This is a genomic window from Streptomyces typhae (genome assembly GCF_009755605.1).
Lineage (GTDB): Bacteria > Actinomycetota > Actinomycetes > Streptomycetales > Streptomycetaceae > Streptomyces > Streptomyces typhae.
This window is the reverse complement of sequence record NZ_WPNZ01000032.1, coordinates 55,596-110,081: the sequence shown is the minus strand read 5'-3', so window position 1 is coordinate 110,081 and position 54,486 is coordinate 55,596. Positions and strand designations below refer to the sequence as shown.

The following is a 54,486-nucleotide window of genomic DNA, read 5'->3' as shown; positions in this document are numbered from 1 at the left end:
TCAACCGCCTCAAGCAGTGGCGCGGCATCGCGACCCGCTACGACAAGACCGCCGAGTCCTACCAGGCAGCCGTCACTCTCGCCTCGCTCCTGATGTGGGCGTGACATTTGAAGACAACTCCTAGGGGCCGACCATGCCGTCCGGCGACCGTCTGACCGCCTGAAGAGAAGCCGCGTCGGCTCCGCGTCAGGCGGCGGGTCGGTGCCCATGGATCAGTGTGTACGAGTCACCGGTCACCGGGTACGGGTCACAGCATGCATGCGGAGCACCGCGTACGGAGCGGCGCGTACGGAGCACTGCGTACGGAGCAGCGCGTACAGGTCAGAAGGCACTGTTCTGGTAGGGGTAGCGCTCGACCTTGAGCAGCCAGTTCTGCAACCCGAACACATTGCCGGACGCCAGGTAGATCTTCACCTTGATGGTGGCGTCCCTGACGGTGGGCTCGGCCGGGTACTCGAAGGCACGGATGGTGGTGAGGCTGCCCCACTCCTCGGCGCTCTGGGCGGTGGCGTAGCGGTGGTTCGTGCTCTGCGGGTGGCCGTCCTGGCCGCCGAAGGTGATGTCGAGGTTGCCCACGCTGGGCTGCCCGCCGATCAGTGTCTCGGCGGTGAAGGTCGCCACGAACAGACCGCCGAGACTCGGGGTGCCCTGACCGACCTGTGCCGGGACCACGGCCCCTGGCACGTCCACCCAGGCGCCCTTCGTGGTGACTTCATAGCGATCGGAGTTCCAGATCACTGCCACCCGCGGCAGCTGCCCCGAGGCGTGGATCGGGTCTTTCAACGCATCGCTCATGGCCATTCCTTCCGTGGGGAAGTGCCCTGGAGTGCGCAAAGTAGTGCGAGGCTGCCATGAGCGGAGCGAGAGAAATCCGCCAATGTGCGCCAGGTGGTCCCGAGCCGGGGCGCCCGCCGACGAGATGACGAAGACGAGAGAACAACAGGAGGCGGTGCCGGGTGAGCGGGGACGTGCTGCGCTGGAAGGACTACCGCAGTGTGCCGTGGAGGAATGGCGGCGGCGTGACCCAGGAGGTCGCGTCGAGCGGTGACGTGGTCCGGGAGCTTGCGTCGAGCGGTGAAGTGGTCGGAGAGCTTGCGTCGAGCACTGACGTGTCCGCGCCCCCGGCGCCGCGGGAGTCCGCGGGCGGCTTCGACTGGCGGGTGAGTGTCGCGGACGTGGAGGCGGAGGGCCCGTTCTCGTCCTTCCCCGGGATCGACCGTGTGATCACGGCGGTCGAGGGCGCGGGCATGGTGCTGACCGTCGACGGCGTCCCGCGGACGGTCGGGCCGTTGAGCCCCTTCACCTTCTCCGGCGCGGCGGTGACGGACTGCCGCCTGGTGGCGGGACGGGTCCGCAATCTGAATGTGATGACCCGCAGGGAGAGGGCGCGAGCTCAGGTGCGGATCGTCACCGTCGCCTCGGAGTCCTCGGAGTCCTCGGAGTCCTCGGAGTCCTCGGTGGAGGCGGAGTGCGCGGAGGGTGAGACGCTCCTGGTCATGGCCACCACCGAAGGTGTCGTTGTCGGCGGGCCGAACGGCAGGGAGACCGCGCTGGGCCGTCTGGACTGCGTACGACGGGAAGGCCGGGGAGTGCTGACGCTGCGGGGCGATGGTGTGGTGGCCGAGATCAGGATCACCGGGATGCCTTGACGGTAGGGCCGGTCCCAAGTGGGCACTCCGCGTGATGTGATCCAAGTACTCTGCCTTCCATGGGGCCGGCCTTGGGGCGGTGTGGCCCGAAGCTCCTGCCGAAGCTGGACGACAGCCTGCGGACGGCGTCGCCGGGGGAGTTGGAGGGCCCGAACGACTGGTACCAGCTCCTGATGACCGGCAGGCATCTCGGGACCGCCAGTTCCCTGGTCGAACGGGTGCTGCACGACGACCGGTTGGCAGAGTCCGAGCGGGTGCGGCTGGTGGTGGAGACTGAGAGCGCGATGGCGGCTGCGGAGGGCGTCGCCTGCCGGATCGACGCCGGCGGCCCGGACGAGTCGGCGCTCGCCGACTCCCTCTTCGTTCGATAAGCCGTGCAGGACACCCATCGGCGCCGCGGAGGACGCACCACCGAAGCCGGCACCCGGGCGAGCGCCTCGAAGCGGCGGGCCTCGGCGGGGCGTGCCTCGGCGCGGCGGTGCCGAGCGATGAGATTGGTGACGGGCTCGTGACTCGTTGTGTCACCTCTCCTTCGCCGCTGGGCGCGATCGGGTTCCATCCGGGTTCACTCACGCCCCTCGCTTACCCTTCCTCACATGAGCCGATGGAAAGAACTGACTGGTGGGACGTCCGGAGAGGACTACGCCCGCCGGTTCGCCGCCCTGGCAGGCAGCGGCAAGGACATGCACGGGGAGGCACGGTTCTGCGCCGCGCTCGTGCCCCCGGGAGCGCGGGTGCTCGATGCCGGCTGCGGCACCGGCCGGGTCATGATCCGGTTGGCGGAACTCGGGTACGAGTGTGTCGGGGTCGACCTCGACGCCTCCATGCTGGCCGTGGCCCGCAGACAGGCGCCGGAACTGAACTGGATCCGAGCCGACCTGGCCGAGTTCGACCCGGCGGAATGCGGTGCGGCAGCGGACTTCGACCTGGTGGTCGCCGCCGGCAACATCTTCCCGCTCCTCGCGCCGGGCACCGAGGCCAGGGTGGCCGGCCGCCTCGCGGCGACGCTGCGCCCGGGTGGGCTGCTGGTCGCCGGGTTCGGCCTGGACGAGGCCCATCTGCCGGTGCCGCCCGGCATCACGCTGGCGGAGTACGACGCCTGCTGCACCGCGGCGGGACTCACCCTCGTCGACCGCTTCGCGACGTGGGACGCGGATCCGTACGAGGGCGGCGGCTATGCCGTCAGCGTCCACCGCGGCTGAGGACATCAGGACGTCGGGCGGCCGGGGCAGCCCGACAGCCGGAGGGTGAGCGGCCCGCCGCGACGGGGGAGCGCGGCGGGCCTTCATCCAGAGTGCCCGCCCGGGCACGATCCATCCCTGCGTCCGGACGAACTTGGCTGAGATCTCTCGCTGCGACAACGCGCACACCGGTGCCCATCCTGCGCCTTGATGGACCATGACGTGGGAAGACCCCGGGCGGGCGCAGATCGGTGAGTGCGGCGGGCTTGCACAGGGGCATGTCTTGAACGGAAGTCGCCCTGCGGAGCGAAAGCCCATGAGGCCTCGACCATCCGCGACCGCGCACAGAACAACGGGCCACCTGCTCCTGGCCGCCCTCGGGGATCTCTCGCTGCCCGAGCTTGTGCGGGTGCCGTCCTCGGGACCCGCGCGCGGCACCCGGCGGAAACCTCGACTGTCAGTGCCAGGCCGTACATTTTGGCGTCCCGGCACCACCGAGGCTTTCGACCGACAGGACATCGCAGCATGGCTCTCCCGACCGACGCCGCTCATGGCGTCGCCCTCACCGAACGCGTCATCGCCTCGGTCGAGGCGGACCCCTCCCGGCTGATCCTGGACTACGCCCCGTGGGCCGGGCCATGGGTGGCGGGGGCAGCGGAACCGGTGCCGGCCGACGTGCTGGACGCCGCGGTGTTCCCCAGTGGCCGCCCCCTGCCGCCCAGCCTGCGGCGCTGGCTCGCGTACGACGGTGGCATGCTGCGCCGGTTCGACTGGTTCGATCCGGCGTACCGCTTCACGCCGCGCACCCTCGGCCAACTCGCCCTTGACGAGTACGGCGACATGTGGGGCGCCTGTTACGAACCGCTGTCGTCCCGGTTCGACGAGTGCTTCCTCCTGCCGGGCGGCTCCGACTCGCGCCGGGTCCTGGCCACCGGTGAGCCCGACGAGTACGGCGAGTACCCGGTGTTCGCGCTCGACGTGGACGACCTGCCGTGCATAGAGCTGATGTACCCGGGCCTGGACGTGTACTTGGCGGACACCGCCGGGCTGCTCGCCGCCCGCGAGGCGCCCGGCTATTCCACGCTGGCCGACGACCGGGAGTACGGCCGAAGGATGCGCAGCCACGCGCGCCAGGTGTTCGCAGGGGAGCTCAGCGAGATATGCCTGGGTGAGTGGTGAGTGGTGAGTGGTGAGTGGTGAGTGGTGAGTGGTGAGTGGTGAGTGGTGGCGGACGATGGGCGACCGGCGGCCCGCGGCCGGTGACCGGTGACCGGCGGCAGGGCGCCCGGCACGGTCACCGCAGGGCTCGCCCGCACCGGGCGCCGCTACCATGCGCGGCATGATCAACTCATCTGCGGGACTGGACGACGCCGGTGTGGCGACAGCGGCGGCACGCGCGGGCGCGGACGTGGTGCGCGATCTGTACGGTCGGCGCCTCGCCCGCATCGACAAGGGGGCCGGGGACTTCGCCACCGCAGCCGATGTGGAGGCCGAGAAGGCGATACTCGGCGTCATCCGTGCCGCCCGCCCCGACGACGCCGTGCTCGGTGAGGAGGGCGGGCAGCAGGGGGCGGCGGACGCGGAGCGGCAGTGGCTGGTGGATCCCCTGTGCGGCACGCTGAACTACGCCGTGGGCAACATGCTGGTGGCCGTCAACGTCGCCCTGCGCGGTGGTGCGGCGGCGGTGGCCGACCCGTTCAGCGGCGAGATCTTCGGCACCGACGGTGACAGCGCCTGGGTGCGCCGGGACGGCGCCGATGTTCCCTTGGCCCCCACGGCTTCCACCCGGCTCGTGGACGTCAATCTGGACCCGCCGTTCCCCAGCGCCCCGAAGTTCCGGGCCGTGGACCTGCTGGCGCACCCGGACTTCGTGGCGAGGCTGCGGCCCCGGGTCGTCTCCACGACGCTCGCGCTGGCCTGGGTCGCCGCCGGAAAGCGCGCCGCGTACGTCACCGACGGCGGCGACCTGTCGGGGAGCGTGCACTTCGCCGCCGGTATCGCGCTGTGCCGGGCCGCCGGGTGCGTGGTCACCGGCGTCGACGGCGGACCGCTCGGACCGGAGGGCCGGGGACTCGTCGCGGCCGCCGACGCCGAGACCCACCGCTTGCTGATGTCGATGCTCGGCTGAGGCCCCGCAGCAGGGGAACGGCAGAGCCGCCCCTCCCGCCCTGCGCACCACCGCCAGGCCGGTTCTCGGTCTGGCGGTCATGTGCCGCCGGGCGTAGAGAGGAAAGCTCACCCAGGGATCCCAGGGAGGCCGCCGTGGACAGGATCATCGGCAAGGGCACGTTCCGGGACGCGTTCAAGAACCAGATCGTCGTACCCTCGGCGCTGCCGCCGGGCACGGGCCGGCGGCTCGCCGAGCGGGCCAACGCGGCGGCGGGACCGACCGACGCGGCGCTGCGGACGAAGGCCGAGTTCAGTGCCCTGTACGACCTGCTGCTCGCCGAGCAGGGAGACGTACCGGGCGCTCCGGCGGACGCCGGCCTCGTCCGGCTCGATCCGAACGGGCAGCTCACCGCGATCGGCGCGATCGTGGACGAGTACCTCGACGCCGCGCAGGACAAGGCGGAGTTCTTCGCTCAGGACATGTACCAGGTCAAGGTGACCGGCTGGCCGCCCGGAGTTCTGACGGCGGACGAGGTGCGGGAGGCGCCGCCGGGCGCCCGGCTGACCCTGGCGCGGAGCGGCAGCCCCGACGACACGCTGCTCGCCACCCCGTTGTTCTCGATGGTCAACAGCGGCAACCTGACCGCGCACGCCCCCAAACGCTCCTGGAAGATCGACTTCGAGGTCGGTGCGAGCGAGGACCGGCTCCACGGCATGGAGCGGATCAACCTCAAGGCGATGTACAACGACCCCTCGCAGATGCGCGAGGCCGTAGCCTGGCGGCTCCTGGAACGCGCGGGCGTCCCCGCGGCGCGGCACACGTACGCCACGTTCTCGATCAACGACCGCTACATGGGGCTGTTCTCGGTCATCGAGCAGGTCGACAAGAAGTTCCTCAAGGACCACTTCGGCAAGAACGCCGAAGGCAACCTGTACAAGGCGTACTGCGGCGACATCGGCTGCGCGACCCTGGAGCACCGCCCCGGCAGGGACGGCGCCGACAGCGGCCGCCAGTACTTCACCGCGGGCAGCCGCGAGGACGACCGCACCTACCGCCTGAAGACCAACGAGGACGATCCCGCAGCCAGCACCTACGACGACCTCGCCGCCCTCGTCCGGGCCGTCAACGGCGTACAACTGACGGGCGGCGACGACCGGTTCGCGTCCGACGCCTTCCGCGAGACGGTCGAGCAGATCCTGAACGTCCCGGCCTTCCTGCGCTGGGCGGGCGCCAACGTCCTCCTGGGCAGCTGGGACAACTACTTCGCCACCCCGTCGAACTACTACCTCTACAACTCGGGCCGCCTCGGCGACCCGGCGGGCTTCATGGCCCGCCCGTACTTCACGTTCATGCCGTGGGACTACGACAACAGCTCGGGCATCGACTTCTTCTCGACGCCCTGGCAGTACACGGACCTGCTCGACTGGCCCGCGATGAGCCGCGACTACTGCCGGATCACCCACGCCCCGCACGAGGTGTCGCGCCTGCCGCTGTTCACCAACCTGCTGCGGCACCACGACTTCTGCCAGTACTACCTCGACCACCTCGAGTACCTCCTGGACACGGAGTTCGGCCCCGAGCGGGTCGCGGCGCTGCTCGGCGCGGAGGGCTCCGGGCGGAGCGACGGCCTGTGGCAGCTCGTCTCGTCCGCCGCGTACGGCGAGTCCACGAGCCAGCACGGACAGCCCTTCACCGGACGGCAGTTCACCAACGACGAGGTCTACCGCGCCGCGTACCGCCAGTGGGAACTGAGCCGCGGCTCGCAGTTCACGTACGGAATCTTCCACTACACGCGCATGCGCTACGACCGCGCGCGTGAGCAGCTCGCCGAGCTGCGCAAAACCTATCCCAACGGCGCCAGCGGGGCCGTGTTCCCGGGCGCGATGGAGGTACTGCCCTCATGACCACGACCACGACCACGAAGCCGGACAAGGCCGGAGCCGGGACCAAGGCCACCCCGAAGCCGAAGGCCACCTCCCGGGCCGCCAAGTCCAAGGCCATCTCCAAGATCAAGGCCAAAGTCAAGGACAAGGCCCAAGCCAAGAGCATGGCCAAGGACAAGTCCAAGGCCAAGAACAAGTCCAAGGTCTCGTCCAAGGCGGACATCCGCGAGCTGCGCCTCGTCAAGGAGGCCAAAATCCAGGACCTGATCGGCGACAGCGCGGGCACCCGCCTGGAGGCGAGCGGTGTCCTCTACCACGACGGCGCCTTCCTGATCGTCTGCGACAACCTGCCCTCATTCATCCGCGTCGGCAGCGAACTGTCCCCCAAGGCGCCGGAGAACGGCGTCATGACCGTCAACCGGAAGAAGTCCGACAGCAAACAGGCGAACGCCGGGTACGAGGACCTCGCCCACGACACCTTGCACGACCGCTACTTCACCCTGAGCGAGGCCGAACCGGTCAAGCCCAAGGGCTACCGCGCCCGCGTACAGGAGTACGACGCGAAGCTGCGCCCGATCGCCTCGGCGCACCTCGACTTCGCCCTGGCGGACGCCAACAAGGGCATGGAGGGACTGGAGTGGATCGACCGCTCGGGCACGGGCCACCTCCTCGCCCTGTGCGAGGGGAACCGGTGCCAGGGCGGGAGGAAGGGCAGGAGGCCGGGCGGCGGGCGCATCCAGGTCTTCCGGCGCGACGGAAAGCGCTGGGCGCACACGGACACGATCCGGCTGCCGCGATCGCTGCCCTTCGAGGACTACAGCAGTGTGTCCGTGCGCGACGGAAGGATCGCCGTGCTCTCGCAGGCGTCGTCCGCACTCTGGACGGGCCGCCTCGACGTCAAGAAGTGGCAGGTCGACGAGGGCACGGTCCACCGCCTGCCCACCGACGGCAAAGGGCGTACGGTCTACGGCAACCCGGAGGGCGTGTCCTGGGTCTCCGCCGACCATGTGGTGATCGTGTCGGACCGGGCGAAGAAGGGCGCGGGCAGCGAGCGGCTGCGCGCGAAGGACCAGTCGATCCACCTGTTCCTGATCCCGGGCAACAACGGCTGAGCCGTACGGCGTCGAACCGGACTCGCACGCGTACCTCTGTCGCCGCCTCGGCTGCGTCTGTCGCCGCCTCGGCGCGTACGTCTGTCGCCGCGGTACGTCGGCGGCTCACCTGTGTACGTCGACGGCTCACATGGCGTGCCTGTTGCGGGAGCAGAACGTGGGGTCGTGCTCGGTGTGGTGCGAGAGGCCCGCGGGCAGACAACACGCGGAGTTCAACTCCGCCCATGCGCGCTTGAGTTCGGACTGGAGATGCGGTGCGAGGGGCGGGTCCGGATCGGGACGGGCGGCGAGTTCGGCGCGCTGCGCGAGAGCGAGTGCCCGACGGTGCGCCGCCCGCTCGCCCCGGGCCCAGAGGACGAGGAGTCCCGCACCGTGCACGAGCGCGAAGGCGGGCAGCCACGCGTGCTCGTACACCGCGTAGGCGGTGCCGACGGTGAGGAGGGCGGCGCTCGCGATCATCGCCGGGTAATAGGACATCAGCGCCTCCAGGGCGGGAAGTGGAGCCTACGGGCCAGAGGTGGACCAGCAGTCGATCAGCGGTGGTGAGGGCGAGCGCGACAGAGCCGGGCACGGCAGGAGCGGACACGGCGTCACGCCGCCACGAGCCGCTGCGCAGTGGTCGAAGCGCCGCAATCGGCCCTTACCTTGCTGCTGCCCCGGGACGGCGCGGCAATGCTCGTCAAAAGCGGCGGAGCCGGACCCGAAGCCGGGCCGGGACCCGGAGCCGGAGCATCCTCAGGCTCCGGGCGGCACGGTCTCAGGCTATGGGCGGCACGGTCTGAGGTTCCGTGGGGCGCGGTCTCAGGCTTCGGGCGGCACGGTCAGGACGACCTTGCCCCGGGGGTGGCCCCGCTTCAGATGGCGGACGGCTGCCGGTGCCTCGGCCAGGGGATAGGCGCTGTCGACGACCGGTGTGAGGTCACCGTTGTCGATGAGGGACGTGAGCCGCACGAGGTCCGCGCGGCGCACGGTTGCCAGCATGCCGAGGAGGTGCTGGTGCGAGAGGCGGTTCCGCAGTGCCATCCGCAGCTGGATGCCGGTGTCGCCGAACCAGCGGCTGTCGCCCCCGCCGCCGACGCGCACCAGGGTGCCTTCGGGGGCGAGGGCACCGCGCAGCAGGGAAAGGGGGCGGTTGCCGGCGGCGTCGAGGATGACGTCGTAGGGGTGGGGACCGTCGGTGATCTCCTGACGGGTGTAGTCGAGTACGGCCGTGGCGCCGAGGGAGCGTACGTACTCGGCGGAACCGCTGCCGCAGACACCGACTGCCTCGGCGCCGTGGGCGACGGCGAGCTGGACGGCGAAGCTGCCCACCCCGCCTGAGGCACCGATGATCAGCACCTTCTGCCCTGCTCGCAGCCGTGCTTTGGTGTGCAGGGCCTGTAGGGCGGTGACGCCGGAGACCGGGACGGCGGCGGCCTGCTCGAAGGTGATGTTCTCGGGTTTCGGCGCGATCCTCTCGGCCTTGGCGCGGGCGTACTGGGCGAAGGAGCCGTCGAGGTGCCCGTAGACCGCGTCGCCGGGCGCGAAGCCCGTCACCTTCGCGCCGACCGCTTCGACCTGTCCGGCGCCGTCCCAGCCCCGTACGGGGTTCTTGGGCCTGCGCGGTCCGGAGACGAGGCGGACCATCAGGGGCAGCCCGGTCATCAGATGCCAGACGTCAGGGCCGACACCGGCGGCGTGCACGCGCACCACCACCTCGTCCGCGGCGGGGGAGGGGCGTTCTACGTCCCGCAAGTACAGCGTGTCCGCGGAGCCGTAGACGTCCTGAACGATGGCCTTCACAGCGCACTCCCCCCGGTCGAAGCGAACGGGCACGCCCCTTCGGGCCCCCCGGGTCTGCCCGGGGTCCCGCGGCGGTCCGCTCAGCATCCTCCGAACTGGCGCCCCCGCATAGGCCGCTGCTTCGTCAGCTTCCGGGTTCGGGAGGCGAGCTCACGTTTCCCGCTCCCGTTCCTGCCCCTTCCTGGATGCGTCGCGTCCGCCTCCGGCAGTGCCACGACCGCACCGCGTGGCAGCTCAGCCGCCGAGAGCTTCCGCCATGCGGTCGAAGTCCTCCAAGAGGGCGTCGAGACGGCCGTCGGGGATGGCCTCGATCATGCGCGCCTCGATCGCGTAGACGGCTGACCGCGAGGCCTGGAGCTTGCGGAGGCCCTCGGCCGTGAGGGTCGTGGGGCGGGCGCGGCCGGTCTCGACGGTGTCGGGGCGTTCGATGAGCCCTTCTCGCTGCAGCCCGCGCAGGACCACGTTCATCGACTGGCGGGTGACGAAGGTGGCGCGGGCGAGCTCGGCGTTGGACAGGCCGGGACGCGCGGCCAGCACTTCGAGGCAGGAGTACTGCGGCACGGTCAGGCCGTGTGCGCGCAGCGCGGTGTCCATGGCGCCGCGCAGGGCGGAGTGGGCCTTCTTGAGGCGGTACCCCACGTGATCGAGCACGTCCCTGGCCGGGTGCGGTGGTTCCATCGGCGGCCTGCCCTTCATGTTCGTGTTCTGACACTCATTGTCGCAGCGAGCAGCCCTCCTTCGGTATCGGGGAGGTCCCACGCCCTGAGCCTCGGCGGGCCCGCATCCGCCGCTGCGACCACGGCACCCCTGCCCCTACGCCGCGACCATGGTGCCTCGCCTTACGCCGCGACCACGGCGACCCCCGTCCGCCCGCCGTCCACATCCACCACCGTGCCGTGCACGAACGCCGCCTCGTCGCCGGCCAGCCACACCGCCGCGTGCGCGATGGCGCTCGGGGCGCCGACCTCCCCTGCCGGGGTGCCCCGCATCATGAGCCGGCCCGGGTGGGGTTCGGCACCGGGCGGCGAAGGGGGCAGGACCACGCCCGGCGAGATGGCGTTGACGCGCACGCCCCGCGGGCCGAACTCCGAGGCCCACGCCCGGGTGAGCGTCTCCATGGCGCCCTTGGTGGAGCTGTACAACGAGCCGAGCGGTACGCCCAGGCGTGCGATCCAGGAGCCGAGGTTGATGACCGCTCCGCCGCCGGAGTCCGCCATGACGGGGGCGACGGCGGCGGTGAGGAAGAAGGGGGCCTTCACGTTCACCCCGTACACCAGGTCGAAGGTGTCCTCGTCGGTGGCGGCGGTCGAGGGCGACGGATACACGCCCGCGTTGTTGACCAGGATGTCGATGCGTCCGCCGAGAGCTTCCCGGGCTCGCTCGGCCAGGTCCCGGGACGCGGCCGGGCTGCCGTCGAGGTCGGCAGGCAGGAAGTCGGCCCGGCCCCCGTCGGCGCGGATGCCCGCGACGACGTGCTCGCCCCGTTCCTTGTTCCTGCCGGACACGATGACGTGGGCCCCCTCGGCGGCGAACGCTTCGGCGATGGCCTGGCCGATGTTGCTGGTCGATCCGGTGATCAGAGCTGTCTTGTCCCGCAGTCGCTCACTCATGGCGTGCTCTCCCTGTCCGCTGGGCCGTTGGTGTCCGGCGCGATGTGGGGACCACTGTGCGCCGGAGAAAATGGACCAGCAAGTCCAGTCGGGGGGTGCGAGCCGTAGGGTGGGCTGTGGGCTGTGGGCTGTGGGCCAGGTTCGGGTCCGGGGCCGGAGCCGGGCTCGGGCCCGGTGGATCGGCCCCGTTTCGTGGCCGTGGAGGTGGCGGCGAGGCCGGCGAGGGGGAAACGTGATGGTCCGGAGACGACGTGACCGTCGAGGGGAGAGGAGACGTGATGGTCGAGGGGAGACATGCTGACGTGATGCAGGACTCGCTGACCGCGAAGGGGCGCGCCACGCGGGCGCGCATCGTCGAGGGCGCGGCCGGGGTGCTCCGTGAGCAGGGCCCGGCCGTCACGACGCTCGACGACATCCGCGCCCGGACCGGCACCAGCAAGAGCCAGCTCTTCCACTACTTCCCCCAGGGGAAGGACCAACTGCTGCTCGCCGTGGCGCAGTTCGAGGCCGACCGCGTCCTGGAGGACCAGCAGCCGCACCTCGGACGGCTTGACACGTGGGAGTCCTGGCAGGAGTGGCGGGACGCGGTGGTGGAGCGCTATGAACGCCAAGGCGACGAGTGCCCGTTGGGCTCGCTGTTCCTTCAGGTCGGGCGGTCCGGTCCGGGCGCTCGGGCGATCGTCACGGAACTCATGCGCCAGTGGCAGGAGGACCTGGCCCGCGGCATCCGTTCCCTCCGGGAGAACGGTCTGGTTTCGCCGTCCCTCGACGCGGACCGGGAAGCCGCCGCGCTGCTGGCGGGTATCCAGGGAGGCGTGACCATCATGATGTCCACCGGCGATTCGACCCATCTGAAGGCGGCCCTCGACACCGCCGTGGCGCACCTTCGCGCGTCGCTGCACGGGACGGCGCCGGTCTGACACCGGATGGTGGCAGAGGGATGGCGGGGGGATGGCAGGGAGAGGCGCACGAGCTTCCTGCCGACCCGCCGCCCGCCACGAGAGACCCGATATCGCAGTAGCCGTTCTCGCCGCAACCGGTGTGGCACAAACCGGTGTGGCGCAAAAGGGTGTTACAGGTACGCGGAGGCCCTAACTTGCGGCGCGTGACCGACAACTCCGCAGAGCCTGCGCGTACGTCGATGGGTGTAGCTTTCCTACGGGGACGGGCTGATCAGGGAAGGCTTCCCGGCGGGGTGCCGTGACGTGTGTACGTCTCCTACTGTTGCGGCACAACGTTGGAGGCGGCGATGGGCTCGTTGCGTGACGAACTGGCGTGCCGGGAAGCGGATGCACACACTCAGGCCGAAGAACTCCGGAACAGGATCGATGAGCTGAAGCAGCAGCTCGCGGCGGTCGAGGAACGGTTGACGCGTCTGCGGATCACCCGGGAAACGGTCGATGGGGTCCTCGCGGAGACCGTGCCGGTGGCAGCCGAGGCGCCGGAGCGGGCCGGCGAAGGCGAGGCCGTGGGGGGACCGAGCCTGGGCCGGGCTTGAGGATCGGCGTGACGACGGTGCCGCAGTGGCGGCAGGACCTTGAGACGTCCGTGTCGCCCAGGGCCTATCAAGACCTGCTGGAAGTCCTGGCCGATGCCGGGACTCCGTTGCGGGCCAAGCAGTTCGCCGAGGGCATCGGGCTGGGCAGCGAGAACCTCTCGAAGATCGAGGGAGTGCGTTCGAAGCTGAAGCGAATGGTGCGCCGGGGGTGGCTGACGGAAGAGGTGAGGGGTGTGTTCGCCCGTCCGCCCAACAGGAGCGACGAGGTGTGAAGGGATGGTGACCAAGGGTCTCTCCTCCCTACGGTCGTAGGTGCCAACCCATCCGTCCGCTGCGAGAAGAGTCCCGAGGTGGAACCGTACGACACGGCGTCGACGGCTGACCTGTTTGCAGCCCCGACCAGTTTCTTCAGCACGCTCGTCGACCATCTGACGGCCCCGGAAACAGGCCGTCTTGCCCACCACGACCTGGAAGAACTCCTCGACAGCCAGGGCCGGTTGCTGCTGCGGCAGCTCCTGCAGGACCACTTGATCTGCGGGCCCGACGCGAAGAGGACGCTGCCCACGCCCACCGGCCCCAGATCATGGGACCCGACGGGCTGCCCCGCCTGCACCTGGAATCCTCAACGTCTGTCCGGCCGACGCTCTGTTGTCCCTGCCCGAGCGGCTCCACTCGCATGGCCTGCGGAAACTGGCCGTCCTCGAAGCGGTGAACGCCTCCTTCGACACCGCGCGGGAAGCGATTACACGCCGCTGCGGCCCAGTCGCGGGCAAGCGGCAGATCGAGGACCTCGCCGTCCAGGTCGCGGTGGACATCGACAGCTTCTCCCGGGCGATGGCGCCCACCCCCTGCACCGCCTCCACGCTGTTGGTGATCTCGGCCGATGGCAAAGGGGTTGTCATGCGCCCCGATGCATTGCGGCCAGCGACCCGGAAAGCTGCGACTCGTCCGGGAGTGTTCCGTACCCGGCTCGCTTCCGGCGAGAAGGTGGGCCGCAAACGCATGGCCACCCTGACCGCCGTCTATGACGCCGCCCCCGCCGTCCGCCGCCCGCACGACATCATCGCCCTGCCCGGCGGATGCCACGGCAAGCGGGCCCTGCGGCCGGGCCCGAAGGAGACCGGGAAGTGGCTGCACGGATCGGTGATCCACGACGCCGCCACCGTGATCGGCGAAGCCTTCGACCAGGCCGAAGCCCGTGACCCGCAGCATCTGCGGGACTGGGTTGTCCTCGTCGACGGCGCCCGCCACCAACTCGACCTCATCCAGGACCAGGCCGTCCTGCGTGGCGTCACCGTCCACATCGTCATCGACTTCGTCCACGTTCTGGAGTACTTGTGGCAGGCCGCGTGGTCACTCCACGACCCCGGTGATCCGGCCGCCGAGGACTGGGTCGCCGTCCACGCCCTGACCGTGCTGAGCGGAAACGTCCGCCAGACGGCCCAGACGATCGCACGCCAGGTCAAGAAGGCCCGGCTGCCACGGGCGAAACGCCAGGGAGCCGACGTCTGCATCCGCTACCTGAGCAGCAAAGAACCCTTCCTCCGCTACGACCGAGCACTCACTGCTGGCTGGCCGATTGCGACCGGAGTGATCGAGGAGCCTGCCGGCACCTGATCACCGACCGGCTCGACATCACCGGCTCCCGCAGGGGGCTCGCCGGAGCCGAAGCGCTTTGTAACTCCGGGCGTTGACCAGCAACGGAGACCTACACGCCTACTGGCGCTACCACCTTGCCCACGAGCACTACCGAGTCCATGAAAGCCCAGAGCAGCAGAAGTACGACCTCACCGCCTGACTACAGACCCCACGGCCACAGCACGCAGGGGCCTTTACTCACTTACCACGCAAAAGGGATGCCCAGCCGGATCGGTGAGCACCCGTGCCTTGGCTGCATCATGGGGCTGGTAGTCCGGCTTGCCGGCGCCCAGTTCCACGAGCCGGACCTCCACCTCGTCGAGGTTCTCGGCCACCTTGAAACAGATGTGGAGTTGCTGGGGGTTGGCCTGGCCAGGCCAGTCGGGAGGCTGGTAGTCGTCGACCCGCTGGAAGCCGAGAAGGAGCCCATCCTCGCGGTTGAGCCCGGCGAACTCCGCGTTCGACTTCGGGTGCGGTTCAAGGCCCGTGGCCTGCTGATAGAACAACGACAGAGCCAGCGGATCAGGACAATCGAGCGTTATCGCGCTCAGCTTCATCTGCAAGGAACGACACCTCCGGACTGATCACTGAACTTGCTTCAACCCTAAGGGCAGGCACCTGGATGCTTCCGCGCGTCCCCGCAGAAGAGCCACACCCTACGTCGAACACCGGGTGTGAAGCCGTTCCAGCGCTTGTTCCACAGGAGCCGAGCGCAGTGGGTTCACAGGAACCGGCGGATCGGCTGGACAGCGGCCTCCCGGGCTCGCTGGAGGACCGAACGTCTCCGCCAGCGGCCCGCTCTGATCAGTTCGCTGGCCGCCACGTCCGCCTCGAAGTGCTCGTCGAGGGTGGCGGTGAACGTCTGGTCCAGGACGGCGAGCATGACTTCCTCGTCGTGGTCGAACGAGCGACGGTTGAAGTTGGTCGAGCCGATGAGAGCGGCGACCCCGTCGACGGTGATGACCTTGGCGTGCATCATCGTCGGCTGGTACTGGTAGATCCTCACCCCGCAGGCGATGAGGTCCTCGTAGTAGTGCTGACCCGCCAACTGGCACACCCGCTTGTCGGTGTGCGGTCCGGGCAGCACGATCTCCACCTCGACACCGCGCCGCGCCGTCGCGCACAGCAGCTCGATGAAGTACGCGTCCGGGGAGAAGTAGGCGGTGGCCAGGCGGAAGCGTTCCTCGGCGGATTCCAGCATCACGCGGATCAGGGTCTGCATGTCCTGCCAGCCGAAGCTGGCCGAGCCGCGCACGACCTGCACGACGGCGTCGCCCTGGGGGCGGTGCTCGATGAACCGGTCCCGCTCGTCGAAGAGTTCGTCGTGGCACTCGGCCCAGTTCTGGGCGAAGGCGGCGGCGATCCCGTCCACGGCCGGGCCCCGGACCTCCACATGCGTGTCGCGCCACTCGTTCTCGTTGCGGGCGTCACCGCACCACTCCTCGGCGATGCCGACCCCGCCGGTGAACGCGATCTCCTCGTCGACGACAAGCACCTTGCGGTGGCAGCGGTGATTCTGCTTGAGCGGCGAGAGGTACAGCGGCTTGCGGAACCACGCCACCTGCACCCCGGCGCGCTCCATGGCGTCCAACTGCTCCGTCTCGATCAGCCGGCTCCCGAACCCGTCGAGGAGCAGCCGCACCCGCACCCCGGCACGGGCCCGCTCCGCGAGCGTCTCCGCGAACCGGCGGGCGATGTCGCCCTTCCAGTACACGAAGGTCATCATGTCCACCGTGTGCTCGGCGCGGCGGATCCCGGCCAGCATCGCGGCGAAGATCTCATCGCCGTTGCGCAAGGGCAGGAGCTTGTTGCCCTCGGTCGCCGCGATGCCGATCAGGCGCTCCAGGCGCCGCCGTATCCGCACCACGCGGTCCGCGCCGGACGGCGAGGCAGAGGCAGGCGGCGTCCCCGTTGCCTCACGCGCGGACGGCACCTCGGTCGCTCCGGTGGCTTCGGGCTCCCGCTGCGGCAGCTCGGACGGTTCCTGCGTACGGGTCATGGCATCCCCTGGCCGGCATACGAAGAGAACGGACGGAGCTGCCGGGCCCGGTCCGGCGCGGGCTGAGCAGCCAACCGACTGTACTCCCCGGTGGCGGGTGGGTGGGACTGCTACGTTCCGGGACCATGGACGACAGCGTGTACGTGGGCAACGCGGGCAAGGACGCGGCACTGGACCGGGGGTGGCTCCTCGGGCACTTCAAGGACGTCACCGATCCCCGGCACAGCGAGGCCGTGGAGATCAAATGGGGTGTCCATCCGCAGGGCGACGAGCGGGCGCTCTGGGTGCAGGGCGAGGAGCGCACCGCCCTGCTTGTCCTGATCAGCGGCCGCTTCCGGGTGGAGCTTCCCGGCCGCAGCGTGGTCCTGGCCGAGCAGGGGGACTACGTCGTGTGGGGCCGGGGCGTCGACCACTCATGGTTCGCGGAGGAACCATCCGTGGTGCTGACGGTCCGCTGGCCTTCCGTATCCGGCTACGAGACGGCCTGAGGCCACTACCCTCACCGCCCGCCGCCACGCATCCGAATCGCCGGATCGTTCTTGAGCGAGCGATCCAGATAAGCTAAGGTCGCACCATGGCAAGGACCCGGGAGTTCGACACCGAAGCGGCGGTGAGCCGCGCCATGGAACTGTTCTGGACGCGTGGCTACGAGGCCACTTCGGTACGCGACCTGACCCAGCACCTGGGGATCGGGCAGGGGTCCCTGTACGCGGCATTCGGCGACAAGGACGGCCTGTACCGGGCCGCGCTCGCGCACTACCGCACCACCCTCGCGGCGGCCGCCCTGCGTGACCTGGAGGAGGGTGCGGATGCCCGCTCCGCAGTTCGTACGCTCCTGACGGAGCGCATCCGTATCGCCGTCGGGCAGGACGGCAGGGGCTGTCTGGCGGTCAATGCCGCATGTGAACGCCTTCCTGAGGACGCGTCGGTCCGGCGCATCGTGCGCGACATGCAGGACGCCGGCCGGGATGCGCTCGCCGACGTGCTGCGTGTGGCGGTGGAGCGGGGCGAGATCGCGCCGCGGCACGACCCGCACACCCTGGCGGCCTTCCTCGGCACCGTCCTCAACGGCCTGATGGTCTCCTCGAAGATCACGCCGGATCCGCGCGCGCTCGAATCCGTCGTGGAGGTCGCGCTGGAGGTCCTCGGGTGATTTTTTCGTGCGCTGAATCTGGATCGTACGATCCAGATAAGCCGGCGGAGGCCCGGCAGGGAGTCGGCGCGGGGGCCGATGCCGATGCCTGGCCCGGTGACCATGCCTCTGCCTGCCTGACCGCCTTGACCGCCTGGCTGCCTGACCGACTGACCGCCTGACCGGCTCCCTCATCTCGGCCCCTGCTTCTCCGCGACCTCCACCGCCCCCCAGCCACACCCACACCCACACCCACACCCACACCCACACCAATACCCACACCCACCCCCCATCTCCTCGCCTCTCGACCTCTCCACGTAACGACACCCAGGAGGACCCATGCATCCCGCACCCACCCCGGCCGCACCCACCCCGGCCGCACCCACCCTCGGAGGCAGCCGCTGGCACACCTTCCCCGCGACCGGCACCGTCCTGACCGCCCATCAGTTCCTCACCGCCACCGAGCCCCTCCTCCAGGGCATCATCGATGACAATGCGCTGACCAGCGCCGACGGTGAGGTACTGGAGGAGCAGATCCGTGCGACACTCGCCCTCGGCACCAGGGAGACATCCCTGACGCTGCGCGTCGGCCCCGACAGCGCCCCGGCGGCCCGTGAGCTGGCCGCCCAGGCCGAGACGATCGGCCGGGAGCTGGCCTCTTGGGCCACCGAAACCCTGGAGAGGCTGCTCACCGACCGGATACCGCTGCCCGCGGGACCGCTGGTCGTCCGCAGCCACTGCTACGGCCACCTGCTCACCCCGGCCGCCGCCGACCTGCTCCGGGGCAGCCGCGGGGGCCCCGTCACCATGCAGCTCTACAACGAGTGGCTGCACCAGGTCGTCCTGCTGCGCGACGCCCTGCTCCCCTTCACCAATTGGCAGGACGTCCCGCTGACCGTCACCCCGACCGGACTGCGCCACACCGAGGCGGCCCGAGACGCCTTCCTCACCGAACTCCTGGTCCGCCAGATCCGGCACACCAGCATCGTGGACTTCGCGCGCCACGTCGTCACCGATACGTCCGGCCCGGACGGCTACGGTTTCGCAGCCGCCGGAGGCACTGTGCTGCCCGCCGTTCTCGACCAGCCGCCCCTGACCGCTCCCCGGTACCTGCTGACGTGGCGTCCCGACCCGGCCGCCGTCGAACCCGCCACGTACGTGGTCGAGACGTCGGACTATTACGCGGCACCCCGCACCCTTGTCGAAGACCTGCCACCCGCCACCACCCCGGCGGGCCCGCTCACCGCTCGTCGCGTCCCCGGGCCGACCACGGAAGAAGTCCGCACCGCCGTCATCGAGGTCACCGACGGCAGCACCGCCGCCGTCCACGTCGACCTCGGCCAGGCACTGCGCGGTCACCGCTTCGCCCACCGGCCGGAACCCGCGACGTACGACGCGTCCGCAGGTGACACGCCCGCCGGTGACGCGCCCGTGTACGACGCACCTTCAGAGGGCTCGCCCAGCACCGTGGACGTGTGGGCGGCACTGCGCGCACAGGGGATGGTGTGGACCCGGGCGGGGGACACCACCCTCGACGCCACCGGTGAGAGCGACCTCGTGGTCCTGGCGCTGCTCGGACGGCTCTACCCTGAGAACGTCACGGTGCGCCCCGCAGGTCTGCAAGCCACGCGGACGGCCGCCGGGGCGACGAGCGGCCCGAGCCGCTTGGTGGTCTCGGTCGACCCGCCGGTCACCGGAGGGTTGGACGACCATGATGCATGACCCTGACGGCGTGCCCGTCCGCACGGGCCGGGCCACGGTCGGCCCGATCCTGGCCTCGCTGTCACAGCCGCAGCCGCAGTCATAGTCGAAGCCGAAGCCGAAGCCGAAGCCATAGTCGCAACCGCAACCGCAGCCCCGGGTGCTCGGTCAGTCTCCGTACCAACCGAGCCCCGGAGCAGCCTCCGGCGGATCGAAGGACTGGTGCAGGCCGACGAGTGCGCTCACCAGGCGGGGGTCCCAGCCCTCCTCCAGGACGCGGTACTCGTCGGCGATGCCCCGGTAGACGATGTGGGCGCGGCGTGAGGCGTCACGCCAGATCACCCTGCGGGGCGGCCCGAATCCGCCGTCGCCCTCGGCGAACAGGGCCATGAGCGTCGACACCCAGGCGAGGGGCATGCCGAGCGGCCACCACACCGCCCACCAGAAGAGCCGCCCCTTGCGCCCACGGGCGGCGGGGCCCGCCACGGGCTCCACCGTCCACTCCGAGCGCGCGAACGCCCGCCGGCGGTACGTGATGCGGCCGAGCGGCGCGCCGTACCCGTCGTCGACCAGATACACCGCCTGCCCCGAGTCCAAATGCCGCTCGGTCCGCACGCGGGCCGTCGGTACGGCCTCGTCCACGCCGACGTGGAACGTCCGCACCGAAGGATGCGCTCCGCCCCGCAAGTCGCCTCGGGCGTGGTCGAGTTCGTGGTCACGGCGCAGCCAGGCCAGCTCGCGCGCTTCCCCGCCCCTCCCCGGAGCCCACTCGTTGACGAGCCGCGGCGGCTCGGTGCGGTAGTCCACCCTGTACGTCATGAGCTGCCGCCCCACGCTGCCCTGCCCCGCTCCCCGCGCCCGTACGCGCCGCCCGATCATGCCGACGCCGCCCCGCAAGCGCGAGGGCGACCGACTCATCCTCGCATCAGGCCACGAACTGCGACGCGGGGACTCCGCTCAGGAGGACGGGCAGAAGGCGGCCTCCACGGCCTTGCCGACGTCGAGCTGCACGGCGCTGGGCTTGACGCTCAGGGTGAAGGACATCGCGAACTGGCGGCGGCCGTCCCCCGAGTAGGAGGTCAGGGCGATGGAACCGGGGGCAAGGCCGCCCGCGATCGAGAAGTCGTCGGCGCAACTGCCGCGGCCCCTGTCCCGGGTGTGCAGGCCGTTGGGCGGCCGGTCGGTGAGGATGCGCTGGAGTTCCGGCGGCAGCAGTTCGCCTCGGGTGAAGGCCCGGGTGTAGGCACTCACGTCGTGCGCGGTGGAGACCACCCCTCCGGCTCCCGCCCCGGTGAAGCTCGCGTTGAAGCGGTCCACGTCGCGCGGCCTGCCGTCGGCGTCGGGGTAATAGCCGTGGCCGTGCGGCCCCTTGATGCCCTCCGGCGGCTGGACCCTGAGATAGGACTTGGTCATCCCGAGCGGCTCGAACAGGCGCTCACGCAGTTCGGTGCCCAGGTCGTGGCCGGTCGCCCTCTCGACGATCAGGCCGAGGAGGGTGTGGTTGGTGTTGGAGTAGGACCACTTCTCGCCCGGTTCGCCGGTCCTGGGCCGCTCCCGGCTCCACTGCACCAGGTCCAGCGGCCGGTAGTGGGTGGTGAAGTCGAACACGTCGAACGAGGGGTCGCCCTCGCTTCCGTCCGGGTTCGGCTTGCCGGACCACCAGTCGGGGATGCCGGAGGTGTGCTGGATCAGCTGCCGTACGGTGACCTCGTCGGCCCGTGTCACCAGGTCCTTCTCGACCACCTCGGGCAGCAGGTCGCCGAGCTTGTCGTCCACCCCGAACCTGCCCTCCTGGACCAGTTGCAGGACCACGGTGGCCACCATCTGCTTGGTCTGGGACCAGATCGGGAAGCGGGCGTTAGCGGGTATTCTGCCGCCCTTGCCGTCGAGGAGGCGGGAGCCCGCGCTGCCCAGGCCGACGGGCTTCCCGTCGAGGTAGGCCCCACCGACGACCCCCACGACGCCGCGAACCCCCGCCAGCTCCTCCATCGCCTTCTGGACGTTCGCCTGCCGGGCGTTGTTCCCGTCCCGCGTCGCCGGGGCGGCGGTGGCAGGCCCGGCGTGGGCCACCACCAGCACGGTGACACCGGCGGCCAGGACGGCCCTGCTCAGCGGTGGACGAATGTTCCCCAAGGGCACGACGCGCTCTCTTTCGTGAGGGCATGCGGACGCCGAGGGCGGCATGCCCCCGGCTCGGACCGCTGTGGTCCATGCGCTCATCGAAGACAGGAGGGTGTTGTGGTGATGTATGAGGTTTTCGATACGCCCGCGATACTCCCGGCTCCGGCGTGCGGCCTGCTGCGTGTGCTGTGCGGGCGCGAGAACCCCGTCGCGCGATGTGGCATGGTTGATCGACTGAAGGTTCGCCTGGCTGAACATCCGTATGGTTCGCGTGGTTCTTACAGTTCGTACTAGGGGGATCTCCATGCGTTTTCGTCACGTCGCGGCCTCTGCCGCTCTCGTCCTGTGCGCTACGACGGCTGTGGCGGCCTGCTCGTCCTCGTCGGACTCCGCGGACACCACCCGGCCCGCAGGACCCGCCGCCCCCACAAAGCCTGCCTCCGCCGAAGTGAAGGGGCACATCGACATCGAGACGGGCGAACCCCGGTCGGGCGGGCCGGAGACGGGCGAACCCCGGTCGGGCGAGCCCGAGATGGGCGAGCAGGACGGGGCGGGCCCGGCGAAGTGTGCGACCTCGGCCGCCGACATCCCTGACGAGTGCGCGCTCGACCTCTCGTTCTCAGAGAGCACCGACGGCGAGCCGGGACCCGTGGCGCCTGACGCGTCGGAGGCCGGTGCGGATCTGCCCTCGATGGTGCCCTGAAGGCCCTCGCCCACCCCGGCAGCCGTCCGTGACGATGCCAGGCGACCCAGGGAGGGAGTGCCCTTGCGCGCGCAGGAACAGGCCGACAAGGCCCATGCCGATGTAAAGACGCCTCGCATCGCGGCAGCGCCGCCCACGCTCGCCCCCGAAGCCGGAAGGATGCTGGCGCTCCAGGGCACGGTGGGAAACGACGCGTTGACGCTCGCCCTTCAGGGGAGGCGGCTCGGCCACGGTCCGGTCCAGCAGCTCGTGCAGCGGGCGTCGAGGCCGGGCGGGGCCGCGGTGCCCGTCCAGCGGACCACCGAGGAGGACCTGGTCGGCAACGTCCTGGAGCCGATCCGCAACCGGCCCCAGAGCGGCCCGGACCGCATCGTCCGCGGCAGGCCGTACCAGGAACTCGGCCTGCCGCCCGAGGTCCTGAGCACGCTCGAACAGCTCTCCAGGGGCGAGCAGCGGGTCGCGGGCGGCGTCGATTTCGGAGAGCCTGGGCGGTCACCGTCACTCCTGGGCGGCAGCAAGGTCAATGTCCGGCACGAGGCCCGGTTCAACGTCGGCGGCCGCGCCAAGGAGGACGTCCGCTACATCCGCTTCGTGAAGGCAGCGAAGATCAACAAAGGGTTGCGGTCGGGCGAGGTCGGCATCACCTGGACCCGGCCCGGCTATGTGACCTTCGCGCCCATCCAGTACCGGGCGGTGGCACTCAACCCTCCCCACGCCCGCGGCCCCGCCGACCGTGCCGCCCTCGACGCCGTGCTCCACACCGGCTTCGCGCAGGCGGAGTGGTCGTACGACGGCCCCGGCAGGCAGTTCGAACCGAATGAGAAGCGAAGGCCCGACGGGTCGCTGGAACTGCTCAATGTCGACACGCCGGGCGTCACGGACGACTCCAACCAGTATCCCCTCCTGCAGAGATACGAGTTCTACGGCATCCTCTACTCACCTGCCGACCAGACCGTCCTGCACGTCAACCACTACGGGGACACGCTTTCGGCGCTGAGCAAGGATCATCCGGTGACGCGCTGAACGAGCCGGAAGCAGTGCCCTGGCCGTGGTGCCTTTGCCAGACTGTCCGTCGGGCGCAGAGCGGCAGGGAGGCGATGGTGCTGCTGCAACGGACCTGGCGGTGGATTCTCGTGGCGTGGGCGGGTCTTGTCGTGGTCGGTGGATTCCTGACGCTGTATCTGGACGACGGGGACAGCCAGGCGGACGAACACGGTCCGGGCCCGGCACCGGCGACCTCCACCGTCACGCCCGGCGCCGAGGAGGGGCGTCGATGCCCCGATCGGGCGCGAGCCGACGATGCCCCGCCGCTGGATTGCACGTACTGGTCGCGGGGCTGACGGCCTTGCTGACCGGTCCGTCCGCGACGGACCGGTCAGGGCTTCACCGCCACCGCTCCGAACTGCGGGAGCACGGCGGCGGAGTCCGTCTCGGGACGCCATCGCGAGCACGAGACGAGGCCGGGGGACAGGAGGTCCAGGCCTTCGAGGAAGGCGCTGACGTCCGCGCGGCTGCGGGCGGTGATCGGTGGCGTGGCGTTCTCGTTCCAGAACTTCATGGCCTCGACGTTGCCCTCGCCGCCGAGGTCGGAGTCGGTCGTCGGGTGGGTCAGGACGAGACAACTGCCGGAGGGGACCGAGGCCATGACCCTGCGGACGATGTCCTGTGCCTCGCCCGTGTCGAGGACGAAGTTCAGGATGCCCAGCATCATGACCGCGACGGGCCGGTCGTAGTCGAGGGTCGCTGCGGCGCCCTCGATGATGCTGTCCGGCTCATGGACGTCGGCATCGATGTAGTCGGTGGCCCCCTGGGAGGTGCCGATCAGCAGACTGCGGGCGTGGACGAGCACGATGGGATCGTTGTCGACGTAGACGATCCGGGACTCGGGCGCGGCTTGCTGGGCGATCTCGTGGGTGTTGTCGAGCGTCGGCAGTCCGGTGCCGATGTCCAGGAACTGCCGTACTCCGCAGTCGGCGGTCAGGAACCGGACCGCGCGGCCGAGGAACTCGCGGTCGGCGCGGGCCACGTCCCGGATCACGGGAAACACTCTGGCGACCTGGTCACCTACGTGCTGGTCGACCTCGTAGTGGTCCTTTCCGCCGATCCAGTAGTTCCACACCCGTGCGTTGTGCGCGACTCCGGTGTTGAGCTTGCTCGACACGTCTGACGGCTGTTGGACCCGGCTCACATCTCGCCCTTCCTGACGCACCCGTGAGGCGCCCGGAGAGGCAGACACACGGCGGACCACTGACTACGCGACCACTGACTACGCGACCACTGAGTATGCGATCACTGAGTACGCGACCAGTACGCGGCCACTGAAGACCGGCGCCGCGCGACTGCTGGGTACAAGCACGAGCACGAGCACGTACTCAGTTCGTGCGACTACTGGGTGCGTAGTTACTGACGTAGCCCATTGTGGCGTCCCGGCAGCGCGGCGTCCGGGGAACCGGATTTCCCGAGCGGTTCCGGACGGGCCGCAGCAGTCCGCTGTCGGCGCTCGATCACCGCTGGTCGGCTTCCGGCCTCGCAGCCCCGGTCGCCGTGCCGGTCGCCGTCGTGCCGGCTGCCGTCCCGGTCGCGGTGTCCGTCGCCGCGCCGGTGCCGGCGCGGAGGTCGAACACGCTCGCGCGCAGTGCCCTGATGACCTCGTCGAGCTCGTTCACCCCGTGCATGAGGCGTCGGCGTGCGGGCCCCTCGCCGAGCATCGCGGCCGCGCTGTGCAGGTCGAGCCCCGCGTCGAAGATCTTACGCACCACGCCCTCGCGGAGGTCGGCGGCGATGCGCTCGCGCTCCCGGGCCAGCGACAGCTCGCGCACCTCCGCCTGTAGCGCCGCGTTGGCCACCAGCGAAGCGCCGATACGGGCCCGCAGGCCATGAGCGGCCACCGCGATCAGCGCGCAGAGGGCGCTCCAGAGGACCACACGCCGACCGATGACGGCACCGGGGGCACCCTGGACGGCGGACGCCGCCGCCTGCACGGCCACCACCGCCACCACCACGCACGCCGACTCCCACCGGCGGTGGAAGAGCACCGTCCAGATCAGCGGGGCCAGCGCCACGAGCCCCACACCCGAGGCCACGCCCGATGCCAGGATCAGTTCCAGGACGGAACTGGTGTAGAGGAGCGGAACCAGGACCGGGGCCCATGCCGACATCCGCTGCCAGGGCAGGAGGAAGGCGCCCGCGCAGACGAGCAGGAGGGCGACGCTCGTCGCGTACTCCAGCCACGAGTGCACGTCACCGTCCGGTAGGAGGACACTGACCGTGGCCACCAGGGCGACCAGGCCGAACGGGACGGCTCTGGGCGCCAGTCCGGGCTGCTGGAACTGCCAGCCCACGGTGTCGCCGGCGATCTCGGTCAGCGCGGGCCAGGGATCCTTCGAAGTTTCCACAGCACATCCCCGTGTTTCCACAGCACACCCCCGTTGAGCCGCAATGGGCGTTGCTTCGGATTGCGGCACTGATTCCGTTGTCATCGTCCGGATTCTCTTCGCCGCGGCTCACAGCAGCGGTACCGGATCGCTTCCGGGCCGAGCAGCACGGCGTGCAGGGGAGGTGCGTGTCGGTGGTCGTGATGCCGTGTGACGATGCCGTGGGGCACGGGCGACCTCCTGTGCGGGGGCGGCAGGCGTGCGCAGGCGGTGGCGGGGCGGCACGCTACTCCTTCCGTTCAGCGTGCCAGCACGGGTCTTGAGCCGTCTGCCCCTTGGCACAGAAGCCGCTCCCCGCCCGGCAGGGCCCGCCCGTTCGGCTGCGGCCGAAGGATGGCCTCGCCGGGCGGCGCGGAGAACGGTTCCCGGCGTGGCTCACGCGGATCGAGCAGCGCGGTCCGCCGCCCCGCCAGGCTTCCACAGATCGACCGCGAGCCAGGTCAGCGTGGCGCCGACCACGATGTGCAGGGCGCTGGTGAACAGCGAGTCGGGCAGGGCGATGAGGAACGCGAAGAGGGGCAGGGCAGTCGCGTACGACCACGACGGGACCCGCGGGAACACCCGTGCGCGGACCATGGCCGTACCGAACAGGGCACAGCCGAAGGCGAAGACAGCCGCGGAGCCGATGAGCGCGGGAATCGTGGGACCGGTGAGGGTCTCGTCGATGACGTCCTCGTCGAAGTGGAACAGCACCAGGTTCGCGGCGAACGCTGCGCCGCCGAACAGGCCGAGGCCGATGAGGTTGACGACGTGGGCCGCCTCCCCGAAGCGGCCGGTGACGGCGGCCTGACGCCGGTGCAGCGCGACGAGCAGCGGCAGCGAGAACGCGGGGGAGAGGGCGAGGAAGAAGCTGGTCGCGGCGGTCTCCCCGGTGAATGCCTCGACGAGCGAGGGCAGGGCGATGAGGAGCCCGGAGAGGAGGCCGGACAGGGCGCCGAGGCGGGCGGTCCGGTCGCTCGCGGGGCCAGACGGGGGCGCGGGTGTGGGTGTGGATGTGGGGGCGGATGCGGATTCGGGCATGGTGCCGCTCCAGTGCGTCGAGGGGCGAGCCCGGCCGGGATGCGTACGGGATTCGTACGGGCCGGGGACGAGAAGGCTAGGGAGCCCGCGGCCGTGGACGACAGGTGAGGAACGGTGGGAGCGGCAGCCGGACGTCACTGAACCGCACCCCGCTGTCCAGCCGTTCGTCAGTGCCGATCGACCAGAGCCTACGGCGGACGCCTCCGCGGCCTCGCCCTCGGATGCCGCCCCGCCTAGCCTGTACGGCACGCGGGAGGGGGTGGGCCATGGCCGGGTACGTGCCGGTGCCGTGGGTGTCGCCCCTGCTGTACGGAGCGGTGCTGGCCGGTGGCCTGTACTACGCGGTGGCCGGGATCGACCCCGGCCGGGAACCGTCGCTGTGGCGCTTGGCGGGCTTCACCGCCGGGCTCGTGGGGCTCTTCGCCGTGGAGTCGCTGGCGCGCCGGGTAACGACGACGCGGAGGCGACGACCGGCACCGGTGATGTCGCCGGGGCCGGAGCGTGGGGCCGGGGCCCCGCCGACGGCGCAACCGCCCCCAGCGGGCGCTGCCTCCCCTCCCCACACCCGTGACCGACACGCACGGCACACATGGCTGCTGCTGGCACGGTGCGCGCTGATCGCCGCGGTGGTCGCTCTCGACGTCTCCGGCCTGGCCCAGGTCCTCTTCGTCCTGTTGCCGTTCACCGCGTACTTCGTCTTCGGACGCGGCGTCGCGCTGACGCTGGGAGCACTGTGCGTGGTCGGGCTCCTCGCCGGGTACGTGCTGACCGCCCCCGGCTGGTACCGCGATCTGGAACGCGTGTCCGACCTGCTGATGCTCTGCGTGGGCCTGATCCTGGCGCTGTCCATGGCGGCCGTCGCCGTGGGCGAGCAGCGGGCACGGCGTGCCCTTGAGGAGTACGCGGCGCGCGTCGCGGAGCTGTCCGCCGCGGCCGAGCGCAACCGCCTCGCCCGGGACATCCACGACAGTCTCGGACACCATCTCACCGCGGTCTCGGTGCAGTTGGAGATCGCCTCGGAGTTCCGGGCCCTGGAGCCCGAAGCGGCCCGGCGCGCGGTCGACGAGGCACGGGAGTCGGTGAAGCGCGCACTCGGCGATGTACGGCGGTCCGTGCGCGCCCTGCGCGATGAGCCGCCGCGCACGTCTCTCGCGGCGGCGTTCGCGGACCTCGCGCGGGGCGGCGAGGCCCGGCCGCGTGTCACCGTGGAGGTGGACGGTGTCGACGGCGGCTACGGCACGGCGGAGCTGACCGCTCTCTACCGCGCCGCGCAGGAAGGCCTGACGAACGCGCGCCGCCACGCCCGCGCTTCCCGGGTGACGGTGTCGGTCCGCCTGGCGGAGCACGCCGCGCGGCTGGTGGTGAGCGACGACGGCTGCGGCTTCGCCCCGGAGGAGGGCACCGCCGGGTTCGGGCTGCTCGGGATGCGGGAACGGGTGCACCTGGTGGGAGGCAGCGTGCGGATCGACAGCGGACCGGGGGCGGGGACGCGGCTCACGGTGACGGTGCCGCGCGGCACCGAAGGAAGCGGGAGAAACGGCGGGAGTGGCGGGAGCGACGGGAATGGGGAGAGTGGCGGGAACAGGGGTGGGTCCCGGCATGGGTGAAGAGGATGCGGCTGCGGCTGCGGCGCCGGTACGGGTGCTCGTCGTGGACGACCAGCGGCTGATCAGGGATGGCATCGCGTCGCTGCTGTCCATCAGGCCGGGCATCGACGTCGTCGGTACGGCGGTGGACGGCCGCGAAGCCGTCGCGAGGGCCCTCGAACTGCACCCGGACATCGTGCTGATGGACGTCCGGATGCCGGGGATGGACGGTGTGGAGGCCGTCACCGTCCTGCGCGCCGAGGTACCGGAGTGCCGGGTGGTGATGCTGACGACGTTCGACGACGAGGAGTACGTCGTGCGGGCGCTGCGCGCGGGCGCGTACGGCTATCTGCTGAAGGACCTCCCGGCCGACGAACTCGCTCGCGCTGTCCGCCTCGCGCACGCGGGCGTCACCCAGCTCGACGCCACCGTGACACGCCGCCTCGCCGCGTCCCTGCCCTCCCCGGACGCGGGGGCGGATCCGGCTGTCGCCCTCAGCCCGCGCGAGGTCGACATCCTGCGGCTCGTGGCACGCGGGCGGACCAACCGGGAGATCGCCGCTCAGCTGTATCTCAGCGAGGGCACCGTGAAGAACCACGTCTCCCGCATCCTCGGGCGCCTCGCGCTGCGCGACCGCACCCAGGCCGCCCTGCGCGCCCGCGACCTGGGTCTGCTGTGAGCGCTCAGGTGGCCGCCGAGGGCACCGCGTCGGCGTTCTCCGGTGGTGTCGCGACAGCCGTCGTTCCCGTACGGCGCAGCCGCGGCAGGCCCGGCACCGCGGCCGTGAAGACCAGGGTGGTGAGGACGAACGGCCAGGTGAAGGCGTGTCCGCCGGCGGGCGACGCGAGGGCTTCCACCGCCGGTCCGACGAGGGTGGCCACCGCCGCCCCGACGATCGCGAACCCCAGACTCCACCGGTCCGCGGCGAGCAGCACCCCGCAGAGCGCCATCGCCACGAGCACGGCGTTGTAGCCCATCGCGCCCGCGCTGATGCGGTCCGCCGGAGCGCCGAGGCCCCAGGCCGTGGCGATGCCCACGGCGCTGCCCGCACAGGCCATCGCCCCGGCCGTACGGCTGGCCGCGAAGATGCCGACCAGGAGGATCAGCCCCACGTACCACTCCGGCATCAGGAAGATCTGCCCGATGTTGGCGAAGAACGCGCGGGCGACGTCGGTGAACCGCAGATCCACCGGACCCGCGGCGGCGTCGGTGAGCGCCGCGGGCCGCGGGCCGCCGTGCCAGGCACGCTGGAATCCCGGCGCCGCCATCGCCATCGCGCTTGCCGTGAGGCAGAAGGGGAGGGTGAGCGTGGGCAGGCCCCAGCCGCCCAGCAGCCGTGCGATGGCCGCGGTGACGACGGTGACCACCACACAGCCACCGGCCGCGAGGACCATGGTGGACGCGTGCGAGGGCCCGAGCAGCACCGCGAACCCCACCGCGACCAGGCAGGCGTTGAAACCCTCGGCGCCCACGGCCACGCGCTCGCCGTCCACCCCGAGGAACCGTGCCGTACCGGTGCCGATGGCCGTGCCGAGCACCCCGTACACGGCGTAGGGCCAGTCCGCGGCGACGAGCGCGACGGCGAAGACGGCCCCGGTGAGGGCGTTGGGCAGAAACGTGACCTGTGCCTGGCCGCGCAGCACCTGCGCCGCGAACAACACCCCTCGCCCAGCGCGCGGTTTGCGCACGAGACCCTCCCTCTCCCACCCGCCGACCCGCCGAACATAGCTGTAACCAGCAAGTGCACTGTATGGGGTGGCACATGGGACTCAGCAAGCGAGAGGGAACCCTCACTCGTAGCGCAGGCGCAGCGACTCCCGTTCGGTCTCCTCGATCTGGTCGATGGTCAGGCCGGGCAGGTTCAGCTGCGCCAGCGTCACCTCGGCGCTGGTCGGTTGGGCGTCGGCTGGAACCCATCGTTCCGGTTGCCAGGCGTTGGCGCGCAGCAGCGACTTCGGGCAGTGCGGATACACCTGCTCGACGTGGACCACGAGCGCCGTGACCGGGGGTTTGCCCACGGGAGTGAGGCGGGCGAGCAGCTCCGGGCGCGCGGAGACGCAGGCGCGGCCATTGACGCGCAGGGTGGTCGGGCGGCCGGGGATGAGGAAGAGCAGCCCGACGCTTCCGGTCTGCAGCACGTTGTGCATGGTGTCGAGCCGCTTGTTGCCGGTGGCGTCGGGTATCACCAAGGTCCGCTCGTCAAGCACCGAGACGAAGCCGGCCGGGCCGCCACGAGGCGTCACGTCCGCCCGGCCCTCGGCGTCCGCACTGCCGACGAACACCAGGGAGGAGCAGCCGATCAGCGCCCGGCTCTCCTCGGTCAGGTGGTCGATCTCCTTGCGGAGGGCGTTCGGGTTCGGTTGCTGGTAGAGCTCGCGCAGCTGGTCCGGGCTGCTGAGGGCGTCCGCCTGGAGGGATGCGAAGAGGGAGCCGGTGGCCTCCGTGTCGATCATCATGCGAACGACTCTAGAAGGAACGACTCTGGAAGGAACGACTCTGGATAGGCGCGTGGGGCGCCCGCCGCGGACCCGCGGCGGGCGCCCCACGCGTAGGTCCGGCGTGGCGGCTCAGGAGAGGATCTCGACGTACCCGTCGGTGCCGTGGACGCGGATGCGCTGTCCGTCCCGGATCAGCCGGGTGGCCTGCTCCACGCCCACCACGGCCGGCAAGCCGTACTCCCGGGCGATCACCGCGCCATGGGTCATCAGGCCGCCCACCTCCGTCACCAGGCCGGCGATCCCGACGAACAGCGGCGACCAGCTGGGGTCCGTGAAGGCCGTGACGAGGATGTCGCCCGCTTCGAGATCGGCGTCCGCCATGTCGAGGACGACGCGGGCCCTGCCCTCGACGGTCCCCGCGGAGACCGCGAGACCGACCAGCGCGCCCGCCGGGACGTCGTCGCGCCGGTACGACCCGGTGAGGGCCTCCCCGTCCGACGTCAGGACCCGCGGCGGCGTGAGCGCGTGGTACGAACGGAACGCCTCCTTGCGCTCCTGGACGAGCCGCCCGTCCACTCGATGCGTGCGTACGACGTCGTCGAGCTCCTGGAACGTGAGGTAGAAGGCGTCCTCCGCGTCGGACAGCACACCGGCCCGCACGAGGCGCCCGGCCTCGGCCAGCAGCGCCTGCTTGTAGACGAAGTAGCGCCTGACGATGTCGTACTTCGGGTACTCCCGGTACCCGATGAACGCCCTGACCTGGTCGATCATCCGCTTGGTCGCGTCGGCCCGCCGCTCCCCGTCCGGCAGGGCACGCAAGCGCGACAGCACGTCCCGCTCCTTCTCCTGCGCCTTCTGCCTGCCTTCCTCGAAGCGCCGCTCGGCGGCGCCCGGCTCGAAGTTCCTGACGTTGTCGAGGATCACGGGCACGATCGTGGTGGGCCGCTCGCGCCACCGCGGCCTCGTGATGTCGATCTCTCCGACACAGCGCATGCCGTACCGGTCGAGATAGCCCTCGATGGCGTCCCGCGCCTCGGCCCCGCCCGCGAGCTTCGCCAACTGCTCCAGGAAGCCCTCGTCGTCGACGCCCTCCAGGAACGCCACCACCTCCGGATAGGGGCGGATCACATCCGCGACGTCGAGCAGCGCCAGACCCATCTCCGAGGTGATGTTGTCGGGGGCGGACAGCGTGAGCGTGTCAGCCACGTTCTTCTCGCCCAGCCACTCGTGCAGCTTGTCGTTGAGCCACCACGTGGCATCCATTCCCGCCATGATCGCCCGAAAGTTCAGCGGATCCTTCAGGACCCTCTTGTGCTCCTCGAAGGCCTCCAGAAGGAAGTCGAACAGCGCCGGTCCGGTCTTCGTGCGGACGTCGCGCTCCAGGGCGGCGACGGACTCCTGGCTGCGCTCGATCAGCTCGGCGACGATGGCCGGATCGGCCTCTGCCGGGGTGGTCTCATCGTGGGCCGACGCCGTGGCCGGGGCCGAAGCGTGGGCCGGGGGTGCGCCAGGGGCCGTGTCCGGGAGCGTCGGCACGAAGTCGCCGCGGTCCAGGACGGTCTCCAGGGCGTCCCTCGTCAGCGGATCGCCTCTCCCCAGGACCTCCAGAAGACCGTCGCGGGTCGCGGGTGAGGCCAGGCGCTCGGTGACGTCGACGAACAGCCTCCCGCCGGCCTCGTGCATGGCCACCAGGGCCGTGCGCTGCCACATGGAGAACCCCAGGGGCTTCATGGGGTCGGTCATCATCTGCCCGTGGCCCACGGACACGTAGACGTGATTGCCGCCGTCTCCGTCTCCGTCGCTGGTCGTACGGGCCGGGACGGGGAACAGCGTCGTGATCGGTCGGCTCTGCACGATCTGGAAGCCGTCGTCGGCCAGACACCATTCGATGTCCTGCGGGCGGCCGAAGCGCGCCTCGATCCGCCGCCCGAGGCGTACGAGCTCCACGACCTGCTCGTCCGACAGCGCCGGCAGCTCCTGCTGCCGCGGGTCGATTGCCACTTCCCGCGTACCGCCGCCGGGCAGGGCCTGCACGGCCCGCTCCTTGGCGGCGATCGCCTTGGTGACGACTTCGCCGTCCCGCACCGTGAAGACGTCCGGGTTCACCAGGCCGGATACCAGGGCCTCGCCGAGGCCGAAGCCCGCGTCCACGGTGGCGACCTCGCGGTTGCCCGTGACGGGGTCCGCCGTGAAGAGAATGCCGGACGCGTGCGGGAAGGCCATCCGCTGCACGACCACGGCCATGTGGACCGTACGGTGATCGATGCCGTTCCGCTGCCGGTAGGTCACGGCCCGCTCGGTGAACAGGGAGGCCCAGCACCGGCTGACGTGCTGGAGGACGGCCGTCGGCCCCATGACGTTCAGGTAGGTGTCCTGCTGTCCGGCGAAGGAGGCCGTGGGCAGATCCTCCGCCGTGGCGCTGGACCGGACGGCGTAGGCGGCCTGCTCGCCGAGTCGGTGCTGGTGCTGGTGCTGGAGCGGGAGTTCGGTGAGCGCGCGGGTGATCGCCGACGCGATGTCGTCAGGGATGGGGATGTCCTCGACGGCCCGGCGGATCCGCGCGCTGAGCGTGCGGATCGCCTCCCGGTCGTCCGGGTCCAGACGCGACAGCTCATCGAGCCGACCGTCGATCGACGGTGCTTGCGCCATGACGTGCCGGAAGGCGTCCGTCGTCACGCAGAAGCCGGGCGGCACGCGGATGCCCTCGATCCGCGACAGCCCGCCCAGGTGCGCGCCCTTGCCGCCGACGAACGCGACCTGCGCCTCGTCGACCTCGTCCAGACCGCACACATACTGCTCGATCACGTCGTGCCCTCATTTCCGCAGGTTGTGGCCTCGGCGGACGATTTTGCGCCACGACCCGGGTATTGCCGCAAGCCCCCCGGTGCGCTATAACTTGAGACAGGCAAGGAGAGGACTCTCCTTGCCTTTGTTGTTTTCGCCTTCTGTCTTCCGCGCTCCGCCCCGCGTCCCTATGCCTCTTTTTCTGCCTCTGTCCCTGTCCCTGTCTCTGCCCCTGCCTCCGTGCCTGCCGCTGCCTGTGCCTTGCAGGCGAGAAGCTGGATCTCCTGGAACTGCCGCTTGTCGGTCGGCTTCGGCTCGATGACCGTGCGGGCCACCTCGGTCAGGCCATGGTCCTTGAGGAGCGCGGCGAAGCGGTCGGGGAACCAGCGGTAGGCCGTTGCCACCGCGTGGTCGTACGCCTGCGTCTCGTGGTGGGGGCCGTCGGTGGCGGGGAAGCTGATCAACAGGTGCCCGCCCAGTGCCAGGACCCGGGCGATCTCGGCCACGATGGCGGGCACGTCCTGCGGCGGGGTGTGGATGACGGACCACCGTGAGAGCGCGCCGCTCAGCGAACCGTCCGCGATGTCCAGCGCGGCCATCGAGCCGACCTCGAACCGGAGCCCGGGATACGACTTGTGGGCCAGCTCGATCATCACGGGCGAGGCGTCGACGCCGAAGGCCTTGAGGCCCAGGCCGTCCAAGTGGGCTGTGACGTACCCCGGCCCGCAGCCGAGGTCCGCGACCTCGCCGCCCCCGCCGCTCGCCCGCACCAACTCCGCGAACGCGCTCAAGAGTGCGCGCTCCAGGGGGCGTTCGCGCAGGGTGTCCTGGAACAGTTCGGCGTAGGTCGGTGCGATGGCGTCGTAGGACTCACGAGTGGTCTGAAGGATCTGGGGTCCGGTCATCCGCAGACCGTATCGCCTCGCGCGCGAGGCCGGTCCGCGGAACGGTGTCGGGTCAGGCCGGCCATTCCCATTCGACGCCGTACACCCCGGGCGTGCATTTCGTCGGCAGCAGGTGCGTCGTGTGGAATTCGTCGAGAGCCACGCGGTGACGGCTTTGTGGCGCGTCGCCGAGTTGCTTGCGATAGAGGTGCCAGCAATTCGAAGGCACCGCCCGGGGATGGAAACGAACGTGGAGCAGATAGGACCGCAGCGGCGTGATGACGCGGCGTTCGTGGAAGGTGGAGACCCCCTCGGCGGAGGCGGCGCGGAGCGTGTACTCGACGACCGCGGTCTCGTTCGTCGCCAGTGGACGGCCGAGAGGGAGGTCGGCGGCCACACAGTCCACCTCCGGCAGGAACCGGACGGGCGGCGGCGGCCCGCAGGGGACACGGAGTTCGATCGTCCCGGCCTCCGGTGAGTCGAGGGAGTGGATGACCGTCAGATGCCGGACGCCGCTGCGCACGGCTCGTACGACCATGGTGACCCGCGTCTCGGCCACGAAGCGGCGCTCGTCGACGGTGACCGTCTCGTGCACGATCAGATGCCGGATGTCGGAGTTGAAGTGCGGGAAGCGCTCGCCGAGGACGTGTTCGACGTCGGAGTTCTCGCCGTAGACGTCGCGGACGGCGGCCGGGTCGTGCGGCGGTGCCCAGCCGCGCGGACGGCGGGGGCCGAGGAGCGAGCGCAGTGTGCCCGCGGGAAAGCCGAGCAGGGGTTCCAACGCGTCCACGGCCCGCAGGGACTGCGCCTTCTCGGGCTGGCTGCGTCCGCTCTGCCAGTAGCTGAGGGTGGCGAGGCTGACATTGATCCCATGGGCCTGGAGATGGTCGCGTATCCGTTCCAGGGACAGCCCGCGCCGGCGCAGGGCCTTGCGGAACACGGTCGCGAACGTCGCGTCGGGACCGTCGTTGAGGGTGTGCGGCATGGCGTCTTTCGGCGGGCGGTTCGACGGCCGTCGTGGTGCGGGCAGCGGCCAGGGGCCGCCCACCCTAACGGGTGAGCGGCCCGTGGCCGGTCGTGCTGCGGGTCGATCAGTTGGTGTTGAGCGTCAGTCCGTAGTAGCGCAGGGTGTCGTCGAGCGGCTGGAAGTACGAGGAGCCCCTGGAGTTGACCCCGGAGCACTGCTGGCCGATCGGGCCGCCGGAGGTCATGCCCTGAGCCTGGTTCCCGGAGATGTAGGCGCCGCCGCTGTCACCGCCCTCGGTGCAGACGCTGGAGGAGGCCAGACCCGAGACGACCGTGTCAGGGCCGCCGTTGGGGTCCGTGTAGGTGACGGTGTTGTTGTACGAGCTGACCTTGCCGCAGGTCCACCCGGTGGTGGCACCGGACTTGCACAGGGCCGCACCGGACGAGGCGCGGCTGCTGCCCTTGACGGCCACGGTCCCGGCCTGGCCCCAGGTGCCGACCGAGGTGGTGATCGAGTGGCCGGAGTTGATGGTGGCGATCCCCATGTCGACGCTGCGGGTGCCGAGCGCGTAGCGGGTCTTGGTGCCCTTGGCGAAGGCGGTGCCGTCGTAGCGCAGGGTGGGCAGGTTGGCGACGCAGTGCCCGGCGGTGACGAGGTACTGCCTGCCGGACTGGTCCCTGGCGCCGTAGCCGACGGAACAGTAGCCGGAGCCGCTGTTGATCGTCATCTTGCTGCCGGGGTAGATCGCGGCCTGCGGCTGGAGCTTCTCCTGGTTGCGCACGACCTTGACGGCGGAGCCGTGCTTAGCGGCCTCGGCGAGGAACGCCTTCGCACCGGCGCCGCGGCTGTTGTTCACCTTGACGACGACCTTGTCGGCGGCCAGGTCCACGGACCAGGCGGTGACACCCGACGGGGTGCGTTCGCGGGCTGCGGCGTCCAGCTCGGCCTTGACCTTGTCGAGTTCGTCCTGACCGCGGGCGGACGAGCGGGCGTCGAGTCCGGCCTTCTCGATCCGGGCGGCGTCGGCGGCGTCGGCGGCGTTGACGGTCAGGTTGCCGGCGGCGTCGAAGAACGCACCGTCGTCGGCTATGCCTCTCTTGCGCAGACCGTCGAGTCTGTCCTGCTGCGCGTCCTGCCGGTCCAGGCGGTCGATCGCGGCCGCTTCGCTGACGCCGAGAGAGGCAGCGAGCGCCCGTACCATCTCGGGCTGGTAGCGCGGAGCGGACACCGAGTCCTGCGCCTGTGCCACGGTCTGGGTCCCGAGGACCGCGGTGGCCGAGAGGACAACGCCTGCCGCGGCGATGCCGAATTTACGGGAAGTGCGCACGTTCATTCCTTCCGAATAGCAGACAGGAACCCGGGACGGAGTCGCTCGAATGCGCTGGCTCCGCCTCGCTGAGGGGTGGTCCTTGTCTGACGGGAGTGTGGGGTCTCGCCGTGTCCGGAACTATCACTCGGCGCCTCGCCGACTTTCAAGACGCGTGCCGGGGGCAACATTTCACAGAAACGTCGGCGGAATTGTTAAGGAGTGACGGCATGCGTACTCGTCCTGACTGGTGATGCGGACGCGTTGGCTGCCGGACGGGTGGGCTGCCGGACGGGTGGGCTGCCGGGCGCGCGTGCCGGGCGCGGGCCGGGCGTGTGCCGGGCTAGCCGCCTCAAGTGCCGCCCGTCGCCGCCGGTCGGCGCCTCGTCCTTGTTTGTCCCTGTCTGTGTCGTAAGCCTTCGCGTCGCCGCTGCACGGCGGTCGCCGTCGCTGTCGTCGTGGTCGTCATGGCTGTAGCGGGCGTGGTCGCTGTCGCTGTCGCCGCGGTGGCAGCAGCGGGGGGCGGGGGTGGGGGCGTGAGTGGGAGTGCGGGATCGGGACCCCACTCGCCCCTTCCCGGAGGGCTGCGTATTTCCGGTCAGAATTCATTCGGTGTCGAGTGCAGAGGATGCAACAACGGGACGATAGCGGGACTGCCAAGTGCAGAGGGCGCAATAGTCCGGTGCGGGAAAAGTCGGCGAGTGCACAGGATGCAATAGCCGGAGGATAGTGGGATCGCCCTGGTGCAGGGTGCGCAACAGTGCAGCGATAGAAGGGAGTTGAGCGTTCAACGTCGGGCTGGCCGGTGGCGGCGAACGGTGCCGCCATTCATGCCCGGAGTCGTGGGAAACGCTGCGGGAAACGGCTGGTGTCCTGCGAGGACTACCCGGTGCGCACCTTTCGTGACTGCCCGGCGTGAAGTGGCCGCGACCGCCGGAGGCAACGGCTGTCCAAAGGCGCCGCACCCTCCGCTTGGACCTCTCTCCAGGTGTGGCCTGATCTACCCGGTTTTCCGCATGGCCACGTATCTAGGTGGCTTCAACACGGATTGACTGGCTTCCCGTTGGACACGTTTGCCTCGACCGCATCGCCGACATCTGAGATGGGAATCCGCATGCCCACAAGACACCGGCTCAACCGACTCCTTCTCCCCGCCTGTATCGCCCTCGTCCTCGGCGCCACCGTCGGCGCCACTCCCTCCACCGGTGCTTCCGGCACGAAGGCCGGTACCGCGGAGGCGTACGACCTCGTCATCCGGCGCGGTCACGTCATCGACCCGAAGAACAACATCGACGACCTGCGCGACGTCGCCGTGAAGGACGGGAAGATAGCCAAGGTCGCGGCGTACATAGACACGGCGGCGACCAAGCAGGTCGTCGACGCGGAGGGCAACTTCGTCACGCCTGGCCTGATCGACCTGCACGCCCACCTCTTCAACGGGCCCGAGGACGCGTACGCGAACGGCAAGAACGGCGTCGCCCCCGACGGGTTCACCTTCCGCGCGGGCGTCACCACCGCGGTGGACGCGGGGTCCGCGGGCGCCGCCAACTTCGACCTCTTCAAGAAGAACACCATCGACCGCTCCAAGACCCGCGTCCTCGCCTTCCTCAACATCGTGGGCAAGGGCATGGCGGGCAACCCCGCCGAGCAGGACCTCAGCGACATGAAGCCGGGCCCGGCCGCCGAGAAGGCCCGCCAGAACCCCGGCACGATCGTCGGCATCAAGACGGCGCACTACGAGGGACCGGAGTGGACGCCGGTCGACAACTCCCTCCAGGCCGGAAAGGACGCCAACGTCCCGGTCCTCGTGGACTTCGGTGAGCCTCGCCCCGAGCGCCCCCTGAAGACGCTGCTCACCGAGAAGCTGCGTCCCGGCGACATCTACTCGCACGCCTACTCCGGAAACCGCGGTGAGCTGGGCGAGGACGGCAAGCTCAACCCGGCGATGCAGCAGGGACGTGACCGCGGAGTCCTCTACGACGTCGGCCACGGCGGCGGCAGCTTCGGCTGGAGGGTCGCGGTCCCGGCGCTGAAGGCAGGGTTCACGCCCGACGCCATCTCCACCGACCTGCACATCACCAGCATGAACTCGGGCATGAAGGACCAGACCAACGTCATGTCCAAGTTCCTGGCCCTCAACATGCCGCTGAAGGACGTCATCGACGCCTCGACGTGGAAGCCCGCGAAGGCGATCAAGCGGACCGACCTGGGCAACCTCTCCGTGGGCGCGCCCGCCGACATCGCGGTCCTCGCCCGCCAGCAGGGCACGTTCGGGTACGTGGACAGCTTCGGCTTCCGGGTGGACGGCACGCAGAAGCTGACCGCGGAGCTCACCGTGCGGGCCGGTCAGGTGGTCTGGGACCTCAACGGCAAGACGGCGAAGAAGTGGACGCCGGACGCGAAGCCGCCCACGGGTGGCCACGAGCACTGAGTGCCTGCGGGACACCGAGCGCTCGCTGAGCATCGGGTGATCTGATCTGATCTGATCAGATCCGATCTGGTTGGTCTCGGTCGTCGCCGGGCACCGCGTCACGCGGTGCCCGGCGACGGGCGGTTGCGGGCAGGTGGCGACAGGAGAGCGGTGAGGGTGAGGGGCAGCTCGATCCGCCTCTGGGTACGCGCTGGCTCCCACCCCTGGCCCCGTCGTGCGGAGCGCTGCCGCGGGGCGGGGATCATGGGCGTCGCCCCCGGCCCGGGGGCGTCGTAGCGTGGAGACATGAGGCTTTTGCTCACTTCCGACACCCATCTGCCCTCCCGGGCCAAGCTGATCCCCGGCCCCCTGCTGGAGGCGATCAGGGATGCGGACGTGGTCGTACACGCCGGGGACTGGATCGACGAGGCCACCCTCGACCTCTTCCAGGCCCGCGCGAAGGACCTCGTCGCGGTCCACGGCAACAACGACGGGCCGGGGCTGCGGCGACGGCTGCCCGAGATCGCCCGGCGGCAGCTGGCCGGCCTGCGCCTCGGTGTCGTCCACGAGACCGGAGCCGCACAGGGCCGCGAAACGCGCTGCGAGCGCCGCTTCCCCGATCTGGACGTCCTGGTGTTCGGGCACAGCCACATCCCGTGGGACACCACCGCGCCGGGCGGCCTGCGCCTGCTCAATCCCGGCTCGCCGACGGACCGCCGCAGGCAGCCGTACTGCACGTACATGAGCGTGGAGGCGGCGGACGGCGCCATCGAGGACGTCACTCTGCACCGGCTGCCCCGCCGGACCTGACCGGCGGGACACGGCACCGTGGGGGCCGCGGGCGGCGTCGGACGACGGGGCTCCGGGCAGGAGGGGATCGGGCGTCCCCGCACGGGCGTCGGGAGCCTGCGGAGTGAGCTCCGTCTCCGCATGCAGGCGGCGTCGCGGGGCACTCGAAAGGCACGCCACACCCTTCGCCACACCCTTCAGGGAGTCCTCCATGGTGATCGTCGGAATCGTCGGGGTCTGCGTCGTCCTCGCGGTCCTCGCCTTCCTCCTGCCCCGCCTGTCCCGCCACCCCGAACGCGGCACCCAGCGCACATTGGGAGTCGGCTCGCGCGCGGGCAGCAAGGCCCCCGGCATCCTGGGGCGGATCTTCAGCAAGCCGTTCCGCAGCAGCTCCAGGGCAGTGAGCCGCAGTGGCTCGGCGGGGCGTCGCACCCGGGGCCGGCTGCCGTTCTGAGCCGGGCGCCCACTTTCCGATGTGTCCCAGTTCACAGGGATAAGGGGCGCTGGCCCGGAACATCCCCACGCACTTCGCCGTTCTTCTCTACGTGGCTGCGGAGGGGACAGTGTCCCCGGGCCTCACCTATAGCCCATGGGGACGATCGTTCGGCTGAAGCCCCATGGAGCCTTTCGCCGCGAGGCGACCGCCCTCCGCACGCCACCGCTTGCCGCCCCGGCTGGTCCCCCCCGTCCAGCCGGGGCTCTTCTTCTGTCTCGTGCAGGTGTCTCGCGCGGCGCCACTGACTAGCCCGGACCTGGGCGCTGGGGCTCATCGTTTCCTGGTTCGGCCCGGCGGGAACCGCCCGACGGACGGCGGGTCACCTGTGGCGTCCGTGGAAGATGCCCCACCGGAGACGACCGTCGCGGCAGGCCCGCGCCACCTGCGGCAGATTCGTCCTGAGGCGCTCCAGGTAGCCGGGGCTGACGGCGTCGACGAGTTCGGGTGCCGGTGACCGGACCTCTTCGCTGAGGCGTTCGTAGTGGGTCAGCATGTGGGCGCTGAGATCCTCGTAGTCGGCCCCGGCGAGGTCGAGCGCCCGCAACTGCTCGACGTAGAAGCCGGGCGTGGCGAGGTCGGTGAGTCGCAGGCGCTCCGCGAGCGGGCTCAGCTCGCCTTCGGGGGCGTCCTCGGCGGCCATGGTGTCGGTGAAGACCAGGTGGCCGCCGGGCCTCAGGACGCGCGTGGCCTCCCGCAGCGCGCGGGAACGGTCGCCGCTGTGGCACAGGGCCTCCTGCGACCACACGACGTCGAAGGACCCGTCGGGGGCCGGGATGTCGTGGAAGGAGCCGGTGACCACGTCGATGCGGTCGTCGAGGCCGCGCTCGGCGTTGAGCGCGCGGTGCCTGTGGTTCTGCAACTCGCTGATGTTCAGGGCCACGACGTGGCAGCCGTACTGCCCGGCCAGTCTGCGGGCCGCGCCGCCGTAACCGGAGCCCATGTCGAGCACCGTGCTGCCGGCGCCGAGGGCGTCACCCAGCTTCCCGGCCAGCCGCTCGACCGTGCGACCGGTCGCCACGGGGATCGCCTCTCGCGGGTCGGTGTACACCCCGACGTGGATGTCCTCCCCGCCCCACGCGTGAGCGTAGAAGCCGTCGACATCACTGGCGTCGTAGTAGCTGCGGGCCGCAGAGGTGGCCCGCGTCGCCTTGTCTTCACCCATGGCACATTCCTCGGCAGATCCCGACCACCGCAAACTGCTGTTTCCGGGCATATGTTCCTTCCCTGCCGTGCTGCCCCCATGGGCCCTGACCGCACGCGCTCCCACACGGCTTCCGCTGCGCCGGTCAAGTCCTGTACCTGCATGACGACTCTCGGCCAACAGGCCGGTTCACGCGCTTGCTTCGTCTGCTGCCCGCTCTAGCATGGCCGCAAGAGGGAGGATCCGGGCCGCACGCAGTGGCGTCAGGTCCTCCCCAGGGTCCCCAGACCCCGGGCCGTGACACCGACCGGCCGCCCCAGCAGGCATGCAGACCAAAGACGCTGGGCTGCTCTTCGTCCTTACGGCGTGTTCCACACCCGGAGCGACTCCCGCACGCACCGGTTCCGGCAAGGACGCCACCGCGCGGGGCACGACGTGGTGAGTGGGGAACTCGCCACGCCGTCCACGCGCTCGCGGCCGCCGCCGATGCCCTCATCGGCGGCGGCCGCTCGGGTACGGCGGCCACTTGGGTACGAGGCTCGCGTGACGCGCCCGCCGACGCGACGCGCCCGCTGAGCGGCAGGCGAACGGACAACTCCGGCCGCCGGGGCCGCCGATGCGGGCCCCGCATCCATGACCACGCGTCCGCGGCGGGGAAGGGATGAAGGGCTATGGGCGGCGAGGCCGCAAGAGGGGCGTTCCCGACCGACCGTGGGGGAGTGTTGTTGGTCGGCGTGCGCTATCCGAGCGTTTCGCTGCCTAGAGTGGCTTCCTCCTGGCGGATCGTTGATCGTACTGATCGCGCGGATCGTACTGATCGCGCGGATCGCTCCCCATGGCCATTGCTGCCGATCCGGAAGCGGACTCCTCGCCGTCCGCCGGCGTCGGACGTGTCAGCCGCCATGGAGCAGGGCGCCGCGCCAAGGCTGCGTATCGGCCTGGTACCGGTGGGTCGGGCCGAGGCGCGGATGGACCTGTCCGGCGAACTGGACCGCGACACGGCAGCCTGGCTGCGGGAAGCGGTCGTACAGGCGGCGCTGCCCCCGCGCGCCCACCGGCGCCTCCAGCTGGACCTGTCCGCCGTGACCTACTGCGGCGACGCGGGCCTCTTCACGCTCCGCGGCATCTGCCAGGCACTGGACGTGGCCGGGATCGAGGTCGCCGTCGTGGAGACCGGGCCCCTCACCCGCGCCGCCGTCCACCGGGCGGGCCTGGGTGGTCGGTTGAGACCAGCCGCTTCGCCAGGACCCGCTCCCGGCGGATGCCGTCGGACATCGGATCCCCGGACTCGCCCGTGTCCGTGAGGTCCGTGAAGCCGTTCCGTTCGTAGAGTGCGACCGCATTGCTGTTGTCCGGCACCACGGACAGGCGCAGCGTCCCAGCACCGCGCTCCGCGCCCCACCGTTCCACGGCCCGGACCAGGTGGTCGCCCACACCTTTGCCCCGGGCCGCGGGGCTGACCCACATCGAGATCAGCTCCACGCTGTCCGCCCCCTCGGCGGGGACGCCGCTGACCATGCCCACCGGCAGCCCGTCGAGAAACGCGACGAGATCCCGCGCGCCAGGGATCGACAGCCGGGCGCGCCACCGTTCCTCCTGGTCGCCGGAGCCCTGCCATTGGGCCAGTGTCGACCCGAACGCGTAGGGCGCTTCAGCGAGCGCCGCCAGTCGCAGTTCGCGCCAGAGGGGCCAGTCGTCCGATTCCAGAGTGCGCAGTTCGATCATGATCCGGAGACTGCCCCTCCACCCGAGCGGGCAGCAAATTGATTAAGGCCTCGTGAACTGCGGTCAGTTGTGCTGCCGTCGTCCCAGCAGGCGGGTCTGTTCCTGCTTCAGCTGGGCGAACCCCGTGCGCGTACGTGGCCAGCTCCTGGCTGCGGGAGGGCACGACGGAGAGGTGCTGGTGGGCGAAGGGTGATCTGCCGTCCGCTCAAGGGACGATCAGAGCTGTGGGGCCGGCCGGACGTCCAGCACCATGGTGTCCGAGTCGCCGTTGCGCCCGACGCGGGTGAAGCCGAGGCTGGTGTAGAGGTGCACGGCGGGATTGCCGTCCTCCACGCTCAGGCTGAGACGGGCGACCGGGACCGGTTGCTCGGCGGCGGCCCTTGTCAGCGCCTCCATCAGGGCCCGGCCGTGTCCGCGGCCCCGGTGTCCGGGCAGCAGGCCGACGGTCAGCTCGGGCACGTCCGGAGCGACGAAACCGTACCCGGGTTCACTCGCGGCGAGGTGCCGCGCCCAGGCCGCACCGATCGGTTCGCCCACGTCGCTCTCCGCGACGACCCCGAAGTCGTCCCGGCGGGGCCAGTCGGCGAGGTAGCGCGCGGCGTGCGGGTCGGCGGCGAGCTGCTCGGCGGTGAACCGCTGCTCGCCGTTCCAGTTGTATGCCTCGAGCAGGACGCGCCAGAGGAAGTCGGTGTCGCGGGCGACGGCGGGACGAACGGACATCAACGGCCTTCGGCTCGAAAGCGGTACGGGCCGACCGACGATAGGTCGCCACCCCAGAGATCGGCAAGGAGTTTTGGTGCGGGGTGCGGGGTGCGGGGTGCGGGGTGGTACACCAGCTGGAAGACCCCCCCCAGCCGCTGTCCGGCACGATCGTGGAGACGCCGAGGGCGATCCTCGCGATGGACGGCCGCCTGGAGGTCTTACGCCGTCGCCACCGACCGCGGCCTGTACGTCACCGAGCAGTTGAGGCCCCATGAGGACACCTTGCCTCGGCGCGCCCGGCGGACCGCAAGGCCCTGCGGGCCTCGGGTCTCATCTCGCCGCGTTCCGCAGGACGTGTCCGATGGCCGAGGCGGCATCGTGCGCGACATGGGTGGGCTCGTACGACTCCAGTGACCAGGACAGGCCGCGCGTGACCCAGACGTTGGGCAACCCGAGCCGGGAGGCGCCGACGATATCGCCGTGAGGTGAGTCGCCGACGACCCACGCGCCGGTCAGGGGCATGCTGACCGTCGCCGCTGCCGCCTCGAAGATTTCCGGTGCCGGCTTCTTGCAGCCGACTGCCTCGGAGATCACCCAGCCCTGGACGAGCCGGTCGAGCCCGGTGTTGCGGATCTTCGTCTCCTGCTGGGCGGTGGGCCCGTTGGTGACGATCACGCAGGTCCACCCGGCGGCCCGCGCCTCACGCAACGCCTCACGGCAGGCACCCGAGAGGACGACGTGGTCGGCACCGCCCGTGTCGAGCAGGTCGCGGACGGCAGTTGACGACACCGCTGCGCCGTACCGGTGGGACAGGGCCGCGGCGACTTCGTGCCGTGCGGTGTAGCCGCCGCCGTCACATGCCATCACCCACGCCAGGTCGGAGCCGGGCAGGCCGTGCTGGGCAAGGAAGTCCGCGACGGCGGCGCGGAAGGCCGCGTCACGGTCGATGAGGGTGTTGTCGAGGTCCAGCAGCAACAGCGGCATGACCGGCAGTAGATCACGGACCCCGCACAGCCGACCCTCGGTGCGATTCTCGACGTGGACCGCGGTGCGGTTCCCGGTGCGGTTCTCGACGTGGACCTCGATGCGGTTCCCGACGCGGACCGCGGTGCGGCTGATGATCGCGTCGGGCACGAGCCGGAGCCCACCGGCGTCGGCCTCCTCGCCGACCCCCGTCGACCGGAGGCCGACGCAGCAGGCACCCGGCCGACGCGGCGGCCAGACCGGCCAGTCCTGCCGCTGCGAAACCACCCGCAGGCACGGACGCGTCGATCGCCACCCCGACGAGGGGAGCCCCGAGCGCGAAACCGGCACTCTGCGCCGAGGACTGCAGACCTGCCGCCTCACCCCGCGCGGCGGCCGGCGCCAGCCCGCTCACCGTGCCGGTCACGGCCGACAGGGTGGGCGCGGCGAAGAACCCGGTGCCCACGACGGCCACACACAGCCAGGGCCAGTCACCGGCGAGACCGACGGGAAGCGTCACGAGCCCCAGCAACCCGAGCAGCAGCCACGTGGGCAGCGACCGGGACAGCACGCCGTACAGCAGCCCGCCGCACACGGACGCCACACCGAGCACGGCCACGACCACGGCGGCCCACGACACCTGGCCCGTCTCTTCGAGCGTGGCGACGATGGCGAGGTCGACGCCGCTGAGCAGCGTCGTGGTGCCGAACGCCATCATCAGCACGGCCCACATGTCGACGCCCAGCCACGCCCGGCGCGCGGGCCGTCCGGCGGCGCCCGCCTCCGCCTCGCCCCGCTCGTCCTTGGGGCACGTCCCGCCCCGGGCACGCAGTGGCGGGTCGAGCAGCGCCAGCCCGGCACCACCGGCCACGACGGCGGCACCGAGCCCCCACGCCACCCCGTCCGGCGACACCTTCGCGGCACACAGGACGACGACCGCCGGGCCCACCATGTACGAGAGTTCGCCCTGTACGGACTCCAGCGCGAACGCGGCCCTGCGCTGTTCGACCGTCGTCATCGCGGCGATCGCCTGCCTGGTCACCGGCGGCACCGGGACCATCAGGAGACCCGCCGCGAAGGAGGCACCGACCAGGATCCCGTACGGCAGGATCGGCACGCTCAGCCAGAACACGGCCTGCCCGGCCACAGTGATCAGCAGCACCGTACGCAGCCCCCGCCGGTCGACCGCGCGGCCCAGCAGGGGACCACCGAGGGCCAGCCCGGCGGTCAGCGCCGCCGCGACACCACCGGCCGCCCCGTAGCTCATGCGCAGCCCCAGAACGACGTACATGGTCAGGGCCATAACGGCGGCCGTGATCGCGGTGCGGGCGAGGAAGGACACACCCAACAGCGGGGCCATTCCCGGCACGGCGAGTATTTGGCGGTATCCGGTCACGCAGCCGACGCTAGATCTCGCCGGAGGCCATAGGTAGAGGCCAATTCGCTGTGGCTGACATAATGCATCGTTATGGCCAGGGATCTCGATACCGCACTGCTGCGGTCCTTCGTCACCATCGTGCGGGCCGGCAGCATCAGCAGGGCGGCGGCCACGCTCGGGCACACGCAGCCCGCGCTCAGCCAGCAGCTGCGCAAGCTGGAGAAGGTCATCGGCCGTGAGTTGCTGCACCGGTCACCGTCCGGTGTGTCGCCGACCCGGGCGGGCGAGGAGCTCCTGCCGTACGCCGAACGCATTCTCTCGCTGTCCGCGCAGGCACTCACGGAAACCGGGCGCTCGCTCACCGGCCGCTGCGGCGTCGGGCTGCTCGAGGACCTCGCCGCGTCGCAACTGCCGCAGGCACTCGCCGACCTCGCCCGGCTGCACCCCGGTGCGACCCTGGAAGTGCTCAGCCTGCCCAACGTCGCGATGCGGGAGGCCTACGACACGGGCCGCGTCCAACTCGTGCTCAACGAAGTGCCGGCCGTACCCGGACCGCCGCGCTGGACGGTCCGCCGCCCGCTGGTCTGGGCGGTCGGCCAGGGGGTGGACGTGGCGGCCGACCCGCTGCCGGTCGTGCTGTTCTCGAACACGTGCTCCTGGCGCACCTCGGTACAGGATGTTCTGGAACGCGGCGAACGGCCCTGGCGGGTGGCGTTCGAAAGCAACAGCCTGGCCGGCGTGCTCGCCGCGCTACGGGCGGGCCTCGGCGTCGCGGCCCTCCTGCCCACCAACCTCGAACCGACCATGACCTGCCACGACGCAACCGCCCTGCCCGCCCTGCCGGACGTCGAACTCGGCCTCGTACGGCATCCGCGCTCCGCAGGGGACCCGCTGATCGACGCAGTGGAGAACGCGCTGCGACGCATGGTCTGAGAGCCGTGAGCCGTGAGCCGTGAGCCGTGAGCCGTGAGCCGTGAGCCGTGCGCCGTGAGCTGGAGCGGGGGTGCCCGCGATGCCTGCCTTGGGGAGCGGGCGGCGCTCGGGAGGAGGTACGGACACTCATGCTTTCCGGCACCCTTGCGGGGAGGGGGCAGCCGTGGACACCCGCCCGCCCGCGTCCTGACGTGCCGTCGGTACGGCGTGCTCCTCGTCCGCACCCCCGGTGTGCCGGGGCCGGGCGGCCGTGGCGGGCGAGAGCGCCGCGGCGACCAGGATGAGCAGCAGCACCGGGACCATCGCGGCGCGCAGCCCCTGGTGTTCGCCGAGGAAGCCCAGCGCCGGTGGCCCCGCCAGCAGGGCCACGTAGCCGATCCGCGAGGTCAGGGCGACGCGGCCGGTGGTGTCGGGGCCGGACTCGCCCGCCGCCGACAGGGCCAGCGGGAAGCCGAGGGAGGTGCCGAGTCCCCAGAGCAGCACGGCACACCCGGCCGCGACCGGGGAGTCCACGAAGGACACCAGGGCGATCCCGGCAGCGGTCAGCAGCGCGCCGCCGCCGAGTACGACGGGGCGGCCGACCCGGGCCACCACGGGGCCACCGGCGAACCGGCCGGCCGCCATGGCGGCGGCGAAGCCCGCGTACACCAACGACCCGAGACCCGAGGGCATGTCGTGGCCGTCGACCATCAGCAGCGGCAGCCAGTCGGTGGCGGCGCCCTCGGCCAGCGTCATACCGAACACCACACCGCCGATCAGCAGCAGCCGAGCGTCCAGGTACAGCCGCCGCTCCCGCACTCCCGCGCCGGTGTCGGCGGCGGGCGCCGCCCCGCCGGGCCCGGCGTCCGCGGCCTGGACGCGGCCGGTGCCGGGGCGCAGCCCGACCAGCGCGACGGCGAACAGCGCGATCACGAGAAGCAGGACGAGCGCCAGATGCCACGGCACCGGGAAACCGGCCGCGGCACCGGCCACCCCCAACATCGCCCCGACCACGGTGCCGAGGCTGTAACAACCGTGCAGGGCGGGCAGTACGGGCCGGCCGAGTTCGCGCTCCACGCCGGCACCGTCGACGTTGCTGGCGACCTCCGACAGACCCACACCGGCGCCGAGCAGCAGCAGACCGAAGGCCACCGACGGCGCCGAGGACACCGCCGTGCCCAGGGCCGTCACCCCCATACTGGCCAGCACCAGGCACATGCCGGCGACGATGACGGGACGCGTGGAGAACCGCGACACCAGGGCCCCGGCCACCAGGATGCCGAGCATCGAGCCGATCGACATGCCGAACAGCACCAGGCCCATATCGGCCGTGGACGCGTCCAGCCGGTCCCGTACGTCGGGGGTCCTGGTCACCCAGGTGGCGAGCGAGAGGCCGGGTATCGCGAAGCACAGCCGCAGGGCGGTGCGGTGGCGGCGGACCAGCGGGTCCACCGGGACGGGAACCATGAGGGCGCGAGCCTCCGGGGGCGGGACGGCGGGCGTACCCACGTACCCTAACCACGCCTCGTCCTGCGCTGCGTGGGCTGCTGCCCTTCGTGGGTGCGCCCCCCGCCGTCGGCGTGGGGGAGAGGTTCGCGATGCCGGCGCCGCAGGGTGCCGCTCAGGCCGCCGGACGCCGCCGACCTCGCAGGGCGGTGCTCAGGCCGCCGGACGCCGCAGGCCCCGCAGGGCGGTGCTCAGGCCGCCGGACGCGCTCATCTCGCCGCCGGGCGCGCCCACTTCGCGCCCACCCTGCATGAACCCAACGCCAACCCCCAGTGAACTCCATACAATCGGCGTACAACCAGCTGCCCCCTTCGGCGGTCACACCGGATGACCCGCACTCCGTCGACCGCGTGGGAGCCCCCGTGCCACTCAGACGCCGTACCTTGACGTTCGCCATCGCAGCCGCCGCCGCGGTCACCGCGGGTGTCGTGCTCCCGCCCGGTGCCGCCGCTGCCGCACCTCGTACCCCCACGAGCGACTTCAACGGCGACGGTTACGCGGACCTCGCCGCCGGCGTCCCGGACGGGACCGTCGGCGGCAAGGCCAAGGCCGGGTACGTGAACGTGGTCTGGGGCGGTCCCCGGGGTGTCGGCGCGCACGGGAGCATCCGTGTCACCCAGGCCACTCCCGAGGTCCCCGGCACGCCGGAGGCGGGTGACCGGTTCGGGGCGTCCGTGGAGCTGACCGACCTCAACGGCGACGGCATCGCGGAACTGCTGGCCGGAGTCCCCGGCGAGGATGTCACCGACCGCGGCGCGGACGCGGGCATGGTCGTCGTCGTGGGCGGCTCACGGAACGGGCCGGGGCCGGGCTCGACGGTCCTCACCGGGCCCTCCCCGGCGGCCGCCTACGGCAAGTCGGTAGCGGCAGCCGACCTGACCGGGACCGCCGACAAGAACAAGGAGATCGTGATCGGCGGCACCGACAAGGTCGTCGCCCGGGTCATCCAGGGCGAGGACAGCATGGTCACCACCGTCCTCGCCGCCCCGATGGGCGGCCGCGCCCCCGTCCTGGCCGTCGGTGACTTCGACAGCGACGGCGTCACGGACCTGGCCGTGGCCTACTGGACCGCGGGCAACCCCCACACGCAGTCCCACGTACGTCTGTGGAAGTGGGACCCCGACCAGTCCGCCATGGCCAACTTCTGGAACACCGACAACGCCGGCGTGACCGCCCTGGCCGCCGGCGACTTCGACGGCGACGGCCACGACGACCTCGCGCTGGGCGAATGCCGGGAGATCGCCGACGAGAACATCGACGACCCGTGCGGCCCCGAGGAGCGCGCCGAGGGCGGCGGCATCCACCTCCACTACGGAGCGCCCGCCGACGGCTCGTTCGGCAGCCGCGCCCAGACCCTCAACCAGGACACACCGGGCGTCGCGGGCGTCGCCGAGGACGGCGACCGCTTCGGCGCCGCCCTGGCCGTCGCCGACATCAACCGCGACGGCCGCGACGACCTGGTCGCGGGCGCTCCCGGCGAAGCCATCGGCAGCAAGACGAAGGCAGGCGCGGCCTGGCTGTTGTACGGCGGTGCCAAGGGCCTGCTCGACGCGGGCGGCGCCGCCAGGTCCGCGACCTGGAACCAGGACACGCCCGGTGTCCCCGGCGTCGCCGAGGCGGGCGACTCCTTCGGCGCGGCACTCGCCACGGGCCGTTACAACGCCGGTGGCGTTCCGGATGTCACGGCCGGATCCCCCGGGGAGAACGCCTCCCTGGGCGCCGCGTGGCTCCTCCCGAACGGCTCGGCCCGCGGCTCGGCGGCCTTCTCGCCCCGCACGCTGGACCTGCCGTACCTGTCGACTGCTCACAAGTACGGCAAACCGCTGAGCAGCCGCTGATACGCAGTCCGCCGCACCGGAGCTCGGCACGAGGCGGTGTCAACCCACCGAGGCGGTGTCATCCCAGCGAGGCGAAGGCGGACGGGCAGTTGTCATCCCCGCGCCTCGATCTCGATGAGTATCTTTCCCACGCGCCCGGAGCCCGGGAGTTCGAGATGGCGGGGGAGTTCACTGAGCCCGACACGGGTTGCCACCGTGGTACGCAGCCGACCTCGTCGCAGGTTCTCGAAGACCGGTGCGAACAGGCGGGACAGGTGTCGGCCGGTACCGTCTCCGCCGTTCTGGACCGTGTCGCGCAGCCGGAACAACTCCACGCGGGGGCCGCCCTGACGGCTGGCGCACGTCGTCGGGAGCGGCCTTCCCGACAGCAGCCCGTAGTGGACGAAGACGCCGTCGTCCGCCGTCAGCGCGCACACGTCGCCGCCCACATCACCGCCCACGCAGTCGAAGGCCACGTCGACGCCGCGCGGTCCGGCCGCGGCGCGCAGCCGTTCGCGCCATCCGGGCTCGTCGGTCCGGACGACCGTCTGCCACCGGGTCGGATCGGCCACGGCCCGACCCGGCGTTCCCCGGACGACCCCCACCGGCTTGACGCCGCGATCGGTGAGGAGTTCCGCCAGGTGCTGCGCGATGGCCGACGTGGCTGCCGTGACCACGGCGTTGCGCGCGCCGCTCCGGCAGAACCGTTCGACCATCAACGTGGCCGTCAACGGGTTGATGTACGCGAAGCAGGCCACCTCGTCGGGCAGGTCGTCCGGCACCGGAACGCACCAGGAATGGGCGAGCCGTTTGTACTGCTGCCAGTTGCCGGCCGCCCCCAGGGGCAGGACCCGTTGGCCCACCGCTCCGGCAGGCACACCCGGCCCGGCGGACGCGATGACACCGACGCCCTCGAACCCGGGAACCATGGGGAACGATGTCCGTGAGCCGTACGCGCCCGAGACGGTGACGGCGTCGGAGGGGTTGACGGTGGAGACGAGCATGCGCACCACGACCTCACCCGGGCCGGGCGCGGTGGGTGCGTCCACGTCGCGGACGACCAGGGCCCCGGCGAGTGGGCCGGGGGAATCGGCGACGACAGCCAGCATCGGGACTCCCCCTCCCTGCCCTGTTCGCGCGTGTCCGTGTATGCGTGAGAACGACTCATTCTAGTGTGCTGCGCTGCTGGTCAGGCCCGCTTGTGGTGCGCACGGTCAGGCCCGCTTGTGGTGCGCAGGGAGTGACACCGGGGGGCTCCCGGTCCTGCCGGAAGCCCCCGGGTTCAGTGACTCAGCAGGCCCCGAGGTCCTGCCACACACCCCACTGCCCGGTGCTGCCGGGCTCCTCGCCCGTCGTCCACCACTTGGCCTTCCAGCTGTGTCCCTTGTGCGACACCTGCTGGCCGCCGGTGTAGACCGTGCCCGAGGCCCAGGGCGCGGCCGTGCACTGGTTGCCGCTGCCGCCGGTGACGGTCAGGGAGTACGTCGTCGAGTGGGCGGCCGACGGGCTCGTACCGGTGACCACGATGTCGTAGGTGCCGTTGACGGCTGCCGCGGTGGTGGAGACCGTGAGCGTCGACGTCTCGCCGGCCGTCACCGAGGAGGGGCTGAGGGAGGCGGTGACCCCGGCGGGCGCGCCGCTGACCTTGAGGTCGACGGTCTTGGCGGTGCCCGCGGTCACCGAGGTCCTCACCGTGCTGGTGGCGGAGCTGCCCGCCTTGACGGTGCCGGAGGCGGGGGAGGCCGCCAGGGAGAAGTCGTCACTCGGGGCGGTGCCGCCGCTGGTGAAGGGCGCGAAGATGCGGGAGAAGTCCCAGGTGCCCTGCTCGATGCCGGAGCAGTCGTCCTTGGCTCCGCCGCCGGGGCACTTTCCGTTGTCACGCTGGAGGGCCCAGAAGCTGATCATGTTGATGCCCTTGGAGACCGCCCAGCTGTACACCTCCTTGGCGTTGGCCAGAGTGAACGTCTCGGCCGGTCCGAAGTCGTCGACGCCGGGCATCTCGGTGATGCCGATCATGCCCCAGAGCTGGGCCGGGGTCTTGCTCGGGTAGAGCTTGGCGAGCTGGTCGTACAGGCCCTGGGCGGCGGTCTTGGTGTCCTGGGCCATGTCGTGCTGGGCGTTGTCGTAGTAGTCGAACGTCATGATGTTGGCGACGTCGACCCGTGTGCCGTTGGCCACGGCGTTCTTGAGCAGGGCGACACCGTTGGCCGCGAGGCCCCGGGTCGTCGTCGGCAGGGTGTAGGAGATCTCCAGCTTGCGCCCGGTGGAGGCGGCCCAGTCCTGGACCTTCTTGATCGCCTTGTTCCGCCGGTCGATGCCTGCGGTGTTGTCCAGCGCGTCGATCTCGATGTCCATGTCGAGCCGCGGGATGTCGTAGGTCGTGATGACCTTCTGGTAGACGGCGGCGATCTGGTCGACATCGGTGCAGCTGTCGGCGATCTCGGTGCCGGTGGTGTCCGCCGTGTAGCCGCCGAAGGAGGGGATGACGTCTCCGCCGCGGCTCTGGATCGTCTTGATGTCGGCGCCGAAGGACTTCGTGTCGATGGGCAGCGACGTGTCGCCGTTCCAGTAGGCGGTGCAGGAGCCCTTCGTCGCCGTCTGGAGGAAGGCCATCGTGAGGTGCTTGGCGCCGGACTCGGCGCTGAGCGCGGCGGGGCTCTCGCCCGTCCAGGACTCGAAGTAGGGGGCGAAGACATGGGCGGGCAGCGGCGTCGCGGCCTGGGCGGGGGAGCCCGAGACCGCGGTCAGGCCCAGAGCGGCCACCGCGGTGGCCGCCGCGGTGAGAGCGGCACGGAGGGAACGCATACGTCTCATGGCCATCCAAGGGTGAAGAGGCGCCAACAAGGGGCTGACGCGCTGTTGTTGCTCCATGAGGTAGTCCCGTGGTCATAGGCATGTCAATGGTATGGACCAAATAAGGACTAGACCAATTTGGGACCGAAATCCGGGCGCGAAGAGGCTGCGGGGAGCGCCGCGTGCCGGGTGGCCGCTGGTCAGGCGGTCACCCCGCGCTGCGGTCGCGGTTGGCTCGCTCAGATGCGTGGTCGTACCACTTGACGGTGATTTGAACAATCTATGACCCGGCCTCGCGCCCGGGCCTGCGTCACTCTTGCTCCAGGAACCGTGCTGTGGCTGACTGGCAAGGGCACCGAAGGGGGAGCGGGGCATGGGCAGCTGGGTCGTGATCGCGGGGTACCGCTACGGCGACGTGCACAGTACCGAGTTCCTCCACCGCGGGCTGGACACCGAGGAGCAGGCGCTGAAGGCGCTCCGGTCAGCCGTCCACACGTACGTACCGAGCAAGAGAATCATCGAGAAGTGGCGCCGGGTGTACCGCTTCGCCGGTCAGGAGACCTACCTGGTCGTGATCCACGGCAAGGTGACGGAGTGGGAGTGCACCCTGCGCATAGCGGAACTGGTGTCCGACTCCGCCGACCCGGCCGTGGGCGAGCGAGCGCAGCGGGACGACGGGGTAGTGGAGGCGGCACGGACCGCACCGGCGGCAGAGGTGGCTGACGGGCCGCAGGACCGGATCCCGCCCGGCTACTGAGCGACGGCCCGGACACCGCTGCGCGCGGCTGCTGAACGACGGACCGGACGGAGCTGCGCGCCGCTACTGAGCGACGGGCCGGACGGAGCTGCGCGCGGCTGTGCGCATGGCCGACTGGCGCTGGGCGGAGAACCCTCCTGCGGGGCGCGGTCAGCCCCCGCGACGCACCCTGGCTGCCTTTCGGGCCTCCGCCAGCTTGCGGGCCTCGCCCGTCTTGCGGGACTTGCCACCCGTGCCGCGGGATGTGTCCTTGCTGGTGCCCAGGCCGCGGAAGGGAGCGTTCGTGTTCTTGGGGCGGGACGCCGGGGGTCCGCCGTCGAGAGGGGTGCCGGAGGGTGCCTTGGCCCCGGTGATGCGGCTGAGCTCCGCCTCGCCCGAGCGCACCTTGGTGACCGTCGGCTCGATGCCCGCCTCGGCCAGCAGGCGGGTCGTCTCGCGGCGCTGACCGGTGAGGACCAGCGTGACGACCCGACCGGACTCGCCGGCGCGGGCGGTGCGTCCCGCGCGGTGCAGATAGTCCTTGGGGTCGGTCGGCGGGTCGACGTTGACCACCAGGTCC

Annotated in this window: 51 protein-coding genes and 3 pseudogenes (1 of these 54 cut by a window edge); 27 read left to right on the top strand and 27 right to left on the bottom strand. The window is 70.8% G+C overall.

Annotation, left to right across the window (positions count from 1 at the left end; all coding sequences use genetic code 11):
- Positions 1 to 104, top strand: a pseudogene (locus GPA10_RS38190) (IS5 family transposase); the annotation flags it as partial.
- Between the two features lie 217 nt (positions 105 to 321).
- Here GPA10_RS38190 and GPA10_RS38185 read toward each other — a convergent pair.
- Positions 322 to 795, bottom strand: coding sequence for a hypothetical protein (locus tag GPA10_RS38185; RefSeq protein WP_058850684.1), 474 nt, complete (start codon positions 793 to 795; stop codon positions 322 to 324).
- 161 nt (positions 796 to 956) lie between these two features.
- Here GPA10_RS38185 and GPA10_RS38180 point away from each other — a divergent pair, with 161 nt between their 5' ends.
- From GPA10_RS38180 to GPA10_RS38150, 7 genes are all read left to right on the top strand, one after another.
- Positions 957 to 1,649, top strand: a complete 693-nt coding sequence (locus GPA10_RS38180) for a HutD/Ves family protein (protein WP_343041785.1) — start codon at positions 957 to 959, stop codon at positions 1,647 to 1,649.
- Positions 1,650 to 1,708: 59 nt separating this feature from the next.
- Positions 1,709 to 2,020 (top strand): hypothetical protein, encoded by a 312-nt coding sequence (locus GPA10_RS38175; protein WP_198351830.1) that lies wholly within the window; start codon positions 1,709 to 1,711, stop codon positions 2,018 to 2,020.
- 225 nt (positions 2,021 to 2,245) lie between these two features.
- Complete coding sequence (locus GPA10_RS38170) at positions 2,246 to 2,851, top strand: class I SAM-dependent methyltransferase (RefSeq protein WP_157169421.1); 606 nt, start codon at positions 2,246 to 2,248, stop codon at positions 2,849 to 2,851.
- A gap of 504 nt (positions 2,852 to 3,355) precedes the next feature.
- Positions 3,356 to 4,009, top strand: coding sequence for a hypothetical protein (locus GPA10_RS38165; RefSeq protein WP_157169420.1), 654 nt, complete (start codon positions 3,356 to 3,358; stop codon positions 4,007 to 4,009).
- 160 nt (positions 4,010 to 4,169) lie between these two features.
- Complete coding sequence (locus GPA10_RS38160; RefSeq protein WP_157169419.1) at positions 4,170 to 4,958, top strand: inositol monophosphatase family protein; 789 nt, start codon at positions 4,170 to 4,172, stop codon at positions 4,956 to 4,958.
- A gap of 134 nt (positions 4,959 to 5,092) precedes the next feature.
- On the top strand, positions 5,093 to 6,844 hold the full coding sequence (locus tag GPA10_RS38155) for a CotH kinase family protein (protein ID WP_157169418.1): 1,752 nt from the start codon (positions 5,093 to 5,095) through the stop codon (positions 6,842 to 6,844).
- Positions 6,841 to 7,935: a hypothetical protein gene (locus GPA10_RS38150; protein WP_157169417.1), complete on the top strand. Its 1,095-nt coding sequence runs from the start codon at positions 6,841 to 6,843 to the stop codon at positions 7,933 to 7,935. Before GPA10_RS38155 ends, GPA10_RS38150 begins: the two co-directional genes overlap by 4 nt.
- Before the next feature lie 126 nt (positions 7,936 to 8,061).
- Here GPA10_RS38150 and GPA10_RS38145 read toward each other — a convergent pair whose 3' ends face one another.
- The 4 genes from GPA10_RS38145 to GPA10_RS38130 all read right to left on the bottom strand — a co-directional run bounded on the left by GPA10_RS38145 (position 8,062) and on the right by GPA10_RS38130 (position 11,327).
- The gene (locus GPA10_RS38145) at positions 8,062 to 8,412 is read right to left on the bottom strand and encodes a hypothetical protein (protein WP_157169416.1); all 351 of its coding nucleotides are present in this window, start codon (positions 8,410 to 8,412) and stop codon (positions 8,062 to 8,064) included.
- A 324-nt stretch (positions 8,413 to 8,736) separates the two neighbouring features.
- The gene (locus GPA10_RS38140; RefSeq protein WP_343041784.1) at positions 8,737 to 9,717 is read right to left on the bottom strand and encodes an NAD(P)-dependent alcohol dehydrogenase; all 981 of its coding nucleotides are present in this window, start codon (positions 9,715 to 9,717) and stop codon (positions 8,737 to 8,739) included.
- 234 nt (positions 9,718 to 9,951) lie between these two features.
- On the bottom strand, positions 9,952 to 10,413 hold the full coding sequence (locus GPA10_RS38135; RefSeq protein ID WP_058850676.1) for a MarR family winged helix-turn-helix transcriptional regulator: 462 nt from the start codon (positions 10,411 to 10,413) through the stop codon (positions 9,952 to 9,954).
- Between the two features lie 143 nt (positions 10,414 to 10,556).
- Positions 10,557 to 11,327 carry an SDR family NAD(P)-dependent oxidoreductase gene (locus GPA10_RS38130; RefSeq protein WP_157169414.1) on the bottom strand — a complete coding sequence of 257 codons (771 nt, stop codon included), beginning with the start codon at positions 11,325 to 11,327 and terminating at the stop codon, positions 10,557 to 10,559.
- 305 nt (positions 11,328 to 11,632) lie between these two features.
- Here GPA10_RS38130 and GPA10_RS38125 point away from each other — a divergent pair, with 305 nt between their 5' ends.
- From GPA10_RS38125 to GPA10_RS38110, 4 genes and pseudogenes are all read left to right on the top strand, one after another.
- Positions 11,633 to 12,247 carry a TetR/AcrR family transcriptional regulator gene (locus GPA10_RS38125; RefSeq protein ID WP_157169413.1) on the top strand — a complete coding sequence of 205 codons (615 nt, stop codon included), beginning with the start codon at positions 11,633 to 11,635 and terminating at the stop codon, positions 12,245 to 12,247.
- Positions 12,248 to 12,534: 287 nt separating this feature from the next.
- A complete protein-coding gene (locus tag GPA10_RS38120; RefSeq protein WP_157169412.1) occupies positions 12,535 to 12,825 on the top strand; it encodes a hypothetical protein in 291 nt (96 codons plus the stop codon).
- Positions 12,826 to 12,833: 8 nt separating this feature from the next.
- A complete protein-coding gene (locus GPA10_RS38115; protein ID WP_157169411.1) occupies positions 12,834 to 13,097 on the top strand; it encodes a hypothetical protein in 264 nt (87 codons plus the stop codon).
- A 78-nt stretch (positions 13,098 to 13,175) separates the two neighbouring features.
- A pseudogene (locus GPA10_RS38110) lies at positions 13,176 to 14,623 on the top strand (ISKra4 family transposase).
- A gap of 34 nt (positions 14,624 to 14,657) precedes the next feature.
- On the opposite strand, the gene GPA10_RS38105 reads toward GPA10_RS38110, so the two are convergent.
- On the bottom strand, positions 14,658 to 15,020 hold the full coding sequence (locus tag GPA10_RS38105; protein ID WP_157169438.1) for a VOC family protein: 363 nt from the start codon (positions 15,018 to 15,020) through the stop codon (positions 14,658 to 14,660).
- A gap of 164 nt (positions 15,021 to 15,184) precedes the next feature.
- On the bottom strand, positions 15,185 to 16,462 hold the full coding sequence (locus GPA10_RS38100) for a phospholipase D-like domain-containing protein (protein WP_157169409.1): 1,278 nt from the start codon (positions 16,460 to 16,462) through the stop codon (positions 15,185 to 15,187).
- Positions 16,463 to 16,587: 125 nt separating this feature from the next.
- Between GPA10_RS38100 and GPA10_RS38095 the strand changes: the two genes are divergently transcribed.
- The 3 genes from GPA10_RS38095 (at position 16,588) to GPA10_RS38085 (ending at position 19,316) form a co-directional block, all read left to right on the top strand.
- Entirely contained in the window at positions 16,588 to 16,950 is a 363-nt protein-coding gene (locus tag GPA10_RS38095) for a cupin domain-containing protein (protein ID WP_157169408.1), read from the top strand.
- 86 nt (positions 16,951 to 17,036) lie between these two features.
- Positions 17,037 to 17,615 carry a TetR/AcrR family transcriptional regulator gene (locus GPA10_RS38090; RefSeq protein WP_157169407.1) on the top strand — a complete coding sequence of 193 codons (579 nt, stop codon included), beginning with the start codon at positions 17,037 to 17,039 and terminating at the stop codon, positions 17,613 to 17,615.
- Positions 17,616 to 17,933: 318 nt separating this feature from the next.
- Positions 17,934 to 19,316: a hypothetical protein gene (locus GPA10_RS38085; protein WP_157169406.1), complete on the top strand. Its 1,383-nt coding sequence runs from the start codon at positions 17,934 to 17,936 to the stop codon at positions 19,314 to 19,316.
- A gap of 147 nt (positions 19,317 to 19,463) precedes the next feature.
- Here the strand turns inward: GPA10_RS38085 and GPA10_RS38080 are convergent, their stop codons facing one another.
- Together GPA10_RS38080 and GPA10_RS38075 are read right to left on the bottom strand one after the other, a co-directional pair.
- Complete coding sequence (locus GPA10_RS38080; protein ID WP_157169405.1) at positions 19,464 to 20,213, bottom strand: hypothetical protein; 750 nt, start codon at positions 20,211 to 20,213, stop codon at positions 19,464 to 19,466.
- Between the two features lie 39 nt (positions 20,214 to 20,252).
- On the bottom strand, positions 20,253 to 21,428 hold the full coding sequence (locus GPA10_RS38075) for a serine hydrolase domain-containing protein (RefSeq protein ID WP_157169404.1): 1,176 nt from the start codon (positions 21,426 to 21,428) through the stop codon (positions 20,253 to 20,255).
- A 292-nt stretch (positions 21,429 to 21,720) separates the two neighbouring features.
- Between GPA10_RS38075 and GPA10_RS38070 the strand changes: the two genes are divergently transcribed.
- The 3 genes from GPA10_RS38070 to GPA10_RS38060 all read left to right on the top strand — a co-directional run bounded on the left by GPA10_RS38070 (position 21,721) and on the right by GPA10_RS38060 (position 23,459).
- A complete protein-coding gene (locus GPA10_RS38070; RefSeq protein ID WP_157169403.1) occupies positions 21,721 to 22,119 on the top strand; it encodes a hypothetical protein in 399 nt (132 codons plus the stop codon).
- Positions 22,120 to 22,182: 63 nt separating this feature from the next.
- Entirely contained in the window at positions 22,183 to 23,142 is a 960-nt protein-coding gene (locus GPA10_RS38065) for a hypothetical protein (RefSeq protein WP_157169402.1), read from the top strand.
- Between the two features lie 74 nt (positions 23,143 to 23,216).
- Entirely contained in the window at positions 23,217 to 23,459 is a 243-nt protein-coding gene (locus GPA10_RS38060) for a hypothetical protein (protein ID WP_157169401.1), read from the top strand.
- A gap of 35 nt (positions 23,460 to 23,494) precedes the next feature.
- Here GPA10_RS38060 and GPA10_RS38055 read toward each other — a convergent pair whose 3' ends face one another.
- The 3 genes from GPA10_RS38055 to GPA10_RS38045 all read right to left on the bottom strand — a co-directional run bounded on the left by GPA10_RS38055 (position 23,495) and on the right by GPA10_RS38045 (position 26,573).
- Positions 23,495 to 24,280 (bottom strand): SAM-dependent methyltransferase, encoded by a 786-nt coding sequence (locus GPA10_RS38055; RefSeq protein ID WP_343041781.1) that lies wholly within the window; start codon positions 24,278 to 24,280, stop codon positions 23,495 to 23,497.
- 343 nt (positions 24,281 to 24,623) lie between these two features.
- Positions 24,624 to 25,514: a sensor histidine kinase gene (locus tag GPA10_RS38050; protein ID WP_343041780.1), complete on the bottom strand. Its 891-nt coding sequence runs from the start codon at positions 25,512 to 25,514 to the stop codon at positions 24,624 to 24,626.
- 414 nt (positions 25,515 to 25,928) lie between these two features.
- Positions 25,929 to 26,573, bottom strand: a complete 645-nt coding sequence (locus tag GPA10_RS38045; protein WP_246260467.1) for a hypothetical protein — start codon at positions 26,571 to 26,573, stop codon at positions 25,929 to 25,931.
- Between the two features lie 266 nt (positions 26,574 to 26,839).
- On the opposite strand from GPA10_RS38045, the gene GPA10_RS38040 reads away from it, so the two are divergent.
- On the top strand, positions 26,840 to 28,180 hold the full coding sequence (locus GPA10_RS38040; protein WP_198351829.1) for a sensor histidine kinase: 1,341 nt from the start codon (positions 26,840 to 26,842) through the stop codon (positions 28,178 to 28,180).
- Positions 28,173 to 28,838 (top strand): response regulator, encoded by a 666-nt coding sequence (locus tag GPA10_RS38035; protein WP_157169400.1) that lies wholly within the window; start codon positions 28,173 to 28,175, stop codon positions 28,836 to 28,838. The genes GPA10_RS38040 and GPA10_RS38035 overlap by 8 nt, the downstream gene beginning before the upstream one ends.
- A gap of 4 nt (positions 28,839 to 28,842) precedes the next feature.
- On the opposite strand, the gene GPA10_RS38030 is transcribed toward GPA10_RS38035, so the two are convergent.
- The 6 genes from GPA10_RS38030 to GPA10_RS38005 all read right to left on the bottom strand — a co-directional run bounded on the left by GPA10_RS38030 (position 28,843) and on the right by GPA10_RS38005 (position 36,565).
- Positions 28,843 to 29,847: an urea transporter gene (locus GPA10_RS38030; RefSeq protein ID WP_343041779.1), complete on the bottom strand. Its 1,005-nt coding sequence runs from the start codon at positions 29,845 to 29,847 to the stop codon at positions 28,843 to 28,845.
- 102 nt (positions 29,848 to 29,949) lie between these two features.
- Positions 29,950 to 30,615 carry a pyridoxamine 5'-phosphate oxidase family protein gene (locus GPA10_RS38025; RefSeq protein WP_157169399.1) on the bottom strand — a complete coding sequence of 222 codons (666 nt, stop codon included), beginning with the start codon at positions 30,613 to 30,615 and terminating at the stop codon, positions 29,950 to 29,952.
- Between the two features lie 111 nt (positions 30,616 to 30,726).
- Positions 30,727 to 33,402: a rifamycin-inactivating phosphotransferase gene (gene rph / locus GPA10_RS38020; RefSeq protein WP_343041778.1), complete on the bottom strand. Its 2,676-nt coding sequence runs from the start codon at positions 33,400 to 33,402 to the stop codon at positions 30,727 to 30,729.
- A 167-nt stretch (positions 33,403 to 33,569) separates the two neighbouring features.
- Entirely contained in the window at positions 33,570 to 34,286 is a 717-nt protein-coding gene (locus tag GPA10_RS38015) for a class I SAM-dependent DNA methyltransferase (RefSeq protein WP_157169398.1), read from the bottom strand.
- A 52-nt stretch (positions 34,287 to 34,338) separates the two neighbouring features.
- Entirely contained in the window at positions 34,339 to 35,250 is a 912-nt protein-coding gene (locus GPA10_RS38010; RefSeq protein ID WP_058850663.1) for a helix-turn-helix domain-containing protein, read from the bottom strand.
- A 106-nt stretch (positions 35,251 to 35,356) separates the two neighbouring features.
- Entirely contained in the window at positions 35,357 to 36,565 is a 1,209-nt protein-coding gene (locus GPA10_RS38005; RefSeq protein WP_157169397.1) for a S1 family peptidase, read from the bottom strand.
- A gap of 1,087 nt (positions 36,566 to 37,652) precedes the next feature.
- Here GPA10_RS38005 and GPA10_RS38000 point away from each other — a divergent pair.
- The 3 genes from GPA10_RS38000 (at position 37,653) to GPA10_RS37990 (ending at position 40,191) form a co-directional block, all read left to right on the top strand.
- On the top strand, positions 37,653 to 38,969 hold the full coding sequence (locus GPA10_RS38000) for an amidohydrolase/deacetylase family metallohydrolase (RefSeq protein WP_157169396.1): 1,317 nt from the start codon (positions 37,653 to 37,655) through the stop codon (positions 38,967 to 38,969).
- Positions 38,970 to 39,254: 285 nt separating this feature from the next.
- Positions 39,255 to 39,758 carry a metallophosphoesterase family protein gene (locus GPA10_RS37995; RefSeq protein ID WP_157169395.1) on the top strand — a complete coding sequence of 168 codons (504 nt, stop codon included), beginning with the start codon at positions 39,255 to 39,257 and terminating at the stop codon, positions 39,756 to 39,758.
- Positions 39,759 to 39,948: 190 nt separating this feature from the next.
- The gene (locus GPA10_RS37990) at positions 39,949 to 40,191 is read left to right on the top strand and encodes a DUF6411 family protein (protein WP_058850659.1); all 243 of its coding nucleotides are present in this window, start codon (positions 39,949 to 39,951) and stop codon (positions 40,189 to 40,191) included.
- A gap of 361 nt (positions 40,192 to 40,552) precedes the next feature.
- Here the strand turns inward: GPA10_RS37990 and GPA10_RS37985 are convergent, their stop codons facing one another.
- On the bottom strand, positions 40,553 to 41,395 hold the full coding sequence (locus GPA10_RS37985) for an SAM-dependent methyltransferase (protein WP_157169394.1): 843 nt from the start codon (positions 41,393 to 41,395) through the stop codon (positions 40,553 to 40,555).
- Between the two features lie 650 nt (positions 41,396 to 42,045).
- On the opposite strand from GPA10_RS37985, the pseudogene GPA10_RS44215 reads away from it, so the two are divergent.
- Positions 42,046 to 42,531, top strand: a pseudogene (locus GPA10_RS44215) (STAS domain-containing protein); the annotation flags it as partial.
- Positions 42,532 to 42,556: 25 nt separating this feature from the next.
- On the opposite strand, the gene GPA10_RS37975 reads toward GPA10_RS44215, so the two are convergent.
- The 4 genes from GPA10_RS37975 to GPA10_RS37960 all read right to left on the bottom strand — a co-directional run bounded on the left by GPA10_RS37975 (position 42,557) and on the right by GPA10_RS37960 (position 46,160).
- Positions 42,557 to 43,099, bottom strand: a complete 543-nt coding sequence (locus tag GPA10_RS37975) for a GNAT family N-acetyltransferase (RefSeq protein ID WP_157169392.1) — start codon at positions 43,097 to 43,099, stop codon at positions 42,557 to 42,559.
- 216 nt (positions 43,100 to 43,315) lie between these two features.
- On the bottom strand, positions 43,316 to 43,819 hold the full coding sequence (locus GPA10_RS37970) for a GNAT family N-acetyltransferase (protein WP_157169391.1): 504 nt from the start codon (positions 43,817 to 43,819) through the stop codon (positions 43,316 to 43,318).
- Positions 43,820 to 44,131: 312 nt separating this feature from the next.
- A complete protein-coding gene (locus GPA10_RS37965; protein ID WP_157169390.1) occupies positions 44,132 to 44,785 on the bottom strand; it encodes an HAD family hydrolase in 654 nt (217 codons plus the stop codon).
- A gap of 13 nt (positions 44,786 to 44,798) precedes the next feature.
- Positions 44,799 to 46,160 carry an MFS transporter gene (locus GPA10_RS37960; protein WP_198351828.1) on the bottom strand — a complete coding sequence of 454 codons (1,362 nt, stop codon included), beginning with the start codon at positions 46,158 to 46,160 and terminating at the stop codon, positions 44,799 to 44,801.
- Positions 46,161 to 46,232: 72 nt separating this feature from the next.
- Between GPA10_RS37960 and GPA10_RS37955 the strand changes: the two genes are divergently transcribed.
- A complete protein-coding gene (locus tag GPA10_RS37955; RefSeq protein ID WP_157169389.1) occupies positions 46,233 to 47,075 on the top strand; it encodes a LysR family transcriptional regulator in 843 nt (280 codons plus the stop codon).
- Positions 47,076 to 47,201: 126 nt separating this feature from the next.
- Here the strand turns inward: GPA10_RS37955 and GPA10_RS37950 are convergent, their stop codons facing one another.
- The gene (locus GPA10_RS37950) at positions 47,202 to 48,521 is read right to left on the bottom strand and encodes an MFS transporter (protein WP_157169388.1); all 1,320 of its coding nucleotides are present in this window, start codon (positions 48,519 to 48,521) and stop codon (positions 47,202 to 47,204) included.
- A 422-nt stretch (positions 48,522 to 48,943) separates the two neighbouring features.
- Here GPA10_RS37950 and GPA10_RS37945 point away from each other — a divergent pair, with 422 nt between their 5' ends.
- Positions 48,944 to 50,398 carry an FG-GAP-like repeat-containing protein gene (locus tag GPA10_RS37945; protein WP_157169387.1) on the top strand — a complete coding sequence of 485 codons (1,455 nt, stop codon included), beginning with the start codon at positions 48,944 to 48,946 and terminating at the stop codon, positions 50,396 to 50,398.
- A gap of 92 nt (positions 50,399 to 50,490) precedes the next feature.
- Here GPA10_RS37945 and GPA10_RS37940 read toward each other — a convergent pair whose 3' ends face one another.
- Together GPA10_RS37940 and GPA10_RS37935 are read right to left on the bottom strand one after the other, a co-directional pair.
- The gene (locus GPA10_RS37940; RefSeq protein WP_157169386.1) at positions 50,491 to 51,486 is read right to left on the bottom strand and encodes a zinc-dependent alcohol dehydrogenase family protein; all 996 of its coding nucleotides are present in this window, start codon (positions 51,484 to 51,486) and stop codon (positions 50,491 to 50,493) included.
- A 181-nt stretch (positions 51,487 to 51,667) separates the two neighbouring features.
- The gene (locus GPA10_RS37935) at positions 51,668 to 53,191 is read right to left on the bottom strand and encodes a glycosyl hydrolase family 18 protein (RefSeq protein ID WP_157169385.1); all 1,524 of its coding nucleotides are present in this window, start codon (positions 53,189 to 53,191) and stop codon (positions 51,668 to 51,670) included.
- Between the two features lie 352 nt (positions 53,192 to 53,543).
- Between GPA10_RS37935 and GPA10_RS37930 the strand changes: the two genes are divergently transcribed.
- Positions 53,544 to 53,927: a hypothetical protein gene (locus GPA10_RS37930; RefSeq protein ID WP_157169384.1), complete on the top strand. Its 384-nt coding sequence runs from the start codon at positions 53,544 to 53,546 to the stop codon at positions 53,925 to 53,927.
- A 150-nt stretch (positions 53,928 to 54,077) separates the two neighbouring features.
- On the opposite strand, the gene GPA10_RS37925 is transcribed toward GPA10_RS37930, so the two are convergent.
- A protein-coding gene (locus GPA10_RS37925; protein WP_157169383.1) for a DEAD/DEAH box helicase crosses the window boundary here: on the bottom strand, positions 54,078 to 54,486 show its 3' portion. Its footprint extends 1,016 nt past the window's final position; 409 of the gene's 1,425 nt are visible here — the last part of the coding sequence; its start codon lies off the right edge, out of view — the gene reads right to left on this strand; its stop codon occupies positions 54,078 to 54,080.

What these genes read in the sequence shown, in the direction of transcription:
- GPA10_RS38015 (WP_157169398.1), bottom strand. Translation starts at nt 34,286, where the DNA reads ATGACCGGACCCCAGATCCTTCAGACCACTCGTGAGTCCTACGACGCC.
- GPA10_RS38105 (WP_157169438.1), bottom strand. Translation starts at nt 15,020, where the DNA reads ATGAAGCTGAGCGCGATAACGCTCGATTGTCCTGATCCGCTGGCTCTG.
- GPA10_RS38100 (WP_157169409.1), bottom strand. Translation starts at nt 16,462, where the DNA reads ATGACCCGTACGCAGGAACCGTCCGAGCTGCCGCAGCGGGAGCCCGAA.
- GPA10_RS38010 (WP_058850663.1), bottom strand. Translation starts at nt 35,250, where the DNA reads ATGCCGCACACCCTCAACGACGGTCCCGACGCGACGTTCGCGACCGTG.
- GPA10_RS38085 (WP_157169406.1), top strand. Translation starts at nt 17,934, where the DNA reads ATGCATCCCGCACCCACCCCGGCCGCACCCACCCCGGCCGCACCCACC.
- GPA10_RS38035 (WP_157169400.1), top strand. Translation starts at nt 28,173, where the DNA reads ATGGGTGAAGAGGATGCGGCTGCGGCTGCGGCGCCGGTACGGGTGCTC.
- GPA10_RS38000 (WP_157169396.1), top strand. Translation starts at nt 37,653, where the DNA reads ATGCCCACAAGACACCGGCTCAACCGACTCCTTCTCCCCGCCTGTATC.
- GPA10_RS38025 (WP_157169399.1), bottom strand. Translation starts at nt 30,615, where the DNA reads ATGATGATCGACACGGAGGCCACCGGCTCCCTCTTCGCATCCCTCCAG.
- GPA10_RS38160 (WP_157169419.1), top strand. Translation starts at nt 4,170, where the DNA reads ATGATCAACTCATCTGCGGGACTGGACGACGCCGGTGTGGCGACAGCG.
- GPA10_RS38165 (WP_157169420.1), top strand. Translation starts at nt 3,356, where the DNA reads ATGGCTCTCCCGACCGACGCCGCTCATGGCGTCGCCCTCACCGAACGC.
- GPA10_RS38080 (WP_157169405.1), bottom strand. Translation starts at nt 20,213, where the DNA reads ATGAGTCGGTCGCCCTCGCGCTTGCGGGGCGGCGTCGGCATGATCGGG.
- GPA10_RS37935 (WP_157169385.1), bottom strand. Translation starts at nt 53,191, where the DNA reads ATGAGACGTATGCGTTCCCTCCGTGCCGCTCTCACCGCGGCGGCCACC.
- GPA10_RS37940 (WP_157169386.1), bottom strand. Translation starts at nt 51,486, where the DNA reads ATGCTGGCTGTCGTCGCCGATTCCCCCGGCCCACTCGCCGGGGCCCTG.
- GPA10_RS38095 (WP_157169408.1), top strand. Translation starts at nt 16,588, where the DNA reads ATGGACGACAGCGTGTACGTGGGCAACGCGGGCAAGGACGCGGCACTG.
- GPA10_RS38150 (WP_157169417.1), top strand. Translation starts at nt 6,841, where the DNA reads ATGACCACGACCACGACCACGAAGCCGGACAAGGCCGGAGCCGGGACC.
- GPA10_RS38145 (WP_157169416.1), bottom strand. Translation starts at nt 8,412, where the DNA reads ATGTCCTATTACCCGGCGATGATCGCGAGCGCCGCCCTCCTCACCGTC.
- GPA10_RS38070 (WP_157169403.1), top strand. Translation starts at nt 21,721, where the DNA reads ATGCGTTTTCGTCACGTCGCGGCCTCTGCCGCTCTCGTCCTGTGCGCT.
- GPA10_RS38090 (WP_157169407.1), top strand. Translation starts at nt 17,037, where the DNA reads ATGGCAAGGACCCGGGAGTTCGACACCGAAGCGGCGGTGAGCCGCGCC.
- GPA10_RS38060 (WP_157169401.1), top strand. Translation starts at nt 23,217, where the DNA reads ATGGTGCTGCTGCAACGGACCTGGCGGTGGATTCTCGTGGCGTGGGCG.
- GPA10_RS37955 (WP_157169389.1), top strand. Translation starts at nt 46,233, where the DNA reads ATGGCCAGGGATCTCGATACCGCACTGCTGCGGTCCTTCGTCACCATC.
- GPA10_RS37985 (WP_157169394.1), bottom strand. Translation starts at nt 41,395, where the DNA reads ATGGGTGAAGACAAGGCGACGCGGGCCACCTCTGCGGCCCGCAGCTAC.
- GPA10_RS38170 (WP_157169421.1), top strand. Translation starts at nt 2,246, where the DNA reads ATGAGCCGATGGAAAGAACTGACTGGTGGGACGTCCGGAGAGGACTAC.
- GPA10_RS38135 (WP_058850676.1), bottom strand. Translation starts at nt 10,413, where the DNA reads ATGAAGGGCAGGCCGCCGATGGAACCACCGCACCCGGCCAGGGACGTG.
- GPA10_RS37970 (WP_157169391.1), bottom strand. Translation starts at nt 43,819, where the DNA reads ATGTCCGTTCGTCCCGCCGTCGCCCGCGACACCGACTTCCTCTGGCGC.
- GPA10_RS37950 (WP_157169388.1), bottom strand. Translation starts at nt 48,521, where the DNA reads ATGGTTCCCGTCCCGGTGGACCCGCTGGTCCGCCGCCACCGCACCGCC.
- GPA10_RS38045 (WP_246260467.1), bottom strand. Translation starts at nt 26,573, where the DNA reads ATGCCCGAATCCGCATCCGCCCCCACATCCACACCCACACCCGCGCCC.
- GPA10_RS38125 (WP_157169413.1), top strand. Translation starts at nt 11,633, where the DNA reads ATGCAGGACTCGCTGACCGCGAAGGGGCGCGCCACGCGGGCGCGCATC.
- GPA10_RS37995 (WP_157169395.1), top strand. Translation starts at nt 39,255, where the DNA reads ATGAGGCTTTTGCTCACTTCCGACACCCATCTGCCCTCCCGGGCCAAG.
- GPA10_RS38040 (WP_198351829.1), top strand. Translation starts at nt 26,840, where the DNA reads ATGGCCGGGTACGTGCCGGTGCCGTGGGTGTCGCCCCTGCTGTACGGA.
- GPA10_RS38130 (WP_157169414.1), bottom strand. Translation starts at nt 11,327, where the DNA reads ATGAGTGAGCGACTGCGGGACAAGACAGCTCTGATCACCGGATCGACC.
- GPA10_RS38005 (WP_157169397.1), bottom strand. Translation starts at nt 36,565, where the DNA reads ATGAACGTGCGCACTTCCCGTAAATTCGGCATCGCCGCGGCAGGCGTT.
- GPA10_RS38175 (WP_198351830.1), top strand. Translation starts at nt 1,709, where the DNA reads ATGGGGCCGGCCTTGGGGCGGTGTGGCCCGAAGCTCCTGCCGAAGCTG.
- GPA10_RS38185 (WP_058850684.1), bottom strand. Translation starts at nt 795, where the DNA reads ATGAGCGATGCGTTGAAAGACCCGATCCACGCCTCGGGGCAGCTGCCG.
- GPA10_RS37975 (WP_157169392.1), bottom strand. Translation starts at nt 43,099, where the DNA reads ATGATCGAACTGCGCACTCTGGAATCGGACGACTGGCCCCTCTGGCGC.
- GPA10_RS37990 (WP_058850659.1), top strand. Translation starts at nt 39,949, where the DNA reads ATGGTGATCGTCGGAATCGTCGGGGTCTGCGTCGTCCTCGCGGTCCTC.
- GPA10_RS37930 (WP_157169384.1), top strand. Translation starts at nt 53,544, where the DNA reads ATGGGCAGCTGGGTCGTGATCGCGGGGTACCGCTACGGCGACGTGCAC.
- GPA10_RS37965 (WP_157169390.1), bottom strand. Translation starts at nt 44,785, where the DNA reads ATGCCGCTGTTGCTGCTGGACCTCGACAACACCCTCATCGACCGTGAC.